The sequence below is a fragment of the Williamsia sp. CHRR-6 genome, assembly GCF_018474015.1.
Classification (GTDB): Bacteria; Actinomycetota; Actinomycetes; order Mycobacteriales; family Mycobacteriaceae; genus Williamsia_A.
On record NZ_JAHCSG010000001.1, the window covers coordinates 1,268,225 to 1,325,895 of the forward strand.

The window sequence follows — 57,671 nt, forward strand, 5'->3', positions numbered from 1 at the left end:
GAGTCAGGTGCGAGAAGCCGCGTCGGTGCGCCCGAGTGTGGTCAGGCGCACCGACACGGTGCGTCCGCTACGCGTTCTCGCCGGCGGTGGCCTCGGCAGTGTCGCCCCCGCCGGGCGCGCCGTCGGTGACGGTGACCATGGCGGTACGCAACAGACGGTCGCCGAGGCGATACCCCTGCCGATACACCGCGCCGATCACCGGGGTGCCGCCGTCGCCGTCGTTCTGCACGGCCTCATGCAGCTCGGGGTCGAACGGATCACCCGGAGCACCAAACGACGACACGCCCTGCGCGGACAGCGTCTCGACGATCTTGTCGGCCACCGCACGCAGCGGTCCCGATTCGAGATCGCCGTGCGCGCGGGCCCGGTCGAGGTCGTCGAGGGTGGGCAGTAGCGCGTTGATCAACGCCGCCTTACCGCTCTCGACCGCCCCAAGACGCTCCCGGTCGGCACGCCGCCGATAGTTGGCGTACTCGGCCTGCAGGCGTTGCAGATCGGCCAACAGCTCGGCCTCCTTCGCCGACTGTGCGGCGGCCGGATCGACTGAATCCCGTTCAGTCGCAGCCTCGTCGGCTTCGACTGATGCATCGTGAGCGGTGTCGGCCACCGCCTCCACATTCTCCTCGGTGTCGCCGGGCGTGGCGACGTCCTCGGGCACGCCCGGATCGGCTTGGCTCACTTCTGATCACCCGGGGTGGACTCGTCGACCACTTCGGCGTCGACCACGTCGTCGGCCGCACCGGCGGCACCTGGGGCGCCCTCGGCACCGCCCTCGGCAGCGGCGTTGGCGTAGATGGCCTGACCCAGCGCCTGCGACTCGGTGGACAACTTCTCCACCGCCGACTTGATGGCGGCCAGATCGGTGCCCTTCAGCGCGTCCTTGGCCTCACCGATGGCACCTTCGACCTTTTCCTTGGCGTCGGCGGGAACCTTGTCCTCGTTCTCCTTCAAGAACTTCTCGGTCTGGTTCACCAACGACTCGGCCTGGTTACGGGTCTCGGCTTCCTCGCGACGCTTGCGGTCCTCGTCGGCGTGGGCTTCGGCGTCCTTGATCATCCGGTCGATCTCGTCCTTGCTCAGGCCCGAACCGTCCTGGATGCGGATGGTGTTCTCCTTGCCGGTGCCCTTGTCCTTGGCGGTGACGTGCACGATGCCGTTGGCGTCGATGTCGAAGGTCACCTCGATCTGCGGGACACCCTGCGGCGCGGGAGCGATCCCGGCCAACTCGAAGGAGCCCAGGAGCTTGTTGTGCGAGGCGATCTCGCGCTCACCCTGATACACCTGGATCTGCACCGACGGCTGGTTGTCCTCGGCCGTGGTGTAGGTCTCGCTGCGCTTGGTGGGGATGGTGGTGTTGCGCTCGATCAGCTTGTGCATCACGCCGCCCTTGGTCTCGATACCCAAGCTCAGCGGGGTGACGTCAAGCAGCAGAACGTCTTTCACCTCACCACGCAGCACACCGGCCTGCAGGGCCGCGCCCACGGCCACCACCTCGTCGGGGTTGACGCCCTTGTTGGGCTCCTGTCCGCCGGTCAACTCCTTGACCAGCTCGCTGACTGCGGGCATGCGGGTCGAACCACCCACCAGCACAACGTGATCGATGTCGCCGACGGCGATGCCTGCGTCCTTGACCACGGCCTGGAACGGCGCGCGGGTGCGCTCGAGCAGATCGGAGGTGATCTTCTGGAACTCGCTGCGCGAGAGCTGCTCGTCGAGGAACAGCGGGTTCTTGTCGGCGTCGACGGTGATGTAGGGCAGGTTGATCGAGGTGCTCTGACCCGAGGACAGCTCGATCTTGGCCTTCTCGGCCGCCTCCCGCAGACGCTGCAGGGCCATCTTGTCCTTGGTCAGGTCGATGCCGTTCTGCGCCTTGAACTTGTCCACCAGCCAGTCGACGACCCGCTGGTCCCAGTCGTCGCCACCGAGGTTGTTGTCGCCGGAGGTGGCACGCACCTCCACCACCCCGTCGCCGATCTCCAGCAGCGAGACGTCGAAGGTACCGCCACCGAGGTCGAAGACCAGGATGGTCTGCTCCTTCTCACCCTTGTCCAGGCCGTAGGCCAGCGCGGCCGCGGTCGGCTCGTTGACGATGCGCAGCACGTTGAGGCCGGCGATCTGACCGGCTTCCTTGGTGGCCTGACGCTGGGCGTCGTTGAAGTAGGCGGGCACGGTGATGACCGCCTCGGTCACCTCGTCGCCCAGATATGCCTCGGCGTCACGCTTGAGCTTCATCAGCGTGCGAGCGCTGATCTCCTGCGGGGTGTACTTCTTGTCGTCGATGTCGACGGTCCAGTTGCCTTCGCCCATGTGGCGTTTGACCGACCGGATGGTGCGGTCGACGTTGGTGACCGCCTGGTTCTTGGCGGGCTGACCGACCAGCACCTCGCCGTTGCGCGCGAACGCGACCACCGACGGGGTGGTGCGGGAGCCTTCGGCGTTGGCGATGACGGTGGGGTCGCCACCTTCGAGTACGGCCACCACCGAGTTGGTGGTGCCCAGGTCGATTCCGACTGCACGAGCCATGTGTTGCCTCCTTGATGGGTCACCGATCAACCTCGGCGACGGGTCGCTGTTGCCTGTGAGAAACCTCAGCGAGTACCGCTCAACTATTACCGAGTGTCGGGCGGTCCGTCAACTCAATTGAGTCTGCTTCGCTCAAGTCCGTCGAAGTGGTCAACGGAGGGTCGGCCCAGAATGTTCCCGACCGGGTGCCTGCGGGGATACCCTGCCGGGCGTGTGGGAGACCCTGACGCCGACCCGACGCGCCCAGATCGCCGCGCTCACCGCGCTCAGTGGCGCGTGCGCGGTCGCGTTCGTCGTGGCCCCCGGACTGCTGGCCGGGTCGCGCCCGCACAGCAGCGCCGCACTGACCGGGGCCACCGGCGATGCCATCGCCGGCTACGTCGCTGGCGGCCGATCGACGCTGTCTGCCGACCTCTCGGATCTGGTGGACTACTGGCAGCGATATCACCTGATCAAGGCCGGGTGTGCCGGGCTGGCACTGATCGCCGCAGCCGGCATCGTGGTCATGCTGTGGCGTGCGCGCCGGGCGGGCGATGCCACCCGCACAAGCGGTGCCGGTCTCATCGCCGCAGCGGTGTTCGCCGCCGTCGCGACGGTACTGCTGATGGCCAACGTGCAGGGCGCCCTCGCGCCGCTGGCCTCACTGTTGTCGATGCTGCCCATGTCTGATCCCACCGTGACCGGCACGGTGGTGCGGCTGCGAGCCGAGTTGACCGGAGCCACCCCTTCGGCGCCGCTGTCGGTGCTGATCGACGATTTCGCCCGCTATCACCTGGTGTTGGCGATCGCAGCCGCCGTGGTCGCGCTTGCCCTGGGTGTGATCGCTCTGCGCGTGTGGCGCCACGCCCGGCTGCTGGCAGTGGTGCCATCACTGCTGGGCGCGAGCACCGTCGTGCTGGTGATCGCCAACGTTGGCACCGCCGCCCACCCCGCACCGGCGCTGTTGGGCTTCCTCACCGGCGGCTGATCCCGACAAATCGCCACACACGCCCTAGCATCTGTCGGTGATGACCATCTCGAAGGCATTCGTGGCACGGTGCGCGACGATCCTGAACACCCCGCTTCGCACGCGCACCACGGTGATCATCTCGACGGTGGTGATCGTGACCGCTGTGATGGTCGGATCGATTGCGCTGCACCAGCATCGAACCGACCGCACCGACGCGCCGCGCCCGGTGGCCCAGGTGCGCGACCCGGCGCCGGCACCGAGCGTCCGCCGATTCGACTACCTGCCGGGCGGCGATCGCACACAGGACTACGGCGACCTGTACCTGCCCGCGGGCGAGCACCGAGCCCGGTCGGTGCCGTTGGTGGTGCTGATCCACGGTGGCGGGTGGACCGCGCGGTTCGGCGCTGACACCGTGGAGCAGATGTCGCGAGTGCTGGCCGCACGAGGCCGGGCGGTGTTCACCATCGAGTACCGGCGGATCGGGTCGGGCGGTGGCTGGCCGACCACCTTCTCCGATGTGGCGGCCGCACTGAACTATGTGCCCACCCTGGGCCGCGAGGAACCAGCCGTGAACATCGACGACGCGGTGGTGGTCGGCCACTCGGCCGGCGCGCAACTGGCCGTCTGGGCCGCCACCCGCAACAGCAGCTCGGTGGGTCCGGCGCCCACCTGGCGCCCCGCGCGGGTCGTCTCGCTGGCCGGACCGCTGGACATGACGGTGGCCGCGAACTCCGGCGACAGCCGCGTGACCCGAGTTTTCGGCGGCAGCCCGACCCAGGTGCCTGAGCGCTACCGCGCAGTCGATCCCGCCCAGAACCTCGATCCGGGAATCCCGATCACGGTGGTGCACGGAACCGCCGACACCGTGGTCAGCCCCTCCCAGGCCACCACGTTCACCGCCGCGGCACGGGCCGCCGGCGTCCCGGTCACGCTGGTGTTGCTACGCGGTCGAAGTCACTCCGCACTGGTGACGGTCGGGTCAGGTGCGTTCAGCGACGTCCTCGACGTCATCCTCGGCGCACGCTGAACCAACGGTCTGGGCTCAGAGCCCTGACAGTGCGCTCACAGCACACTCCCAGGTTGGTTACGCATGCTCATCACATGCGTCCACCAGGTAATTTCCTTTCCGCTGGTAGCGTCCGGGCCGTGTTCGCGCCAGCCGAGGTGGTCCGATGACAGCCGCCCTCACCACAGCGCCCATCCTCACGACCACTACGCGCACGCGACGGGCACATCTACATCAGCTCGACTTCGTACGCGGCAGCACCTTCCTGATGGTCATCCTGCTGCACACCCTCACCAACACCAACGACGAGCAGACCAGCGTGCTCACCAACGGGTTGGGCATGTGGGGACACTTCACGCGCAACGCGTTCTTCTTCCTCACCGGCTTCGTGCTGATGTTCGGCACCTACGACAAGCCCGACTTCTCGGTGCGTTCGTTCTATGCGCGCCGACTCAAGTTGGTGGTGATCCCCTACCTGGTGTGGTCGGTGGCCTACTGGGCCTACGCGGTCATCGCCGCCGACGGCCCCAGCGCACTGCCGTACTCGCTGCACTCGCTGTCCGAATCGTTGACGTGGGGAACCGCAGGTTTCCACCTCTACTTCATCTTCGTCATCGTGCAGTTCTATCTGCTGTTCCCGCTGATCCGGATCCTGCTGCGCGCCACACGAAATCACCACATGGCCCTGGTGGCGGTCAGCTTGGCAGTACAACTTGTCACCCTCTACGTGTTCACCCAGACCACCCCGCCGGCCGGAACCTGGTTGGCCACCAACTGGTGGCATGCCTACGCCACGTTCCTGCCGTATCAATTCTTCGTCATCGCCGGTGCAGTGGCCGCAGTCCATCGCGATCGTTTCGACGCGATGATCCGAGGACGCGGTGGGCTCATCGTCGCCGGGCTCATCCTGGCCGGCGCCTTCGCCGTCGGGGCGTTCATCTACGAGATCAACTCGGGGACAAAGCCGATCGACGCCAGTTCGGCGCTCAACCCTTGCCTGCAGCCGCTGATCATCATGCTGATCGTGTCGATCTATGCCGCAGCACTGTGGTGGTCGGATCGGCGCGAACGCACCCCGCGGTTCAACGCAGTCGTCGACTACGCGTCCAACCGCTCGTTCGCGATCTTCCTGTCCCACGTGCTGGTGCTGCAGTTGCTGGTCCTGCCGCGCGGGACCGGGCCTGCCCACGGGTGGTTCCAACAGCACCTCGGTGCCCCCTGGGCGACACTGGTGGTCTATCTGCTGACCGTCATCGGCACCCTCGGGCTGGCCGAGCTGTTGCGCCGCTCCCCTGGCGCGCTATACCTGACCGGACGGCCGCGGGTCCGCCGTTGCTGAAAACGCCATCGTGGCACCTGATGGAGGGGAATGTTCCCTCGACCGGTGCCTACCGCGAAGATTTCAGCAGCAGAGCCGGCCGGGTCGGCAGGGGTGAAACAGCTCACCCACCTGTGTGGTTAGGCTGACCTTCACTGCGCGAAGCGGGTGGTAAGTCGTACCGTTTAAGTCATTACTGACCGGGTGCGACATGCCGATGCACCCCGTTGAGAAAGGCTGGTACGCCGTGAGCGCCACCACCATCACCATCGGTGCGATCGCCGCAACGATCAGTGTGTTCTGCTGGGCGATCTTCTTCTCGGGTGTGTGGACGATGATTCGCACCATCGCCCAAGGTCAACGGGACACCACCCGCCTGACGCCGGTCATCCCGCGCTTCAAGCAGATGATGATCGAGTTCGTCGCGCACACCCGGATGGTCAAGTTCCGCACCGTCGGCTGGGCGCACTGGCTGGTGATGATGGGCTTCCTCGTCGGCTTCCTGCTGTGGTTCGAGGCCTACGGTCAGACCTTCAACCCCAAGTTCCACTGGCCGCTGTTCGGCGACACGTTCGTGTGGCACCTGCTCGACGAGCTCCTCGGCATCGGCACCGTGGTCGGCATCAGCGTGCTCATCGTGATCCGTCAGCTCAACCACCCACGCACCCCCGAACGGTTGTCCCGGTTCTCCGGGTCAGGTTTCACCGCCGCCTACTTCGTCGAGGGTGTGGTGCTGCTCGAGGGTCTGGGCATGGTGTTCGTCAAGGCAGGCAAAATCGCCACCTACGGCGATGCCCACGCCGGTTCGGACTTCTTCACCATGCAGGTGGCCAAGCTGCTGCCGGCCAGCCCGCTGATGGTGTCGATCTTCGCTGCGGTCAAGCTGCTCTCAGGCATGGTGTGGCTGGCCGTGGTGGGCCGCAAGATCACCTGGGGTGTGGCCTGGCACCGGTTCTCGGCGTTTTTCAACATCTACTTGAAGCGTGAGGACGACGGCGGGGTGGCCCTCGGTGCGGCCAAGCCGATGATGTCGCGCGGCAAGGTCCTGGTCATGGAGGACGCCGACCCCGATGTCGACGCGTTTGGCGCAGGCAAGATCGAGGACTTCTCCTGGAAGGGCTGGCTGGACTTCACCACGTGCACCGAGTGCGGTCGCTGCCAAAGCCAGTGCCCGGCGTGGAACACCGGAAAACCGTTGTCGCCCAAGCTGTTGATCATGTCGCTGCGCGACCACGGGTACGCCAAGGCCCCGTATCTGATGGCCGGTGGACGCACCGACGCCGCCGGTGACGAGGTGGGTCTCGTCGACGCCGACGGCAAGCCGGACGAGGCCAAGCTGGCCAAGATTCCAGCCGAAGCCCGCGCCGAGGCGGCTCGGCCGCTGGTGGGCCCCAGTGACGGTGTGCCCGGCGGCGGTGTGATCGACCCGGAGACCCTGTGGAGCTGCACCAACTGCGGCGCGTGCGTGGAGCAGTGCCCCGTCGACATCGAGCACGTCGACCACATCATCGACATGCGTCGCTACCAGGTGCTCATCGAGTCCGACTTCCCCTCCGAGCTGGCGGGTCTGTTCAAGAACCTGGAGAACAAGGGCAACCCGTGGGGCCAGAACTCCAAGGACCGCACCAACTGGATCGACGAGATCGACATCGACATCCCGGTGTTCGGCCAGGACGTCGACACCTTCGAGGGCTTCGAGTACCTGTTCTGGGTCGGCTGCGCGGGCGCATATGAGGATCGTGCCAAGAAGACCACCAAGGCGGTTGCCGAGCTGCTCGACATCGCCGCGGTCAACTTCCTGGTCCTGGGCGAGGGCGAGACGTGCACCGGCGACTCGGCGCGCCGCTCGGGCAACGAGTTCCTGTTCCAGATGCTGGCGCAGCAGAACATCGACACCATCGGCGAGGTGTTCGCCACCGCCCCCGCCCAGCGCAAGAAGATCGTCGTCACCTGTGCGCACTGCTTCAACGCGTTGGGCAAGGAGTACAGCCAGCTCGGCGCACAGTACGAGGTGGTACACCACACTCAGCTGCTCAACCGGTTGGTGCGCGACAAGCGCCTCATCCCGGTGGCTGCGGTCAGCGAAACCGTCACCTACCACGACCCCTGCTTCCTGGGGCGTCACAACAAGGTCTACACCGAGCCCCGTGAGCTGATGGCCGCATCCGGCTCGGCGCTCAGTGAGATGCCGCGTCACGGCGAACGGTCCATGTGCTGTGGTGCCGGTGGCGCGCGCATGTGGATGGAGGAGTCGCTGGGCAAGCGCATCAACCTCGACCGGGTGGACGAGGCCTTGAGCACCCTGGACTCCTCGGGTGACAAGCCGCAGAAGATCGCGACCGGCTGCCCGTTCTGCAAGGTGATGCTCAGCGACGGCACCACGGCCAAGACCAGCGGCACCGCCCTGGAGAACAAGGTCGAGGTGGTGGACGTGGCCCAGCTGCTGCTGGAGTCGGTGACCCGTGGGGCCGCCGAGGTCAAGCGTGGTGGACGGTTCCTGGGTCCGGCACCCTCGGCCACTCCCGCCGCTGCGACCGCGACGGCCACGAAGACCGTCGAGGCGCCTGCGGCTGCTGCACCGGCGGCTGCGGCACCGGCCGCGGCCCCCAAGCCGAAGGTGGGTCTGGGCATGGGTGCCGGCATGAAGCGCCCCGGTCAGGCTGCGGCGGCAACTCCAGCGACCGAGACACCCACGAGTGAGACGCCCGCCGCACCTGCCCCGGCGAAGTCGGCCGGGTTCGGTATGGGTTCGGGCATGAAGCGTCCCGGGCAGGCTGCAGCCGCAGCTCCGGCCACCCAGACATCCACGGCCGGGACACCGAAGGCGGAGACATCCAAGGCCGAGACACCGAAGGCGGAGACACCGACGAGCGCGGCCCCCGCAGCACCCGCTCCGGCGAAGTCGGCTGGGTTCGGTATGGGTGCCGGCATCAAACGCCCCGGTCAGGCAGCTGCCGCCCCCGCCACACCCGCCAAGGCCGCACCAGCCCAGCCTGAGCCGGCCAAGCCTGAGCCGCAAGCACCGAAGGCTGAAGCCCCGGCGGCTCCGGCGTCGGCCACTCCCGCTCCCGCCAAGGCCAAGGGTTTCGGGATGGGTGCCGGAATCAAGCGTCCCGGTCAGGCCGCCGCTCCCGCACCGGCCGCGGCGCAGAGCAACGGCACGGCGCAGAGCAACGGACACGCCGAGTCGAACGGCACGGCGGCAACCAACGGACACGCCGAGTCGAACGGCACGGCGGCAACCAACGGTGGGGCCGATACCAATGGTGCGGCCGCACCGACGGAATCCGCGCCCAGCGAGTCCGGCAACCCCGACGATCGGGCCGTAACGGAAGCGATCCCTGCGAAATCCTCTGGTTTCGGCATCGCAGCGGGTAAGAAGCGGCCCGGACAGCGGTAATGTCAGCGGCGGGAAGCGCTCGGTCTGAGTCCGGAACGGGTCACGGTTACGCTTCCCTCGAGGGGACGGCGTCCGTGGTCGCGCGGACCTGACGCGCCGGAGGACGGGAGGGGCCCATGGCTGCGAGACCAGGGACGGTTGGGCCGGTGCTCCCGTTCGCCTCTGATGACGACTTCCGCAGCTACGCCGCGCACATCCCCAACGACCGGTTGGCTGTCATCGTCATCCGTCTCGAGTCGTCGGATCGGGTGGCCGCCGCCTACGGGTTCGGTACGTCCATCCAGGTCCGTGGGGCTGCCCTCGACGCCATCGCGCAGGTCGTCATCGGGCGTGCCACTGTGTTGGTCGGCCCGTCGGGCAAGGGCTGTCTGCTGGTCAACGAGGGTGAGGACAGCTTGCAGACGGTGATCACCGACATCGCTGCCCGGCTGGCTGCCACCGTCACCGTCGACGGCGTGGATTATTTCGTCGAGTCGCACATCGGGGTGGCGTGCGCGGGCGACGGCTTCACCGACGATCCCCGCGACACGTTGCAGGCCGCGTTGGCGGGGGTGCACACCGCCGTCACGTCTGGTGCCCACATCGCCTACGCGTCGGACCTGTCGATCGGGGATCTGCGGGAGGAGATCGCGTTGGCCGCCGAGCTGGCCAATGCGGTCGGTGAGGCGTTCACGTTGCACTATCAGCCGATCGTCGCCCTGGACACGCTGGCCGTGGTGGGTTACGAGTCGTTGCTGCGGTGGACGGTGGATGGTCGGGTTCGGCTGCCCGGCGAGTTCCTCGACGCCGCCGAGGAGACCTCGCTCATCGTGCCGATCGGCCGGTGGGGAGTGGCTGAGGCCATCCGGCAGCTCGGTGAATGGCAGCAGGCGAGCGACGACCGAGCGCTGTTCATGTCGGTGAACTTCTCGTCGCAGCAGCTCTATGACCGCGATCTGCCCAAGCTGGTGGCCCGGGCCCTGGCCGACGCCGGTGTCCCCGGCTCTGCGTTGTGGGTGGAGGTCACCGAGCGCGACCTGATCGCCGCTGATTCGCCGGCCGCACAGACCATCGCTGAACTCGATGCGATCGGCTGTGTGATCTGTGTCGACGATCTGGGCACCGGGTACGCCGCGCTGCGCTACATGGTGGATCAGCCGGTGCGGGTGGCCAAGATCGACCGATCGTTGATCACCGACATCGACATCGACGTGACCAAGCGGACCATCGTCGAGGCGGTGTGCCAGTTGTCGTCCACCCTGGACATCTACACGGTCGCCGAGGGTGTGGAGCAGGAGTCGCAGATCGACCTGCTGCGGGCCATCGGTTTCACCCACGCCCAGGGCTACTACTTCGGCCGTCCTCAGCCAGCGGACGAGGTGCGGGCTCGCTGAGAGCACCCCCTCCCCAGACCCCCGCACAATCGTTCGGACTGGTTAGGATATCGGCGGAACCAACCAGGTCTGGCGACCGTCCTAGGTGAGAGTGGTCGGGACCCGCAGAAGGGATGGCGCGCACATGCAGGGCGAATCGGGGTCGCAGGCCGGTGCATGGCTGGCGGGCCAGCTGCTGGCGCTTGCAGATGACGCTACGCGGCTGTCTACGGTCGCTCTGGGTGTGCTGCCTGCCGCCGATCGGATCACCAACGCTCTGATGACGGCAGGGGGGGTGTCGCTTGTGAGCTGAGCGCGCTGAGCGCACGGCTGGCATCCACTGCGACCCCTGGGGTTGCGCAGGTCGGTCCGTTTACTGTTCCCGGAATCGGTTTCGCAGTGGGTTGTGCTACGGCCGACAGTCTGCGTGCCGCTGTCGACTCGGTGGACGCCACTGCGATCGACTCCGCTGCGGCCGCGTGGCAGCGCCTCACTGATGACATCACCACTGCCACCGACGATGGTGAGCGTTCATTCGGTGCCGGTCCGACTGCCGATGTCCACGCTCAGTTGGTTGTCGCCGATCTCCGATCTCTGGCCGCACGGAGTGCGCTGGGTGCGCGTCTACTGGGAGCCATCGGTTCAGGCGTTCGACGTCTTGACGCTGAACTGTCTGTGCTGGAACAGGATTGGGCTGCAGCGCAGGTGCTGCTGGCCTCACCCGCGATGGCGGCAGCGTGTGCCGGTGTCCTGGAGGTGCATCAGGCGAAGTGTCGGGACGCTGCAGCGCGAACGTACAACGCGGCGGTGGCACGCTGGGAAAGCCTCGCGGCTGCGGGGGTGGGTCGGTGACCGCGGCAGCCGAATGGCAGTTGAGCACACGGGAGTTCCGATTGTTGTGGGATGGCGAGCACGGTGCCCCGTATCCATCCAGCCTGCTGTGGACCGTTGCGGACGATCCTGGACACGAGATAGACAAACGCAATCGGATCGCCGCGTTGCAGCGAAATCTCACGTCGGGGCAACGCGAAGCGTTGGCTGTCCTCACCCATCCGACGTATTCGCTGTTCATTGTGGGAATCGACGATGGGAGAGATCTTGCCGACCCAAGCCATCACCTCCGACTGTGCGCGGCCTGGGGTGGTGGCGACTACGGCTACATCGCCCGCCAAACTGTCAGCGGAGACGCGGCGTGGGGCGGACAGATCACCCTCACCAGACATGAGACGTCGACCTGGACTGCGGCGGTGGTCGGCCAACTACCACCCGGTGCAGGGGCCGGGCGGTTGCCACTGGACACCGCTGTACAGGTGGACATGATGACCGCAGGTGGGGAAACACTGCTCACCACGGTGGTGTCTGCACCCGGCACTGCGGGTGGCCAGTTCCGCAGCGATGTGGCTCCCAGCACGTGCGGCACCATCTGGATCCAAGTGGGGTCGATCACTGACGGCTACCCGCCCAGCCGAGTGGAGGCGCGGTACCGCGACATCCCCGGCGACGGCCGCTACCTGCTGATCTTGGACGACCCCGGTGCAGCCATGGGCGTCGACCGTACCCAGTTCACCAAGATGCTCAACCGCGTCATCAATGCCACCCGCACCCGCCACAAGGCCAGAGCCGCGTCATGATCAGAGGAGACCGTGTGACAGCCCGATCGTCCACCCGCCGCCGAGGATTCGCCCGCGTGGCGATAGTGCCCATGGCGGTGACCTGCCTGATCAGTGCCGCCTGCGGGTCAGACACCTCGGGCACCGCCAACACCACACCCTCGTCATCGGTAGCACCGTCTGCGCCGGCCTCGACGACCATCAAGCTGCCGCCTGGCATCGCCAAAGACTCACCCCAAGACCTCAACTCCACCAAAGACATGACCGGCGTGGTCACCACCGTCCCCGGCACCAAAAGCATCTACATCGACTACCTGCCCGACGTATGCAAATTCATACCCGATTCGGTCGTAACACAGCTGGGGGCGGTATCGAAGGAGAAGGCCTTCAATCGACCCCGACTCGTCCTTCAATCATGCGTTTTCGGCGCACCTGATTCCGCCTTCGGACTTATCGCAGGCGTATACATCAATAATATCCAGGAGTTGATAGGAAACTCCGATAATAGAATTCTGAACCCGAGTTTGAAGCTTACCGACAAAATCACGGCCGTGCTCTACCAGGATACGAATCTAGACCTACCCGATGGCCGCGGGAACGAGAATTGCCGAGTGTCATGGGGAACATTCTACGGCACAGCGGATGTCGAAGCTCGCTCAATACCGGGTTATAGATCGAATCCTTGCGAACGCGTCGTTGATGCGGCTCGTAAGATTGCCCCATATATGCCTACACGTCCTGCCCAAATGAGGAAATAGAAATGACCACCTCCGGATCCGTGACTTTCAACCCTGAAGCGGCCGCCACCTTGGTTAAGGCAGCAAGCACATTTAGGGATTCAATCACCAAGCTTCAAGCAATTGCTGGACAGCTCGCAAAGATCCAGGGATGCGGAACGTTTCCCTCTGGGAGCGCGATTGCGAACGGATTGAAGCTGCTGGGTCAGGTCGTCAACGAGATGATCAATCGACTACAGGCCTCTCTCGGAGCGATCGAGGCCGCCATCAAGGCTGCTGGGGGTTTGATCCAGGCCCAGGATGATGAAACCAAGCGGGCTGTGCAGAACGCTCCGCATAAGCCAGCGGTTCCGATGTTCCCGGGTGGAGTGCCGGCAGGTACGCCGGTCAATCCGAACACCACCGTCAGCCAACAGATGTACAAGATGATGACGGGCCAGGATGCGCCGAAGCCCGTGGGCCGTACCGACGGCAAGCAGGCCGGCATGTTTCCGCTGGATGCCTCCCCGGAGCCGTCCGCGGCGTTGACCCTCGACGACATCGTGGCGCACCTCAGTTCCGCCGACGGCGATTTCTTGCTCACGTTGAGTTCGCAGTGGGGTGATGTCGCACAGGGTCTCACCGATTCGATAGCCCTGTTCAACGGCGCCTTCCAGTCGATCCTCACCACGCCTGGGATGTGGACTGGCGACCTTGCAACTCAGATGAAGGCCAGCCTCACGACGTTCACCACCACCACCGGCGCCATCGCCGACCAGGCACTCAACAACGGTTCATCGATTCTGGTCTGGGGCCTGGGCGTGTCGGGCACCAAATCGACAGTCGACAACCTGGCCGCCACCAGGACCACGGCCATCGCCGCCGCACCAGCCGAAACCAAGTTGCTGGTGAAAGACAATTTCGACCAGATGGCCCGGCAGGCCATGGAGGCCCACTACAACCCGGCCGTGTCAGCAATCTCCGGGGGGCTGGTCAACCTGTCCGACCCGCAAAGCCCTGTGTTGGGAACCCCGTTGCTGCTGCCCGGTATGACCCCTCAGGGATCCAACGGCTCCAACCCGCTGGCTGCTGCCCCGGTGTTCACCAACGGCGGTGGCGGCGGTGGGGGTGGCGGCGGAGGTGGGGGTGGCGGCGGTGGAACGTCATCCACCAAGAACACCCCGACGGGCACTCTGCAGAAATCGGGAACCGGAACTCCACCACCCAGCACCACGACACCAACGCCTACTCCCACCCCCGGCCCATCGAAGTCTGGGCTCGGCGACCCGGTGAGCGGGGCGAATTCAGCACTGTCCAAGGCAGGTTCCGGTCTCGGTGGTGCGGGTCGGGGTGGAGCGGCGACGCGGGCGGCCGGTCTGGCCGCCGCTGAGAAAGCCGCCGCCGAGAAGGCCGCGAAGGCTGCGCTTGGTGGCAAGGGAGGCGGTGGCGGGGGTGGTCTCGGCGGCGGGGCAGGCGCCAAGGAACCCGCGCTGCAGGCCCGCGCCGGCGTGATGGGTGCAGCCGAGAAGATGGCGGCAGCCGAACAAGCCGCCATGTCCAACTCTCGGGCAGCTGCCGGAGGACCGATGGGTGCAGCCCCGATGGGCGCCGGCGCACGCCCAGGCGGCGAAGACGGCAAGGGCCACAAAGCCAACAAGTACCTTCACTCGAAAGAAAACGGCGAAGAGATCGTCGGTGAGGTGGCCGATGTGGCACCCACTGTCATCGGCGGCCTCAACCTCGATACCACCGACGACCGCCCGGTGAGAGGCCAATCACCGCGTCCGTGACGTGCTGACACAGATTCTGCAACCACTATCCGCCACACCCCCACAGTGAAGGAAGACCACATCAATGTCGGCCTATGACGATGACGACGACGAGTACGACTGGAGGGGCCCTTCACCCGCCTCACAGGCTGTCGAGGAACCGCAACCGATCATCAACCCGAATTATCTCGGCCTGGTGGAGATGGAGCTCGACGAACTCGGTTTACCTGTGCGGGTCAAGGCTGAACGCTCACTGCTTTCCTCAATCGATATCCACAATCTGTCAGCCGTATTCCTTGCCTGTTACCGCGAAGCGCTGTGGAAGATGGAAGCTCCAGTAATCGAGTCTGGGGACTGGAAGAATCTGGCGGCATTCCGCTCCGGGGAGCCAACCAGGGCCCTCGAGGGCTACTCGCCTACGCGAGCCGAAGACGGCTACCCAGTAGTCGTCGTTAAAGCGCGAAACTCCCTGATACGATCCATCCAATTCGACTTACACTGGGCGGCACGCTCAGAATCCTGGGTGATTGCCGAAGAATTTCGTGACGCCTGCCACCACATTTCACAGCAGCTCACCCCATTCACAAACTGACGGAGAGGATTCATTGCATTGTCCGATGATCTTAAGGTCCAGATCGAGAGCCTTCGAAAGGCCGCGGCAGCCTGGGATACAGCTGCCGCAAGCCTGAGCACAGCATCGACGAAATCTCAAGAGCTGCAACGCACACGAATCGAGGCTGGAATATTTCAGGTCTCGTATGACAAATACCGGACTACGGTCGACTATATTTCGCTACGAATGTCGGAGGGATCGATCAACGTATCAGAAATTGGCCACACTCTTCGCGCCGCCGCAGATACGTACGAGCGTGAAGAGTCCGCAGGGGCCCACAGGATCGGGGAGGCAGGCCAAAATGGGGGGCGGTAAGGGGACAGGCGCAGCCACCGTGAATCCGGCGGCGTTTGAGCGGGTAGTCGAGGAGATCAGGGAATCTTTTGAAAAGCTTGCGGATAAAATTGAGGAATCTGACGATGCTTTCGACAAGGCCATTCGGGTAATTAATGCTGGAGGGTTTGGGTTCGGAATCATCGGCGGGCTACTCTCGGGGAATTTGGCCGACAATCTCCGCGATAAGCAGAAGTCAGTCCAGAAAGGAATTGAGGAGCTACTGGAAAAGTTGAGAGAGGTGATCGTCGGATCGGCAGCACCACTTCTCTATATCCGCGACTCTCAATCGTGGCACTCGGTAGGGTCGAAGGTCCGCGAGGCGCGCAACGCGGACTTTGAGAATGGCGATCTCTCAGGCTACTGGGAAGGCTCCGCAGCAGACAGGTATCAGTCCTCACGAGGGAAACAAGGCACGGCCATGGAGACTGCAGAGGGCATCTGCAACGCTGCCTCAGATTTTCTGTCAACCGTTGGCCAAAGAGGCCTCGAAGCGTACATGGCCATTCAGTCCGCTCTTTTGGACCTCATCGCCGACTGGGCGGCTGCGATCGCGGAGATCCTGACCGTCGTTGAGTCACCATGGGGTGCACAAGACGCCATAAATGCCATCGCTTCTGGTTACAAGATGATAAATACTACTGTCCAAGAACTCATAAATGTGGCGATTACTGAGATAATCTCAGCAGATGCACTCACGAACTCGGTCAGCCAGCCGTATGGCTTCCCTGGAGATAAGTGGCCAAAGGCTGTAACCAACCAGTTCTCGGACGCGACAACCAAGGACGGGGACGGTTCCGGTTGGAAGCCTGCAGAATGAGGAATAGACTCATCGCCACGGTTTCGGGGGTCCTTCTTGCAGCGTCAGTTGCGCTTCCACACGCCGCCGCCGACACTTCTCAAGCCAGCTTGGTGTCCAAGCTATGTGACTTGTTGACCACGCTGCTCCGCGACCAGGTGCAGGTAACCGCCGGACCCGTGGTGGACACGCTTCCGCACGGCGACATGAACCGCACCATCACCGACCGGGCGCGGTGTGAGGTGATGGCAGGGCAACCCGGACAGTTTCAAGGCGCAGTCATCACATTGGTCAAGAAGCCACTGGATGTGACGTCGCCCGTCTTTCCGACGGGGTGGACACCGGTAGACCGCATCGACAACCCGAATCTGTCCGCCGCGTCGCAGCTGCGCAGAAACATCACTGCTGTCAGCGCAACCACACGCGTGTGGAGCGGCGCGATAATCCTTGCCTACCAGCCGCTCGGCCGAAACATCGAGCAGACTCCCACCAACGGCCCGCTGACCATCACGCAACTCACCGCCCTGTCGACGACCCTCGTCACGACCCTGGAGGCATTGAAATCGTGACGAGTAGGCGACACGCGTTTGCGCTGCTGGCGGCCATCGGCATCCTGTGTGCCGGATGCAGCCTGCGCCAAGACTCGGCCCCTGACGACAAGGACTCCCCCACGCGGGCCACCGTCGCCGAGGCATGTGCCCCCGCTGCGGACTACGCGCGCACACTGGCCGCGGCAGCGACACTCAATTACGTCCAGCAGCCCGACGCCCCGGCCGACGGCGCAAGTCCCTGCTCGGTGAAGAACGACGCTGCCACCACCGGCGAACTGTCGGTACTGAACGTGTCCTTCTACGAGGGTGACCCCGTGAAGGCGGAGCTATCCAATCCCATCCCTGGAGACCCGATCACCACCGACGGTCCAGTGGTGCAACGCCGCACGGCGTCAGGCGTCGAAGTACTGGTGCGATACGCCGGCCGGTCCGAAGTGCACCTGCAGGCGCGGTCACAGCTCTCCTTTGCCAAATGGACCCTCGCCATTCGCACCGAAGCGCCCGACGGGGTGACCCTACCGATAACAGACAGCCAGATCGACGCCGCAGCCCAAGGCCTTGCCAAAACGATCGCGATCCTCGACAAGCGGTAGCCCCGCGCACGGGCACGTGTCCTGCAGCGGCCAATCGGGCAGCTGGCCGTCCAAACCGTCGACTGTGCCGAAGCGCACTTCGCACTTTCGATCCACCCGAGACTCAGGTAGCGCAGGGAAGGGAAGCACGATGAAAGGCCACTTCGCCACAATGCTGTTGTTTTCCTCGAGAATTTTCGTGAGCGGCAGCTTAGTCTGGGCGGCACTGCAGACCAACAGCATTGCCGTGGCGTGCCTTCCCTTTGTCTGCACCATGGCAGGCTCCGCGGGGTGTCTCGCGTTGCTGAGATTTCATCCACAGCCTCGAACCCCGATCTACCTCACATTTACTTTCAGTCAACTACTGTGTTTCTCTTCATTCACAACTCTAACTCTCTTCGCAAACTCGGACCTCGGCGACTACTATGTCGTGTTCTACTCCATCGAGAACGCCTTGTTTGCGGTCACCCTAATATGTCTAGGCATTGCATTTCCGAGCTCACGCAAGCGCAAGATCAACGCGCGCCAGCAAGCCTGGCCACGGTGACACACCATCCAAAGCCTTCGACGCATCCGATACAGAGCCGCGCATGCGCCGTTGTACCGCCGCGCCCAACCGAGCGGCCGGGTCTACCCCTCGGTCAACAGCCACCCCGCTCGTCAGGACCGGCCGCGCGGAACCGATCGAGCCGTGTCCACGTCCAAGGAGGCAGAGCAAGCGGCCGGAGTCGCGGTTGATCGCGGCGCCATCCAGTTCCACGTCTCAACAACCCGGTCAGAATGGAAGGAGCACTACCTGATGGGTGAAAAGCTCGAAGTGTCGCCAGGCGAGCTGTACGGGGCAGGTGCTTACGTTCGCGTCCTGGGCGACAACACCAAAGCCGCAGCCGACATGGTCCGCACATCAGCGGCACCGAACTCGGATGACTTCCGGGGTCTGATGCTGATCCTCAAGAACCCCGCACAGGTCCTCAGCGAGAACACTGCCACCAGGTTCACTGACCTGGCCACGCAGCTGAGCTCGACCGGATTTCACCTCGAGCAGGCGGCCTGGAACTACCAGGTGCAAGATCGGACGAATGCTGCGGGCCTAGCGCACACGATTTCCGCCAAGGACTACGGACCCGCGCAGGTGACCGAAGTACCCAACGCCATCTCGTACGGTCAGCCCCAGACGGTCGACACCACCGCACCCGCCAGCCACCCCGATGACCTCCGGTCTCTCATAGACTCCACCATGGGGTACCTCGCTGACGTCGATTCCAAGATCAAAGAAATTACCCAATACAGTTTGATCGAAAGCGCCATCGAGCCCCTCGCTGGGAACTGGAATGGACTGAAGACGATCGGCGACGCGTACGAGAAGGGCGGCAATGCGCTCGAATCGTCGGGGAACGATCTCACATCGTCTTCTTCGCGTCTCGATCCCACCTGGGACGGGTCTGCCGCGATCGCTTACGGCGAGTATTCTTCCAACCTCGCGCGTGGTCTGGTGTGGGAGGGTGCTGCGGGCCGGCTTCTCAAGCAGGGCCTTTACTTGGCAGCGGAAAAGATCGCCGAGGCGGTAAAGGCGGTATTGGAATACGTTAAGCGCGCGCTCGAGCAATTCGTAGACTTTGGCTCGGTCAAGGGGACCGTCAAGACGCTGGCCAAACAGTTTCCCGTGTTTGGACAGGCCTACACGGTTTACAAAGTCGAGGAGTTGGTTCAAGAGCTGGTTTCGACCGCGATGAAGATTTACGATGACACTGTCAAGACTGTCGAGGCGGTACAAGAGTTTCTTGATTTTGCAAAGGATCCGATCGGATACGTCAAGCAATCGGCAGAAGATCAGATCCAGCAGCGAATCAACGAGAAAGTCGGGCCGTACAAGGATGCCCTCGACAAGGGGAAGCAGACAGTTGACAACGCCAGGGATCTGGCAACGGTGGCAGACTCGCGCGGTATCACTGACAGACCAAACGCGGCCTATGACGCCGGTAACCAGTGGGATGATGCACGATGATCAAAGTGATTCTCAGTCTTCTTCTTATCTTCTTCGTGGCATCAGGCTGCGCGTCGGACAAGATGCAAGATTCCAAGAAGTACGCAGCAGAAACAATTACTCCAGATCAGCTTTGCACATTACTCAAGCCGGTGGACTTGACGTCGGTTCTGGGTGCCGACGAGAGCGCCTACAACACTCCGGTCCCCAAGACAGACAGGGAGTTTCGGGAGTGCGAATGGTCGACGGGCATCCGGTCCGTTACCTACAGAATTTGGAAGCCACCGACACCCGATATCTTTCCAAGGATCGCCCGCACACGGTTCGAAGTGAGAAAGGGTTGGACCGCCTACGTCGCCGTGTCGGTAGCCAGATCGGGTTGCGGCGCCACTATCGCGCGTGATCCAAAAACCGTCTACTTCCTGGGCGTCAGCTACTATGCATTTGGCACGTACCAAGAGGGTGACTGCAAATTACTTGCAGCGTCGGCAAATAAGATTCTCGATGCAGTTCGATTCTGACGGGTGAGGTATAGATGTCTAACCCAGGCGTAGAACGGCTTTTCGCCGAAAAGCTTGCCAAAATCCACGAGGCCGCAGCTCGGCTCGAGAGCACCGTTCGGCAGGTGAACAACATGGAGTTTCCACCTATCGTCGATCATTCGAACGGCGATCCGAGAAGGACGCCCGAATATCAGCAGGAGCTCAAGCGCCGCTTGGAGATCGCTCTGAACGAGTGGCACGAGGACAACGGTTGGACAGCCGAGCTGCCTGCCGATGAGCGTTCCGAGCTGATCAGCCGTATCGAAAGCGATCTGCACCGCCGATCGGGCTGAGCAGCTCTCGACGACGGAGCCGCGCACGGCCGGTGTGCTGCCGCAGCCAACCAGGCGGCTGGCGGTCTCCCCGGTCACCCGGGAAACCCGATTGCGTGCAGGTGCGATCATGGACACCGTGAGCAGACCGCACGTGTCCCCCGTCAACTCCGACCTCAAGCCGTTGGAGCAGTCATCCAAGCTGCGCAACGTCTGCTACGAGATCCGTGGCCCGGTACACGCGCACGCCGCGCGGTTGGAGGCCGAGGGCCACCGCATCCTCAAACTCAACATCGGCAACCCGGCCCTGTTCGGGTTCGAGGCGCCCGACGTGATCATGCGCGACATGATCCACGCCCTGCCTTACTCCCAGGGCTACTCGGAGTCTGCGGGCGTGCTCTCGGCGCGCCGAGCTGTGGTCACCCGCTATGAGACCATCCCCGACTTCCCGTTCTTCGACGTCAACGACGTGCTGCTGGGCAACGGGGTCTCCGAGCTGATCACCATGACCATGCAGGCGCTGCTCGACGACGGTGACGAGGTGCTGATCCCGGCACCGGACTACCCGCTGTGGACGGCCATGACCGCACTCTCAGGCGGCAAACCGGTGCACTACCTGTGCGACGAGGACAACGACTGGAACCCCGACATCGCCGACATCGAGGCGAAGATCACCCCGCGCACCAAAGCGCTGCTGGTCATCAACCCCAACAACCCCACCGGAGCGGTGTACTCGCGCGAAGTGCTCACCCAGCTCGCCGACATCGCCCGTAAACACTCGCTGCTGCTGCTGGCCGACGAGATCTACGACAAGATCATCTACGACGACGCCCAGCACATCTCCATCGCCTCACTGGCGCCAGACCTGCTGTGCCTCACCTTCAACGGGCTGTCCAAGGCGTACCGCGTGTGCGGCTACCGCGCCGGGTGGGTGGCCATCACCGGCCCCAAGGACCACGCCGCCGGCTTCATCGAGGGCCTCAACCTGTTGGCGTCCACCCGGTTGTGCGCCAACGTGCCCGCCCAACACGCAATCCAGGTGGCACTCGGCGGCTACCAGAGCATCGACGACCTGGTGAAGCCGGGCGGGCGCCTACTGGAACAGCGCAACGCCACCTGGGAGAAACTCAACCAGATCCCCGGCGTCAGTTGCGTCAAACCGATGGGCGCGCTGTATGCGTTCCCCAAGATCGACCTGGATCACTTCAACATCCACGACGACGAACTGCTGGTCCAGGACCTGCTGCTGCGCGAGAAGATCCTCGTGGTGCAGGGCACCGGGTTCAACTGGCCCCGGCCCGATCACCTGCGCATCGTCACGCTGCCGTGGACCCGTGATCTGATCGACGCCATCGAACGGTTGGGCAACTTCCTGTCCGGCTATCGACAGTGATCGCCGAACGCATCTTTCGGATTTCTACATCACATCCTGCGGCTGGTAAATCCGCGTCGCATCGGGCAAGATGATGCCCGTGGCTCCGCGTCAGCGGACCATGCTCATCACAGGGGAGACAGATGAGCCCGGGGGGAGCCGGAGAACGATCACACGCGCTGCGTGCGTGATGTCGTGTCTCCGTGCGCTGATTGTTCTAGGGGGACGGCGTGCGTTGCCGTTTGTGCGAATCCGACCGACTGCTGAGTGTTCTCGACCTCGGCGCCACGCCACCATGCGAAAAGTTCTTGGCCGCAGACGAACTCGATCTGCCCGAGCCGACCTACCCGCTGCACCTGCGGCTGTGTGAAGACTGCCTGCTGCTGCAGATCCCGGCGCTGATCACGCCGGAGGACACCTTCACCGAATACGCCTACTTCTCGTCGTTCTCCGACAGCTGGGTGGCCCACGCCCGCGATTTCGTCACCGCATCCATCGAACGCCTGGGCCTGGGTGGCGACTCGTTCGTGGTGGAGGTGGCCAGCAACGACGGCTACCTGTTGCGCCACGCCGTCGACGCCGGGGTGCGCTGCCTGGGCATCGAACCCAGCGTGAACGTGGGCGCCGCCGCCCGCGAACGAGGCGTGCCCACCGAAACCGCGTTCCTGGACGAGCAACTGGCACAACGCGTTCGAACCGAACACGGACCGGCCGACCTGGTGGTGGCCAACAACGTCTACGCCCACATCCCCGACCTGCTGGGATTCACCCGGGCGTTGCGCGGGCTGGTGGCCGACGACGGCTGGGTGAGCATCGAGGTGCACCACGCGCTGAACCTGGTGACGCTGGCCCAGTTCGACACCGTCTACCACGAGCACTTCCAGTACTACACCGTGCTCTCGGCCATCCGGGCGCTGGCCACCGCCGACCTCGCAGTGGTCGACGTCGAAGAACTGAGCACCCACGGCGGATCCATCCGGGTGTGGGCGCGTCCGGTGGGCGCCGCGCAGGCCCCCAGTGAGCGGGTGGCACAGGTGTTGGCCCGCGAGGAGGCGGCCGGCCTGCACCATGTGGACGGCTACCTGGCGTTGCGTCCGCAGACCGAGAAGGTGCGCCACGACCTGTTGCGATTCCTGTTGGAGTGCAAAGACTCCGGGCGCACGGTGGTCGGCTACGGCGCACCCGGCAAGGGCAACACACTGCTCAACTACTGCGGGATCCGCACCGACCTGCTGCCCTACACCGTCGACCGCAATCCGTACAAGCACGGTCGCTACACCCCGGGCACCCGGATTCCCATCCTGCATCCCGACGAGATCGCCAAGGACCGGCCCGACGTGGTGCTGGTGCTGCCGTGGAACCTGGCGTCTGAGCTGACCGAGCAGTTGTCTTTCATCTCCGAATGGGGCGGGCAGCTGGCCTTCCCACTTCCCACCCTGCAGATCGTCACCCCAGAGAGGTCCGCGTCATGAAAGTTGTTCTGTTCTGCGGTGGATACGGCATGCGGATGCGCAACAGCTCCGACGACGTGATCCCCAAACCCATGCAGATGGTCGGTCCGCGTCCACTGATCTGGCACGTGATGCGCTACTACGCGCACTTCGGGCACACCGAGTTCATCCTCTGCCTGGGCTACGGTGCCGGCCACATCAAGAACTATTTCCTCAACTACGACGAGGCCGAGTCCAACGACTTCGTGATGCACGGCGGCAAGGTGGACCTGCTGGGCAGCGACATCAGCGACTGGACCATCACCTTCGTCGACACCGGCCTGGAATCGGCGATCGGAGAACGACTTCGGCGGGTGCGTGAGCATCTCGGCACCGACGAGTACTTCTTGGCCAACTACGCCGACGTGCTGACCGACGCGCCGCTGAACACCATGATCGACACCGTGCGCGCCTCGGGCGCGGCGGCGTCGATGATGTTGGTGCCGCCGCAGTCGTCGTTCCACTGCGTCAACGTCACCGACAGCGGTACCGTCACCGACATCACCCCGGTTTCGGAGTTCCCCATCTGGGAGAACGGCGGGTTTTTCGTGCTGACTCAGACGGTGTTCGACCTCATCCCGGCCGGCGGCGACCTGGTGGCCGATGCCTGCATGCGGCTGGCCGCGGAGGGAAAGCTGTACGGCTACAAGCACCTCGGCTTCTGGAAGCCGGCCGACACGTTCAAAGAGCGCGCCGACCTGGAGAACGGCTACCACCGCGGCGACCGGCCCTGGATGGTGTGGGACGGCCGTGACGAGCCCACCCCGATCGCCCCACCAGTACGCGCGGTCGCGTCGGTTTCATGACAGGCCGGGTCTCGTGATCGGGCTGGTCCCAGCCGAACTCACCGAAATCGCGGTGGTCGGCGCGCACTGCGACGACATCGCGATCGGCCTCGGCGGCACCCTGTTGACCCTGACCGCAGCCCACCCCGAGCTGACCGTTCGGGCGCTGGTGCTCACCGGCGGCGGCACCGTCCGCGAAGCCGAGGAGCGGGCCGCGCTGGCCGAGTTCTGCGGTCCCAGCGTCGATCTCACCGTCTGCGACCTCCCCGACGGCCGCACCCCCGCGCATTGGGCGGCGGTCAAGGAAGCACTGCACGCCTTCCGGTTACGCAGCTCGGCGCAGATCGTGTTCGGCCCGCACCGCCACGACGCCCACCAGGATCATCGGCTGCTGGCCGAACTGTTGCCCACCGAGTTCCGTGACCAGCTGATCCTCGGTTACGAGATCGCCAAGTGGGAGACCGACACCCCCACCCCGACGTTCTTCCACCCGATCGACACCGCTGTGGCCGAGGAGAAGTCACGACTTCTACACGTGCACTACATCACTCAGCTCGATCACGACTGGTTTGACCGAGACGCTTTTCTGGGTCTCACCCGGCTGCGCGGCATCCAATGTCACGCGGCCCATGCCGAAGCGTTCGTCGCCGAGAAGGCGATGCTGCACCTACGTCCCGTCTCGACCCAGGAGTCACAACGATGAAGGTTTTGATCACCGGCCACCTCGGCTACCTCGGCACCGTGATGGTGCCGCTCGTCGCCGCCGCCGGCCACGAGGTGGTGGGGTTGGACTCCGGCCTGTTCGCCGACTGCATCCTGGGCCCAGCGCCCACCGATCCACCCTCGATCGACACCGACCTGCGTGACGTCACCGTCGATCAGCTGCGTGGGTTCGACGCGGTGATCCACCTTGCGGCGCTGTCGAATGATCCGCTGGGAGCGTTGGATCCGCAGATCACCTACGACATCAACCACCACGCCTCGGTGCGGTTGGCGCGACTGGCCAAGGAGGCCGGGGTGGCGCGGTTCCTGTACGCGTCCACCTGCTCGGTCTACGGTTCCGCCGGTGACGGCCTGGTCACCGAGGACGCACCGCTGCGCCCGCTCACCCCGTACGCCGAGAGCAAGGTGCGGGTCGAAGACGATGTGGCAGCGATGGCCGACAGCAGCTTCACTCCGGTGTTCCTGCGCAACGCAACAGCTTTCGGCTTCTCTCCGCGACTGCGCGCTGACATCGTGCTCAACAACCTGGTCGGGCATGCGGTGCTGACCGGATCGGTGAAAGTGCTCTCCGACGGCACCCCGTGGCGTCCGCTGGTACACGCCCAAGACATCGCGCAGGCCTTCGTGCTGGCGCTCGACGCACCGATCGAGACCATCAACTGTGTGGCGTTCAACGTGGGCACCGAGGACAACAATCTCACCGTTGCCGAGATCGCCGGTGCCGTGGTCGATGTGGTGCCGGGGTCACAGCTGCTGATCACCGGTGAGAGCGGTGCCGATCCCCGTTCCTACCGTGTCGATTTCAGCCGCATCCGCGCCGCTTTGGGCTATGACGCGCAATGGTCGGTGCCGCGTGGCGCCCAGGAGCTCTACGACCACTACACCGCCGCCGCGCTGAGCGCCGACGACTTCTTCACCCTCTTCACACGGCTGCCGCACCTGCAAAAGCTGCGCGACGCCGGGGTGTTGGACCAGAGCATGCGCCGCACCCGCACCCACGTGTGATCGGCGAACGCATGCCTGAGTGCTCAGCCCACCAGTTCCGCCCGCACCTGCGCCCAGGAGGCGGCGGTGCGGTCGCGCGTGGAGACGACGGTGATCGGGACCGGCCAGGCGATGGCCAACTCGGGGTCGTCGAAACGCACGCCGATGTCCTCGGTGGGATCATGCGGACGGTCGATGCGGTAGCAGACATCGGCCACTTCCGTCAGCGCCTGAAAGCCGTGCAGAAAACCCGGCGGCACGAACAGATGACGAAAGTCGTTGTCGTCGAGCAGGAATGCCTGCTGCACGCCGAAGGTGGGCGAGTGCGGTCGAATGTCGACCAGCACGTCGTGGACGGCGCCGTGCGCGCAACGCACCAGCTTGGCCTCGCCACGTCCGCGACGCCCGTGCATGCCGCGCACCACACCCGCCACCGACCGCGACTGCGAATCCTGGGTGAAGCTCGCCGATGCGCCGACGACGCCCACGGCGGCGTCGAACTCCTCGGTGTCGAAGGTTCGGGTGAACAGTCCTCGCTCGTCGCGAAACGGCTGCGGGGTCATCACCAGCACATCGGCCAGGTCGGTCGTCTCGATACGCACCGGCCAATTGTGCACCCCGCTGCGGCGGGTCCCGGAACCCCGGTGGCAGTGCGATGAGGTGCCGAGGCTGTGGCAGCGACGGCTGCGTCACGGTGCTCGACGTGGGCCGCGTCCCCGCGGCCGACCATTTCCCCTCGGCCACCGAACCGTTCGACCCGTCCGAGAACGCCAACCCGTTGGCAATGGCGGTGTGCCCGACGTGTGGTCTGGCGCAGCTGGAGGACGACGACACGGTGACCGACGAGCCGCGCGGCATCGAACCGCAGGCACTGCGGGATCAGGCCGAGGCAGCCGTCTCCGATGTGGCGGCAGCGGGATTGCTGCACGGCGGCACGGTCGCCGAGTTCGGCAGCCCGCACGGCGGTACCTGGCTGCCGCTGCTCACCGAGCGCGGCTTCACCCCGATCGACTCAGCCCGTAGCGGCGCCGCCGACGTGGTGCTCGACTGCTTCGGTATCATGCACGACGCCGACCAGTCAGCGGCGTTCGCGCGCCGGGCCGCGCTCACCGCGCCCACCGGCGTGCTGCTGCTGCAGTTCCACAGCATCACCACCATCGTCACCGAGGGCCAGTGGAATGCTCTGCGGCACGGACATTTTGCGTATTACTCGCTGACCTCCATCACGCGATTGTTGGCGCGACAGGCGATGGTGGTCACCCGCGTCTGGGAATACGACCTCTACGGCGGCACCATCCTGCTGGCCGCCGCACACGCGGCCACCGGCGCACAACCAGACGAGTCGGTGCACCGCATCCTCACCCGCGAGGAACACGCTCGCGTCGACGACCCGGGCTATACCGCCGCACTGCAACAGATCTGCACTGCCCAATGGGACGACCTGCGGGGTTGGCTCGTCGATGCATCAGCCCGCGGGCAGCGGGTGTACGCCTACGGTGCGGCGTCGCGGGCGGTGGCACTGTTCAGCGGGGCACGCCTCACCTCACATCTACTGTGCGGGGTGGCCGATGCCTCACCCGGCAAACAGGGTCGCCGAATGCCGGGCACCGACATCCCGATCATCAGCCCGGAGGAACTGGTGGCGGCCACCCCCGACGCTGTGTTGGTCACCGTGCCCGACCTGGTCGACGAGGTGGCGCGCCGCTTTCCCACGCTGGCCCCCATGCTGTGTACCGAGCCGAAGAAGGTGTCCGCATGACCGACATGAGCACCCACCCGGTGACCGCACCGGTCACTGGGCGACGCGACTTCACCCGAAGCAACCAGATCCAGGCCCGGCTGCACGAGATGGTGCCCGGCGGGGCTCACACCTACGCCCGTGGTGCCGACCAGTATCCGGAGGCAATGGCGCCGATCATCGCGCGCGGCCACGGGTCACGTGCGATCGACGTCGACGGCAACGAGTTCGTCGAGTACGGGATCGGTTTGCGCGCAGTCACTCTCGGACACGGATTTGCCCCGGTGGTGGCAGCGGTGACCGACGTCATCACCCGCGGCGTCAACTTCAGCCGGCCGACCTATCTGGAACATCAAGCGGCTGAGGACTTCTTGCAGCTGGTGCCGACCGCCGACATGGTGAAGTTCGCCAAGAACGGGTCGGACGCCACCACCGCAGCCATCCGGTTGGCCCGGGCAGCCACCGGCCGCGAGGGCGTGGGCGCCTGCACGCAACCGTTCTTCTCCGTCGACGACTGGTTCATCGGGTTGAGCCCGATGAACGCTGGGATACCCGCCAGCACCACTGATCCGGTGTACCGCTTCCACTTCAACGACATCTCGTCGGTGGAGGCGATGTTCGACGACCATGGTCCCGACCTGGCGTGCGTCATCCTGGAGGCGGCGACGTCCACCGCAGAACCCACGCCGGGGTTCCTGGAAACGCTTCGGGCCCTGTGTGATCGGCATGGCACAGTGTTGATCTTCGACGAGATGATCACCGGGTTCCGGTGGTCCGAGCACGGCGCGCAGTCGCTGTACGGGGTGGTGCCCGACCTGTCGACGTGGGGCAAGGCGATGGGCAACGGCTTCCCGATCGCGGCGTTGGCCGGTAAACGTGAACTGATGGAGCTCGGTGGGCTGAACACCGATGCCCATCGCGTGTTCCTGCTGTCCACCACGCACGGCCCCGAGTCGGCGTCGCTGGCGGCGTTCCGCGCGGTGGTCGCCACCTACGCCACCAGCAACCCCATTGCCACGATGACCCGGTTCGGCACCCTGCTGCGCGATGGGGTCAACGAGCGCGCCGTCGCCGCCGGGGTGGGTGGACACGTCTCGGCGATCGGTCGCCCGGCCAGCCTGGTGTTCACCACCGCCGATACCGATGGTGTTGCCTCACAGGCGTTTCGGACGTTGTTCATGCAGGAGCTGATCGACCACGGCGTGCTCGGACAGTCGTTCGTGTGTTCGGCCGCCCACACCGACACCGACCTCGAGATCACCCTGCATGCCGTGGAACAGGCGCTGCGGGTGTACCGCCGCGCACTGGAGGCGGGCTCGGTCGACGGGCTGCTACGTGGCCGCCCCGTGGCACCGGCGTTGCGCGCCACCGCCGCACCCCGTCGCCTGCGTACATCGCAGTAAAAGCTACGCGCCGCGCACGAGTCAGGGCACACCGCTTGGGTTGCGTTGCTGGGTCGCTGACGCAGTTCAGCAGCCTGATTGCAATCCGGCCCGGATGAATCCAGCGGTCTGGTAGACGTATGCGTAAGGCCAGTAGAACGGTGAGACCCGTTGTGGGCTCTGCGCCATCACGATCCTCCCCGGGAAACATCGGCCCACGATGTAGCGGGCCCGGGAGATGTGGGGCCGAAATGTCACAACGATCACCGTGCGCCATCCCCGCTGGCGGGCCAGATCCCGAAGCTTCTGCGCCTCACCGCGAGTCGTCGACGGGTCGGGTTGAAAACAGTCCACCCGAACCCCGGGCCGAGGCCGACACAACCCGGTGTCGTCGAGGAAATGCTTCGGGTTGGACATCACCAGGTCTGGTGCCAATCCCTGATCGGCCAGGCCGACCGCGTAGCGGTAGCGGGTCTCGCCACCGGCCCCACCGAGTACGAAGATGGCATCGGCCCTGCGCAATTCATCGGTGCGGGGGGTGACGTACACCGGGTGTCCCACGATCCCGGCCACGGTGGCCAGCACCAACGTCACCACCAGGGCGATGACGATTCGCCGACGCCTCACCCGCGGGCCAGTACCCGTTCGTAGAACGACAGCAGGGCGATGGTCGAACTCTCCCAGGACAGTTCGTTCTCCACACGCTCGCGACCGATCAGACCCATCTTCTCCCGACGCTCGGGATCGTCGAGCAGCGTCTCGATGCCCTCGGCGAATGCCGCGACATCGTTGGACCGTACGTAGATGGCCGCATCCCCGGCCGACACCCGCGCCTCCACCAGCTCGAAGGACACGAGCGGGCGGCCCATCGCCATGTATTCGACCACCTTGTTCATGGTCGACACGTCGTTGAGCGGGTTGTACGGATCCGGTGACAGGCACACGTCGGCAGTCGACAGGCAGCGCGCGACGAACTCGTCGGGCACCCGGCCGGTGAACTCCACGATGTCGGAGATCCCCAGCGAATCCGCCAGTGCCACCAACGAATCGAACTCGTCGCCCGATCCCATGATGATCGTGTGCAGGTCATCACGGCCCGACGAACGCAGGTGGGCGATGGCCCGCAGCGCGTAGTCCACCCCGTCCTGCGGTCCCATCACACCGAGATAGGCAGCCATGAACTGCTTTCCACGACGCAGGTCGGGATCGGGTGGGGTGGGCACGAAACGCGACAGGTCCGGCGCACTGCGCACCACCGTCACCGACTCGGGGTGGACCTTGCCGCGTTCGATGGCCACCCGCCGATAGCTGTGGTTGGTGGCGATCACCCCGTCGGCGGTGGCGTAGGTCAGCCGCTCCAACATCCGGGTGACCGCCAACAACGCCGGACCCACCCGATTGGTCGGCGAGAAACGGGATTCGAACAGCTCGGGCACCAGGTCGTGCTGGTCGTAGACGAAACGGGCTCCCCAAGGCCGCAACAGCAACCCCAGCGGGAAGAAGAAGTCCGGCGGGTTGCAGGCATGCAGGACGTCGATGCGTCGACTGCAACGCACCTTCAGCAACAGCCGCAGGGTGTGCGCGAGGGCCATCACGTACTCCCGCGGATACCCGGCCGGACCGCCAGTGGCCGCGCGCAGCGGGTACCGCAGGATCCGCACGCCGTCGATGACCACCTCACGCTCGGTGTCGGTGGTGCGGCCCAACGGGCAGATCACCGTCACGTCGTAGCCGGCGTCCACCAGCGCGCGGCTCTCCTGCCACACCCGACGATCCATCGGCACCGACAGGTTCTCCACCAGCACCACGATGTGGCGGCGGTCGGTGCGCATCGGCGACAACCGACCGCGCAACCGCGTCAACCCGTCCTGGATCCGGTTCTTCACCGGGTGGATCGATCGCAGCACACCCGGTACGAGGTACACGCCGAGCAGCAGCAGCACCGAGCGCAGCGTGATCCGTTGGCGCAACGCACCACGCGCAGCCGACCGCGCCGAGTGGTCGTCGCCGGACAGCAGCGCCCAGCGGGCGCGCCGGATCTCGCGGTGCGCCCGCATACCCCGCAGGTGCCCGGCCAACAGTTGGGCGTGGCGTGGGTCATCCAGCGGCTGAACCGATTCGAACGATCGCTCCAGGGCGTCCTCGAACGCCTCCACGTGCTCGGCCCCACGTGAGATCGAGTCGTCCCGAATGCGGTAGCGGGCCAGTTTGTCCGGCAACACCCGGACGTCGTAGTGCTGGGTGAGCCGCAGCCAGATGACCACCGACTCGTCGACGTTGTCCAGGCCGGGGTCGTAACCCTGCACCGCCCACCACGCGTCGGCCCGGATGGCTGCGGTGTAGTAAGGCACAAAGCCACCGACCACGTCGCCGAAGCTCAAAGCGTGCAGCGGGTTCGGTGCGCGTTTGATGCCGACCGACCGCAGGTACCCGATCGGCAGGTCCGCCCCTGCGGCGTCGAAACGCACGGCGTCCACGCCCACCGCAGCCACCTCGGGGTTGGTGATCAAGAACTCGGCCACCCGCAGGCAGAAGTCGGGCAGCAGATGGTCGTCACTGTCGAGGACCACGAAGTACCGACCGCGGGCCTGTGCAGCGGCGGCCATCACCCCACCGACGTACCCTTGGTTCTCCTGGCGCACCAATCGGATTCGACTGTCGTGGGTGTAGCGACCCACGATCTCGGCCATCTCCTCGGAGTTGCCGTTGTCGACGATCACCAGTTCCCAGTCGATCCACGTCTGGGCCAGCACCGAGGCGATGGTGGCCTCGATGTAGTGCTCCGTGCGGTAGGCCGTGGTCAGAAAACTGAACGTCGGGACGCCCGGGTGCCGCAGTGTCACCAGCCGATGCCGATGTAATCAGGGCCCAGGCGGCGCTGTTCGGCGCCGGGCAGGCGAACCAGGTCGATGATGATCGTGCCGGGGCGAGCCCGGTCCACCGCTTCCACGACCTCGGGGTCGTTGGTGGCCGCGACCAGGATCTCGGCGTGCTCCAGCACGGTGTCGATGTCGTCGGTGAGCAACTGCCCCACGTGCGGGAGATGGCCGGTGATGTACTCCCGGTTGGCCCCCACCAGGTGCGACAGTGCGACGTTGGCGTCGTGGACCTGCACGTCGAATCCCTTGCCCAGCAGGCGTTCGGCCAGCTCGACGAGCGGGCTCTCACGCAGATCGTCGGTTCCGGACTTGAACGACAGTCCAAAGATGCCCACCTTGCGGCGGCCGATCCCCACGATCATCTCCACCACGCGGCGCACCTGCGCCTCGTTGGACACCATGATGTTTGCGATCACCGGGATGTCGAGGTTGCGCTGGCGGGCGGTGTGCATCAACGCGCGGACGTCCTTGGGCAGGCACGAGCCGCCGAAGGCGAACCCGGGCCGCAGGTAGGCGTCGCTGATGTTGAGTTTGGTGTCGGAGAGGAAGATGTCCATCACCGCATGCGAGTCCAGTCCCAGCTGCGCGCAGATGGTTCCGATCTCGTTGCCGAAAGCCACCTTCAACGCGTGAAAGCTGTTGTCGGCGTACTTGGTCATCTCGGCAACCTTGATCGGCACCCGAAACCGCTTGCCGGACAGGCCCTGGTACAGGTCCATCACCAGTTCGCCGCTGCGCGCGTCGGTTTCGCCCACCACCGTCTTGGGCGGGGTCATGAAGTCACGAACGCTGCTGCCCTCACGCAGGAACTCGGGGTTGACGCACACCCCGAAGTCCACTCCGGCCCGCTTGCCCGACTCACGTTCCAGGATGGGGATCAGGACGTCTTCGCAGGTGCCCGGGACCATGGTGCTGCGGTAGGCCACCACATGGAAACCGTCTTTGACCGCCAACGCGCGACCGATGTCGGCGCTGGCACGTTCGAGGTACTGGGTGAGCAGGCCGCCACCGGAGGCCGACGGTGTACCCACGCAGACCATCGAGATGTCGGTTCCCAGAACGGCATCGAGGACGTCGCCGGTGACGGTCAGCATGCCGTCGTCGACCACACTCTTGGTGAGTTCGCCGATGCGCTCTTCGATGACCGGCGCCTTGCCCTCCCGCAGGAACGACATCTTGGCCGGGTTCACGTCCACCCCGATGACGCGGTGCCCGCGGGCAGCGAAGCACGCCGCGGACACGCACCCGACGTAGCCGAGACCGAAGACGCTGATCGACGGCGCCGGACCGACGCCTGCCCCCAGGTATTCCGGGTCACGGGCAGTGTCGCCCACCAGAAGAGTCATGTGGTTCCCCCCACAGTCGCAAAAAGTCCCCCGTTGTCAGGTCGGTGGACCAGCCACCCGAACCTGACCTTCACGCCTGGTGTCGATGACACCCCGCTGCTGCACCCCTCCGCGCGACAGCGTCACCACAATGTCTCCACCGTGATGATGCGCTTCCACTCGGAAGCCTATCTCAACATCGCTAGTTTCCGATATCGGATCTCGGGTGACCAGAGTCGCGATCACGGTGGGCAGCGCGCATTGCTGTCCCGACATTCCCATCCACCAGGAAGGAGTGCGCGATTCCAAACGATCAGACCAGAATCCGTGTCCACTTGCTTCGTCGCCCCGCGTCGCGAATTCTGCCATCGGTTGTGTCGCAAATGTCGCTATCCGGGCAATGTCACGATCGTGAATTCGCAATACAGTTTCGTCTGAGGCTGTTCTGCGAATGTCGACCTCGGGAGGCAGCGGCCACGTGAGTTTCAGATCGTGGCGGCCGGTACCGGACAGCAGATCGACCACCAGCACCGCGTCGAGGGGCACCCAGGACGACAACTCCGACCCCGGCGGCGGCGCCACCACCCAGCGGCGGTGCACCACCGGAGCCCGACCCACCGCGTAACCGTCGTGTTCGGCGTCGACCACTCCGCGCTCGAGATCAACCGCCCGCACCCGGGTGCGGGCATGACGCGTCCACAGGAACGCACCGGCCATCTCGGACTGATCTGAACCGTCCACAGTGACGGTCGCATGTGCCTGGGTTCCGCGCATCACGGTGCGCCACTGCGGATGTCCGTAGTAGCTGCCCGTGCCCGGATCGCCGATCACCTCGTGTCCGTCGAGGGCCACGGTGACGCCCAGCGCGTCGGCGTGCCCGTGCGCGGCGATGGCCAGGAACCCCAGCGGCCCGACGTCGACGGTCACCCGGCGCCCGGCTGATCGCAGCACCACCACGCCGCCGTCGGCGAAATAGGCACTCTCACCGTGCACCTGGGCCGACGACGGACGTCGCAACGACAGCGGGGCCAGCCGGGTGGCCGCGAACCAGGCCCGTGCCGCGCTCACCACTGTCGGGTCATCGGCCGGCGCACCGCGCAATCCGGCCACCAGATCGAGATGTTCGGCCACCGAGCGCAGTGGCTCAGCACCCAGGCGCAGCGCGAACCCCTCGTCGTCGTCACCGAACCGCGGTTGCGGGTCACCCACCTGCGCCAGGAACTGCGCGCCGCGCAGCACGGCGTCGGTCAGCTCCGGCGGCGCAACCCCGTCGCGGTCCCCCCACAGTGCGATGGCCACGGCGAACAGCTCAGCGGTGAAGATCTGATACCCCACCGCCTGTTCGGCGCCCACACCGTCGGGGTGGATCTGCCGGTCGGCCTGGCCGACCAACTCCGCGCGGGCCACCCGCTCCCAGTGCGGCGCATCGGGCAGATCGGGGAACAGCGTCGCCACCGTGGCCAACCCGACCAGCTCGCCGATCAGATGGTTGTTGGCCGAGGAGAACCGCGACCGCTCCCGCTCACACCGCGTCGCCGATTCGGCCAGCAGCTCCACGATCGCCGCGTAGCGCTCGGCGGTGAGCAGTTCACTGTCGCGGACCCCGGCCACCGCGATCGCCACCGACACCGCCCGCACGCCGGCCTCGAACGCCCCTCGCCACGCGATACCCACGCCGGGCGGATTGGCCGTCATCCACGAGTCGAGTTGGTCGAACAGCGCGCGGGTGTACTTTTCGTCGCCGGTGAACAGCCAGGCTTGGGCCAGCAGGGGCAGGTGCTGCAACCGGTTGAGCTCCCAGATCCACTTGGGGTCGCCGTCGGCGGTCCGGTGATCGATGCCCGCGGCCGGCGCCACCGGCCAATGCACACCCGACACCGGGTCGTGGTTCCAGTCGATCGGCCGATTCAGCTGCACCCCGGGGTATCCGAAATACTGGAACCGCAGCTCACAGGCGTCGTCGGCCGCGGCGAGCACATACTCGACGAGCTGGGGGTGGGCGGCGGCGATCTCGTGCGCGCGACCCCGGTCGAGGAACACCGGGCGGTGTCGGGCCGCGCGGAAGTCGGCCAGCGATGCCGCCACAGCGTGCGCGTGCAGGCCAGGCACCGCGCGGTGCGCTCGGACACGGGTGGCGATCTGCGAGGTGACGCGCCAGCCGATCTCGGCGGGCGACATCGTGCGCAGGCGTCGGGCATACCAGGAGAGTCGAGCCACACCACGGACTGTAGACGGCACCGCATGCGGCACGATGGTCGCAAAGGGTGCGCTCTGACTGGGGCGTACCCCACCTGCCACCGACGAACGGGGGGCCACGATGGGGCCGACGGGAGCGCGACTCGACGTCGCTCACCGCATCCGCCGACTGCATCCGCTGCTGCCGGCCATCCGCGCTGAGCTCGCCCGCATGGACCACGCGTCGCGACCGCAGGTGGTGGCGTATCAGGAGCGGCGGTTGCGGGCCATGGTCCGGTGGGCCGCGGCCCGTTCGCCGTTCTATCGGGAGCTGTTCCGGCAGAACGGGATCGACCCGCGCGACATTCGCACCCTGAACGATCTGACGGCCATCCCACCGATCGACCGCCACCACCTGGTGGAGCGCGGCGAGGAGTTCCGGACCTTCCCGGCCGCCACCATGTGGTCGGCGAGTTCGAGTGGCACCTCCGGTCGCCCGGTGGGGGTATATCGCACCCCGGGCTCATCGGCCTACGAACTGTGCGCGCAGGCCCGCCAGTGGAGCTGGTTCGGGCTGAATGCGTCGTCGCGGCGGATCGTGTTGCGCGGCAGCGACTTCGCCGCCGACCAACCCGGGCGCCCCGTGCGGGACATGTCAGCCAACGCCCAGTTGATGGTGTCGAGTTTTCATCTCGACGACGAGCACCTCCCGCAGATCATGTCGGCGATCGAAGCGTTCGACCCGGTGGCCATCGAGGGCTGGCCGTCGAGCATGACGGTGCTCGCGGGCCTGATGCAGCGGCACGGGATCACCCTGCCGTTGCGCGGCATCATCACCTCTTCGGAGGTGATGAGTGGTCCCAGCCGCGCCCTGATGCGAGCAGTGTTCGGCGGCCCCATCATCGATCACTACGGGCAGACCGAGCGCGTCACCATGAGCGGCAACTGCGAACGCGGTACCGACCATGTCTTCGAGGACTACGGCATCACCGAGCTCATCCCGGTCGAGGGCCACCCGGATCGGTGGGAGATCGTGGGAACCCCGTTGCACAACTGGGGATTTCCGTTGCTGCGTTATCGCACCGGCGACGAGGTCGGACCCGCCCCCAGCCCAACCTGTCCGTGCGGGCGGGGATTTCGCACCATCGGACCCATCGCCGGTCGGGCCGAGGACGTGTTCACCGCAGCCGACGGACGGCCACTCCCGTTGCCCTCCACCGTCGTCGACGACCTCGTCGGGGTGCTGGGCGCGCAGATCGTGCAGCTGGCTCGGGGCCAGTTCGAGGTTCGGGTGGTGCCCGGCCCCGACTACGACCGCGCAGCGGTGGCCGCCCACATCCACCGCAACACCGACCGCATGTTCGGGCTGGGCCAGCAGCTGGCGATCGTCGAACTCGACGCGCTGGTGGCCGGCGGCAGCGGAAAGGTCAAGACCGCCTACGTGATCGGGACCTGACCGGTCACCTCACGCAGCAGCCGCAGATATCCCGCGGCGGTCGCATCGATCGACCCGTGGGCCACCGCGTGCTCGCGTCCGGCCGAACCGAGCCGCACCCGCAGGTCGGGATCGTCGATCAGCTCGACCAACGCCGTCGCCAACGCGCGATCATCGCCGACCGGCACGATCCGACCGTGCACGCCGTCGCCCACCAGATCGGCCACCGCGCCGCAGTCGGTGGCCACCACGGGCACCCCCGCCGCCATCGCCTCGATGAGCACCATCGGCACACCCTCGTGCACCGAGGACAGACACACCAGGTCCATCGCGGGCAGCAGATCCGCGACATCGCGCCGGGCGCCCAGGAACGACACCCGATGGTCGATCCCGAGAGCGGTTGCCAACGAACGTAACTCGTTCTCCCGCTCACCGGTCCCGATGATCACCAGCCGCACTTGGGGCCGATCGGGCAGCACCCGCGCCACCGCCCGCAGCGCCACCTCGTGGGCCTTCTGCATCGACAAACGCGCCACCATGCCGATCACCACGTCAGTGGGCTCGAGCGCGATGTCTGCGGCCAGACGCACGCGCGCGTCGGCTCTGCGCTGCGCCGACGGCGCGGGCGGCAGTTCAATTCCGTTGCCGATCACCACTTCTCGCGTTCGCGACCAGCGGCGTGCACCCACGCCTTCCACGTCGTGCAGGTAGCGGCCCTGCGCCGGCGCCAACAGCACCAGGGCCTGCGACAGTGACAGCGTCGCCACGGTGGACGGCGGCAACACCCGCTTGCCGACCGACTGCAGATCCATGTCGTGTGCGGCCACCACGCTGGGCACCCCCAGCAGCCGGGCCGCCAGCCGACCCAGCACCAGCGCGGCCCGGTGGTGATGCATCACCAGCACCGCGTCGATGCGGTGGGTCCGCAGGGCGGCCACCAGCCCACCGACCCGGCGCGGATCCACCCGCGAGCGCGCCGGCATCACGACCACGGTGGCCCCGGCGGCACCGAACTCCTCCGCCAGCGGTCCGGCCTCCCGCAAGCAGAACAGGGTGACGGTGACCTCGCGAGGATCGAAGGTGCGCACCAACGCCAGCAACAACGCCTCGGCCCCACCGACGAACGTCAGATCCAGCACCACGCCGAGCCGGATGGGTTTCGTGGGCGCAGCGATGCCGGTGACGCCGACCAGGGCCCGCTCGGTGCGTTCGACCATCGCCGTCGCCGAGAACTCCCAGGCCACCCGCTGCGCAGCCGCCCGGCCCATCGCAGCTGCCCGCTCGGGGTCGGCGAGTACCGCACCCACGCTGCGCGCCAACGCATCCGGGTCACGCGCCGGCACCAGGTGACCGGTGCCCGTTTCGGAGTCGGAGTCGACGATCATCTCCCCCACCCCGCCGACGTCGGTGCAGACAGCGGGCACACCGACGGCCATCGCTTCCAGCAACGCCATCGGAAAGCATTCCACCGCAGCCGAACTCAACACGAAGACATCCATCGCGGCCAGCAGGTCGGCGACATCGAAACGCCGTCCGGTGAACAGCACCCGATCGCCCACGCCCAGTTCGGCGGCCAGCGCCTCGGTGCGCAGGCGCTCGGGGCCGTCGCCCACCACCAGGAACCCGACGTCGACCCCGGTGGCCGCCAGTTGGGCGGCCGCTCTGAGGAAGGTGGGGTGGTCTTTCTCCGGACGCATCGCCGAGACGGTGCCGACAACACGGCTGCGACCGGCGATCACTGTGCCCGACAACACTTCTGCGCGACTGCGGGTGGGTGCCACCGACGCGACGTCCACTCCGTTGCGGATGATGACGACCTTGTCCTCAGCGAAGCCCAGAACGTCGGTGAGAAAGGCCCGCTGGGTCTGGGCCACCCCGAAGTAGGCGGTCGTGTAGCGGTCGAGCACCGCGTCGGCTCGTCGACGCAGCGGCGTCCGGTCGTCGACCTCGGCGTGGTGGTGCACCCACACGATCCGGGTGGGCACCCGGGCGATGATGGCAGCCAACCGGCCCAGCATGTCGGCGTTGTAGCCACGGGTGAGCACCACCTCGGGCCGCCACCTGCGCATCGCGAGCACCAGCTGCACCAGCGCCAGGGGGAACTGTTTCTTGGTGCGCCGCAACGCCTGAGCCTGCACCCCGGTCCATTCCAGTTGGTCGAACAGCGCTCCACGGTCGCCGATGCAGATCACCGCCGCGTGGTGGCCACGCTCGGCCAGCGCGGGCATCAACGTCACCACATGCCGTTCGGCACCACCGACCCGCAGATCGGGCACCACGTGCATGACCCGCAGCGGTCGCATCGTCACCTCAGCTCGATGCTGTGTCATCGCGCCACAGCGGCCGGCGTGGCCAGCACCTCGCGGTACAGACCGTCGATCTGTCGCCACACCACCGACCGATCGAAGTCTCGTGCCATCCGCGCATGGGCTGCGGCACCCAACCGGGTCCGCAGGGCCTCGTCCTCCACCACGGCGCGCAGGCCTGCGGTGACCGACTCCACGTCGTCGACGCCGACGAATCGGGCACTGTCGTCGTCGAGCAGATCGGGGATTCCGCCCACCCGGGTGGTCACCACGGCCAACCCCGCCGCCATCGCCTCCAGCACGGCCATCGGCTGTCCCTCGTCATGGGAGGGCAGCACCAGGACGTGGGCGGAGTCGACCAGGTCGGTGACCGCCGCCGGGTCGACCCACCCGGTGACCTGTACCGAGTCGGCGATCCCGAGTTGGGAGACCAACGCCTGCGCACGCGCCACCTCGCCGTCGCCTGCCACCACCAGGCGGGTCCCGGCGGGGGCGCCTGCCACCACCTGTGGCCAGGCCCGCAGCACGTCGAAGGTGCCCTTGCGATCGCCGAGACGACCGAGGAACAGCACGACCACACCTGCGTGCGCGGATTGCTCCACCGCGGGCCGAGCCGCCACCGAGTTGGGTACCACGACCACCCGTACGTCGGGGGCGATGACGCTCAGCCGCGCCGCCCAGTCGGCTCCCAACGCGACCACCACGTGGGCTGCGCCGACGGTGGCGCCGATGTAGCGCCGCACCGCGGCCGGGGCGCGCGCGGTGAACAGGTGGAACTCCGCACCGTGGACATGCAACACCACCGGCACCCGCACCACACGGCAACTCCACACCAGGACCGACTTACGCACGAAACTGCCGTAGGACGCCATGTGGATGTGCACCAGCGCCGGACGCCGCGCCACCAGCAACCACGCGAACCGGGCGGCCCCGACGACGAAGACCGCGACCTTGCGCAACGCCGACCCGTCGGTGTGGGTGGACACGTGAGTGATGTCCCACTCGCGGGACAGATCGGTGTCGAGCAACGCGTTGACCACGCTCGACACGCCCCCACGCGTGTGTCGAGAAGTCGACGCCCACAGCACCGACCGACGCTGTTGCGCCTCGGTCATCGAAAATCCCCCGTTTCAGACCCGGCGTGGATCACAGTCGATGGCGATTGCCGGGCAACCGTGACACTGTATAGCCGGGGAAATGGATTCGGGATATCGAATCCGTCGTTTCCGGCGCGGGGAGTGCCGGTGAACTCGGGGTCCGTGGGGGACATGCGAATACTGATCGAGAACAGCGAATACTGGCTGCGCAACAACGGCGACCTGGCGATGCTGCAGGTGACCGTCGACCGTCTGCGGGCCCGGTGGCCGCACGCCCGCATCGGGGTGCTCACCGACTCACCGGCGCTGCTCGCGGCGTACTTTCCGGCGGCCGAGGGCATCACCGTCTTCGACGCCGACCCATGGTCTCGCCCACAGCTCATCTCGAAGATCGCCCGCGTGCTCGGGCCGCGGGTGGTGGGACCGGTGGCATTGGCCCACCTGCGCGGCCGGGTGTGGCTGCCTCAGAAGGCTCGCGGTGCGCGCCGGCGGCTGCTGCGCAACCTGTTCCCGCAGCGCCCGGTGCCCGAGGAACTCGCCTCACCACGCCCGCATGTCGGTTCGATGCGTGCGGCCGCTGAAGCCGACATGGTGGTGGCGCTGGGCGGCGGATACCTCACCGACGCCGACCGGGCCCAAACCCTGCGCGTGCTCAATCTCGTCGAGCACGCCGGCGCCCACGACGTCCCGGTGGCGCTGCTCGGGCAGGGCGTGGGACCACTGACCGACGACGATCTGACTCGCCGCTGTTCGCAGGTGCTGCCCGGGGTGTCGATGATCGCGGTGCGCGAACGTCGTCGCGGTCCGGCCCTGCTGGACCGGTTCGGGGTGCCCCCGGAGCGGGTTCGGGTGACCGGTGACGACGCGATCGAGCTGGCCCACACGATCGCGCGCGCCGACCTCGGCACGGGTGTCGGGATCTGTCTACGCATCGCCGGATACTCGCCGGTGGCCGACGCAGCTGCGCGCGTGGTGGGCCAGGTGGTACGAGAAGCCGCTGAGCACAACGGTTCTCCGTTGGTTCCACTGATCATCGCCGAATACCGCAACCAGGATCGGCGTTCCACGCTTCCCTTGGTGCGCGGCGCCCGCTCGGTCGTGCCACCGCTACCCCGCTTTGTCGCGCCGCGCGAGGTGGCCCGCCGGGTCGGCGACTGCCGGGTGCTGGTCACCGGTGCCTACCATCTGGCGGTCTTCGCACTGTCGCAGGGCATCCCGGTGGTGGCCATCACCTCCACGGAGTACTACGACGACAAGTTCCTCGGCCTCGCCGACATGTTCGGGCTGGGTCTGACCGTGGTGCGCCTTGACGACCCCGAGTTGGAGACCAAACTGCGCGCAGCGGTCAACGCCGCCTGGGAGGCCGCGCCCAACGTGCGTGAACCCTTGCGGGACAGTGCTCGGGCGCAGATCGCGACCAGCCGCGCGGCGTTCGACCGAGTGCACTCCTTGCTCCTGGACGCCGTCAGCGAGCGAGCCTGACGATGACCCAGACCACTCCATCGTCGCAGGACACCGGGGTCTCAGCGGCGAGCGGGCCGTCGATGTCCACCCGCATCGGGCGGGTGGCCGCAGCGTCGGCCGGGGCCCTGGTGGTCGGCGAACTGATCACGCTGGTGCAGACCGTCGCGTTGGCACGACTGTTGAGTCCGGCCGAAATCGGCATCTTCGTCTCCGGCACCGTCATCACCGCCTTCCTCGCCGAGTTCGTCGAGGGCGGCTTGCGTGCGGGGCTGGTGCAGCGTGAACACGACGTGGCCGACACCGCGGAGACGGTGTTCTGGGCCACCCTGTTCGGCGGTGTCATCTCGTCGTTGGGCGCGCTCGCCGCCGCCCCGGTGATCGGCATGCTGTTCAACAGCACCACGGCCGGACTCATCGCAGCCGCGAGTTCTGGCTCCCTGCTGCTCTTCTCACTCACCAACGTCCCCGAGTCGATGCTGCAGCGCGAGTTCAGCGTGAAGCGTCGCCTCATCGTGGGACCCACCGTCTCGGTGGCCTACGCCGGTACCGCAGTCACCCTGGCCGCGTTGGGGTGCGGCGTGTGGAGCCTGGTCATCGGCTCCTACGCATCATTCCTCGCGTGGGTCATCTCGGTGTGGGCCATCACCGACTGGCGTCCGGGCCGAGGCCGGGCCAGCTACCGCCTCTGGCGCGAGTTGGCCCGCTACGGGCTGCCGCTGGTGCTCGGGGCGATCGGTGCCCGACTGCAGAACGCGGCTGAGACCCTCATCGTCGGACGGGGTCTCACCTCGGCGGCGCTGGGTAACTTCCGCTACGGCCAACGCATCTCACAGATCCCGGTGCGCGCCATCATCGAGATCGGCGCGGTGTCGCTGTTCCCGGCCTTCTCCCGGATGGCCGGCGATCAGGCCCGGATGCGGGCGGCGTATCTGCGCGCCATGCGGTGGGTGACCATCGGGGCAGCGCCGTTGTGCGGCATGATGATCGCCCTCGGCGAACCCGCTGTGATCGTGGTGTTCGGCGAGCCGTGGCGCGACGGCGGCATGGTGGTCATGGCGATGGCCGGCCTCGGCCTGGGCAAGGCCTTCATCAGTGTCAGCGAAGAGGTCATCAAGGCGACTGGCCGCACCCGACTCCTCAACTGGTACACCGCCGTCGAGGTCAGCGTCGGCATCGGAAGCCTCGTCGCGCTGGTCGCATGGCTCGGGTTGGTGGGCGCAGGCCTGGCCATGTCGGTCACCGCGCTGGTGGTGGGGCTCACGGTGATCGGGTTGGCGTTACCGCTGCTGGCCGCATCCTGGTCGCAGATCGCCCACGCTGTCATCCCGCCCCTGCCTGCGGCCGCGGTGGCCACGGTGGCGGTGTGGTTGCTCGACCGGCACGTCGTGCACGCCCAGGATCACCCGATCGCCCTGTCGGTGGTCATGCTGATGCTCGACTCCGTCGCCTTCATCGTCGTCTATCTGGCTGTGTTGAGTGTCACCGCACCGCATTCCACCGCCGAGGCGGGTCGAGCTGTGGTACGTCTGGTTGCGAGGCGAGGGGACAGATGAGACGACGGGGATCTGTGGGGGGCGACGTGCCCGATTTTCGCTGCGTCGTGCTCGGTCCCGTCGAGATCAGTGGCCACCAGATCCGGCTGCGGCCCGCAGAGCTGTCCGACTTCGTGCAGTGGCAGTCGGTGCGCATGGCCAACCGCGCACACATCGAGCCGTTTTGGGTGTACAGCGGCAAGACGTGGGAGGAGCGCCACACCGAGAACACCTGGGTGCGTGAGCTTCTCGACACTCGCCGGGCCGCCCGCCGCGGCCACTCGGTTCCCCTGGTCATCGAGGTCGATGGCGTGCTGCGCGGCCAGTGCAACCTGACCGCTGTCGATCCGGTCAACGGTTCGGCCGAACTGGGGGTCTGGCTCGACGCCGGGCTGTCCGGCCGGTCGGTCGGGGCGTTGGCGGCAGGGCTGATGGTCGACTTCGGGATGGACGTCGTCGGTCTGCGCCGTATCGTCGCGCCATCGGCTCGGTCCAACGGACGGGTCGCCCGGCTCTGCACCTCGGCAGGCTTCACCCGCGAGCTCACCCTGCCCGACTTCGCCCCGGTGGGTACCGGGCGGTTCGAGGATCACGATCTGTGGGTGCTGCGTCCGGACCACCGGGCCTCGAACGCTTTGTGTACCTGGGCACTTCGGCTGGCTGATCCGACAGCAGCGCCGTTGTCGGTACGGTCGGTACTCGTCGACCTGCCGGGCGTCGGTCCGCAGGTGCGGCCCCGTTCGGCGTCGCAGGCGACGTCGATCGTCCGGCATCGACTGGGCAAGATCCGACGGATGCGGCGCGGACGCGGCGAACTGTCACTGCCGTTGGTCATCTCGACCGAGCGCCCAGAGGTGTCGCTGCGGCGCAAGCGACTACGTGATCGCCTACGACCCGCGCTGCGGGGTATCACGACGAACCGTCCGGTGGCGGTGATCAGCCCGGTGCGCCCCGGTTCGCGATTCGACGATGCCGCTCCGCGCGTCGAGTTCCTCGTGCTGGTCGATGGCACGCCCGTCGCGATCATCAGCCTGCTGGGGGTGAGCGTGGCCCACAGCATCACCGAGATCGGTGTCGTGGTGTTCGACGATCCCCGCCGAGTGCACCCACCGTCCGCCGAGCAGATCTCTGCTGCGGTGCGCGCGGTCATCGAGCACTGCGTCGACACACTGGGGTTGGATCGGGTGGCTGGGATCACCGATCCTGGTGACGGATTCGCCACCGCGGTAGCCACCGGGTCGGGGATGACCCGTCAGGGCATCCTCGGCGACGCGGTGGTGCGTGAGGGCTCCACCGCCGACGTAGCCCTGTGGCTGGTCATGGCCGAGACGCGGCAGTCCGTCCGAACGAGATCATGAGCGGGGCCTTCACCCGTTCGGCCATCAGCAGCGCCGCATAGGGGTGCACCTCGGACTGGGCCAGCAATCGGCTGGCCCGCCGGGCCGCCGACGCGCCCACGGTGTCGGCCTCGACCACCATCAGCGTGCGATGCGCCAACGAACACAGCAGCTGCACCTCGGCAGCCTCGGTCACCGGCGGGCACTCGATCACGATCACCGAGAAGCGGCGACTCAACTGCCGCAACAGATCTGACACATTCACCCGGGTCATCACGTCGTACGGATCGATGCCGGGGTGGCCGGGGGCCAGCAGCGAGATGCCTGCCCCGATACCGCCGGTCCGCTCGGTGGAACGCAGGGCGTCGTCCAGGCTCACCGTCTCAGGCGAGCGCAGCATGTCCACCACGCCCAGCGCCGAGCCGGCGCCGTCTCGGGTGGTGCGCATGACCACCACGTCGGCGCCCTGGGAGGCGCGGATTCGAGCGAGTTCCTCGGCGGCCACCGCGGTGGCCGGGGTGTCGGCCACTCCGGTCAGGGCGATGATCACCGGGCTGGGCAGGTCGTCGAAGGCCAACGCGTTGACCACGTGCCGCATCTGCAGCCGATGCCCTTCCGGCTCGCGCGAGGTGACATCGAAGGCCTTGACCCCCAACACCTCCGCCAGCTGATCGGGGCGGCGCAGCCGCGGGGCCACTCCACCGATCAGCCAGGCCAGGGCACCGCCGAGCAACAGCCCGACCACCAGTCCGATGGCCAGGGTGGTCCAGATGTCGGGCGTGGACTTGGTGACGGTGTTGGCGTTGGTGAGGTTCTGCAGGCGACCGCTGCTGTCGGCGTTGAGCGCATCGATGCTGCGGGACAACTCGACTCGCTCCTGCTGCAGGATGAAGTCGTTACGCGCCAACCGCTCCAGGAACGGCGCGCGCAGCGCAGCGACAGCGCTGTCGCGGGTCTGTTGTACACCGGCATTGATGCTGTCGCGGAAGGCGATCGCCATGGCGGTGGCCGCGGTGCGCACCTGCTGCTGATCTGACCCGCTGGCCGCGATGAACATGATCGGGCCGGTGGCCACCGGCATGGCGGTGAACTTGACCGACTCGGGCACCTTGGCCGCCTCGCGCAGCGTGGTCTGGTTGGCCCCGTTGTTGAAGAAGTCCACGTAGCTCTGGATAAGCACCGCGTCCTGCTCGGGCGCTCGGTTCTGCGAGTAAGTGGTCAACGCGGATTTGCTGGTGTAGGTGGTGCTTTGGCCCAAGCCCACCACCAGCGCCACCCCGAGGGCGAGCACCACGGTGGCCGGGATGATCCACCAGCGTCGCGTCAGCCGGGTCCAGAAGTCGGTCATCATCGTGTGCTCTCTGTCGAAAGGTCGTGATCGGCAATGCGATCGGCATCGCGGTCGGTGGTGTCGGGTTCAGGGTCGGGGGCGTTGAGCCACTCGGGATCGAGCCCGCCGGTGCTGCCGGTCCCGGGTGCAGGCGGCGGTGAGGTGCCGGGTGCGGGCGGACCTTCGGATTGTCCGACCGCCACCCCGACCAGCACCATGACCAGCACCGAGGGAAAGTCGAAGAGCCGTAGATCCACCGAGGTGCCCGCGGTGATGAGCACCATCAGCGCCAGGGCAGCGGAGACGGTCAACGCCCGGGAGAAGGCTTCATCGCCCTCGCGGGGTGAGCGGTACGCCCGCACCAGCCGGTGGGCAAGTGTGGCCAGCACACCCAGCCACAGCAGCAGACCCACGAGGCCGAGTTCGGCGAGGATGCCCAATTCGTTGAAGTGCGAGGCGATCCCCAGCCCGCGGTCCCACGGGGTGGAGGTGGACCACTGCTGGTGGTGCAGGGTGTTGATGGGGATGAACCGGCCCAGCCCCCACCCGAACAGCGGTTTGTGCTCGAACGCCCAGATCGAGGTGGCGGCGGTGTTGAGGCGGTCGAACACCTCGTTGGTGGACCCGACACCACCTTTGGCGCGATCGGAGCTGGTGAACGTCGACCAGTTGGCGATGACCAGGGCGGCGCCGAGGACCGCCGCGAGCACGAACCCGCTGCGGTACCCCTTGGCGATCGCGGCACCGACCACCAGGACCAGCACCAACGCCAGGTAGATGATGCGGGTGTGGGTGAGGAAGACCGAGTATGCCGAGGCCACCAGGACGATGCCGGCGATCCACCGTCCGACCGGTGACGCATGCCGACGGCTCAGCAGATACATGCAGACGGCGAAGCCGACGACCAACCCGATGCCGTTGACCACCGGCTGATTGGCCACACCGTTGGCCCGACCCACCCAGTTGGGCGAGGTGACGATGTATTGCGGCCACACCAGCGACGGGAAGTGGAACTGCCCGATGCTGACGAATGAGGAGAAGGCGGCGAATCCCACCACCATCCACAACACCACTTCGGCGCGGCGACGATCGTCGGAGACGGTACGGCCGATGTAGTAGAGCATGAACGGCATCACGGTGCAGGACAACAACAGTCGCGTGATGTCGAGCTGCTCGGAGTTCGACAGGTAGGACTCGGTGCCGTACTCGTGCGGCGTGATGGCCGAGTACACGTTGCAGAAGAAGTAGGCCAGCATGGCCACCTCGACAGCGCCGATCCGGGGCAGTCGGCGGGGATGGGCGCGCAACCAGATGACGACGCTGAGCAGCAGCCCGGCGAAGGCCGGCAAGAACAGGTCGATCGGCAGGATCCGGGGCAACGCCAACCGGAAGAACAGTGCGACAAGGAAATAGCCGAGCGCTACCAACGGATGGCGTAGACCCAGCCAGACGGCCACGCACGCGATGACCGCTGCGATGGGGGCGAACGCGAGGATCGAGGAGAAACCCACCGACATCAGGGCCACGGCCGAGATGATCATCAACACCACGGTGGCAGGCGCGGCGAACGGGTGACGCGACAACAGCCCGCGTGCACCACGCACCCGGGTCGACGGTGCCGACGGCGGGGGCGGCGGCGCGGCGCCGACCCGCACCGGGAGCAGCGATGTCATCGCCGATCACCGGTCTGACCCACCAACGACCACGGCGCCGGTCCGGCCGGTTCGACCGGTCGCGCCGAGGCCGCCTCCCGCGGCAACTCCTGCACCGGCGGGAACGGATCGACAAGTGGCTCAAGCGGTTCCACCGGTTCTACCGGCTCCACCGGCTGTTCCGGCGGCAGGAAACCGTTGGTCAGCGGGCTCTCCGGCTGGGCCCCATGAATGTGCGCCTCGTGGATTGAGCCTTCATGGATGTGCGCCTCATGGATGGGGCCCTCATGAATGTGCGCCTCATGGATGGGGCCCTCATGGATGTGCGCTTCATGGATGTGATCGTCGGGCACGAACCCACCCTGGGCGTACTCGTTCTGGGCGTACTCGGCCTGGGTGTACTCGGCCTGGGTGTACTCGGCCTGGGTGCGGTCGTGACCGGCGTACTGCTGATGCAGATGACCGGTCTGGGCAATCGGGGCCGCAGCGTGCGGCTGCACCTCGGTCGACGTCGGTGGCCCGATCGGACCGTAACGCCGCGTGGGCGCTGCCTCCAAGGCCACATCGGGTGCGGCGATGACGACCGCCAACCCGATCGGCGCCTTCACCTCGGCGAGCAGCCGGCGGGTGGTCTGCACCTCATCCACCGTCGCGGTGATCGGGTCCACCACCGTCACCGTGATGTCGGCCTGCGCGCAGATCACCTGTCCCTCAGGCGATTCGGTCAGCAGCGGCGCGTGCAACACCACCCACTCCGACGAATCCAGGGCTGCGGTCAAGAAGCGGCGCACCGATTGACGGATGACTACTGAAGCCGGGTCGATCAAGGGATCACCGGGTTCGATGACCCGAACGCCGGGACCACGCACGCGCGCCAGCAGGGCGAGATCACAGTTGGGGTCGGCCAGCAGGTCGACGAATCCCGGGCCCCAGGCTCCGGTGGCACCCGCGGCCTCTGACGTGACCCGAAAATGAGTGTCGGTGCGTACCAGCGTGGCCGGTGACATCGGGGTGCCCAACGCGTCGACCAGGGCCAGCGCCACCTCGGCCGCGCCACCTCGCGCACCGGGTTGCGCCGGGACCACCGCGATGACCCGGGGAGCCGGATCGACGCCGTTGGTGAGCCGGTTGGCCAGGTGACGCAGATCGGCACGCCGCAGCGCGCCGTCGTCGACGTCGGCGTCGCCGATCCCCACCGACTCCTCGAAGGATGTCTTGGCGGTCACGTCGTAGGCCGCCCGCAGCCGCCGCGAGATCAGGTCGAGGCCAAAGGCACCGGCGAGCCCGGCCAGCAGGCCACCCACCAGCGCGATGCCGTAGGTGTTGGTGGTCTGGGGGGCGTTCTCGGTGGCGTTGGACTCCAAGCCCACCGCGTTGAGGGTGCCGTTGGTGTTGGAGTTGATGACGTTGATCTGATCCTGCAGCGCGACGCGTTCCTCCGGCGGGACGTCGAGTTGCTTGGCGATCCGGTCGGCCATCGGGGCGGTGACGTTGTCGATGGTGTCCTGCCGGGCAGCCGAGAGCGCGGCGTTGATCTGCGTGCGGAAGGCGGTGGCCAGCGCACTGGAGGCCGAGATGGCGGTGGCGCCGGTGTCGGCGGTGGCGGTGATGTAGAAGATGCTGCCGACGGTGGCCGGGGTGGCCATCGCGCTCACCCCGGCGGGCACTCGCGCAGTGCGGAACAGGTTGCCCTGGAACGACGGATCGTTGAACAGGTAGATGTAGGCCAGCGACAACGCGTACGGGCTGTTCTCCGATGCCACCGAACTCGCCGACAGTGCCGACTTGGCCGAATAGGTGGAGCTCTGGCCGAGCGTCGAGATGCCCGCACCCACGACGAAGACCGCCAGGACCGCAGCGACGACGTACCACCGTCGACGCACTCGGTCGAGCGCGTTCAACACAAAGCTCAAGGTCCCCCCTTGACGTTCCCCCGAGGCGACCGCCCCGCGATCGCTGCCGCCGGTTCCCAGCCGACGAATCCGGCCACAACATTTCTGAGGCCGAATGAAATTAACTATACTTCAGTGGTCGTGCAGCACAAGCCGCGCCGGCTCACCGAGCCGGCGTGACTGGTGGGGCGGCGGGCTGCCGAGGCATCCCGCCTCCACCGATCGATTGTGGACCGTTGTTGTCCACCACCGCCAGTGCGACGACGATCTTCTGTAGGTCTTGCGTCCACGGCGAGTTGTCGGCAACGCGTTGTTCGAACGAGAACCCGTAGTCGCGGCGGAACTGTTCGGCGAAGCTGCCCTGCGGCCCCTTCTCCGAGACGATGGCGAAGCACGCGCAGGCGGTCGAGTCGGTGATGTAGGCCCCGTAGTTCTGCAGGGTCCACGCCAGTTGTCGACCCGGTACCGTGCGCAGGCCCAGCCGATCGATGTCGACCGATGCCGGGATGGCAAGCAGCGCACCCATTTTCATAGCCGATGGGATGTCGGTGCCCAGCCGGCCGTAGGCCCGGTCGGCGTCGCGGTCGGCGCTGGTGGCCGGCCAGCGGTAGCAGTTCTGCTCCTGCGGGCACACCGACAGCTGCCGGTCGGTGTCGACGTTGATGCGCAGCGCGTGGCGCACTCCGGTACCTGCGGTGGCTGGGGTCATCTCGCCGCGTCGCAGCGCGCCCATCAGCCCCGAGATGCCCGAGCCGCCCAGGCTGGTGGAGATGCCGTCGCCGTAGAGATCGACAGGACTGGAGGTGTCGACGCTGGTCGCGTAGCCGCCGGTACGACACCGCGCCAACGGGCCGCTGTTGTTGATGGTGCGACCGTCGGGCATCAGCCAGCTCGCGCCCTCGTTGTTGCTGCTCGAGGGCACCCGGTAGTCGCTGGGCATGGGCACCCGATAAAAGACCTCAGACCCGGTGGGCACGCACCGATCGGCGCCGGTCCAGGCCGCCTTGCTGTAGCGCAGCTCGGTCAGCGGGGCCGTGGGGGTGAGGATGATGCTGGTCTGGTCGTTCTGCGGCATCGGGGCGTACTGGTCGCCGCCGGGCACTGCGGGCAGCCGCGCGGGAACGTAGCGCGCGCCCGAGCCGATGGCGGTGTTCCAGATGCTGTTCGAGGAGAACGGCTGTCGCAGTGGATCACGCGTAGCGGGACCGACCTCGCCCGCACGCACGATCAACGACCATCCCACCGCGTCTGGACCGTCGGGAACCGTCAGCGAGGTGGAACCCGCAGACAAGCGCACCGGGCGTTCGCTGATCTGCGGCAGTGCGCTCGCCGAGGTACGCACGGTGACCATCAGCCCCGCACCGCCCACCCCACGAATGGGGCGAGCCTTCGCGCTGCGGGTGTCGGTGCTCGACATCGCCTGGGCCACAATCGGATCGGTGACATCCACGCCGGAGTACTCGCGCACGGTCACCTCGATGGCACGGTTGGCCGGGTCGGCACTGTTGCCGGTGTCGATCTGCATCCTGCCGGTGCCGTCGGAGATGCCGTAGATCACCTGCGCGTGCCGGGCACCTGCGCGCGAGATGACCGGCCCCACGGCAGCCCAGGCGCGCACCCCGCCGCTGGCGCGCACCGAATCGGGTCCGGTCCAGCGCAACGCGGCCACCACCAGCTGTCCCGGTTCGCCGAGCGTGGGCAACGCAACCGTGCCCAGCGAGCCCACCACCGAACCGGTGGACTCGCCGACCTGTTCGGGCGGGACGCCGGGATCGGAGCAGCCCACCACGAATACGCCGATCAGTCCTGTGACCAGCAGCGATATCACGATGCGACGCATGTACACCCCCAGTGACCCGTGGTCACGACGTTCCCCACCGCTGATCGTACAGCCGCAAGTCACCGGCTGAACGAATCCGTGCGACTTATATGTAACTGGGTGTAACGTCTACCGGATGAACGCAGCGCACCCGACTGCCCTCGCCTGGCGCGAGCGGTCCGTCGTCCGTGACGGAGTCCGCCTGGCGGTCTTCGACATCGGTGACCCGACCGCCACCACGGTGGTGTTGGTGCACGGCTGGCCCGACACCCATCACCTCTGGACGCAGGTGGCCCCGATCCTGGCCGAGTCGTTCCACGTGGTGGCCTACGACACCCGCGGCTACGGGTCGTCCGATGCCCCCGACGGCGACGCCGCATACACGTTGCCCGAGCTGGCTCTCGATCTCTTCGCAGTGGCCCGCGCGGTCAGCGAGCGCCCCGTGCACGTGGTGGCCCACGACTGGGGTTCGGTACAGACCTGGGAGGCGGTGTGTACCGCCGGCGCCGACGACCACATCGCGTCGTTCACCTCGGTGTCGGGGCCCAGCCTCGACCAGCTGGGCCGGTGGAGCCGCGACCGCCTCACCCACCCGACGCCTGGGTCGTTGCGAAACGCGTTGTCGCAGATGGCGTCCTCGGCCTACACCGTGTTGTTCCAGCTACCGGTGGTCCCGAAGGTGTTCTTCGCCGCCGTCGGCCACCCGGCGGTGTGGCGACGATTCCTGCAGGCCGTGGAAGGCACCGACCCCGCTGACATCGTGGTGGGGCCCACCCTGCGTCGCGACTTCGTCTCGGGACTTCGCTACTACCGGGCCAACATTCGCCCACGCCTGTTCCACCCGAACCCGCGCCCCACCGACATCCCGGTCTTCGAGATCGTCAACCATCGCGACATCGCCCTGCGCGCGGCGATCTTCGACGACACCGGACGCTACGCCGCCCGCCTGTGGCGCCGCGATCTGCCGACCGGACACTGGTTGCCCTATGCGCGTCCGCAGTTGTTGGCGCAGCTGGCCCGCGACTTCATCGAATCCCGAGTGGCCGAGCATGATTCGCCCACCATTGCCCGCGCGCGGGTGACGGGCCGACGCGGCGCGCTCGTCCGCACCCTGACGGTCATCACCGGCGGCGGCAGTGGCATCGGACGCGAGACCGCCCTGCTGTTCGCCGATCAGGGCAGCGAGGTGGTGGTCGCCGACATCGACCTCGCCGCCGCCGAGAAGACAGCCGCCGAGGTCGCCCGCCGCCGCGGCCGCGCGCACGCCTACGCCCTCGACGTGGCCGACACCGAGGCGCTCACCGCATTCGCCGAGACGGTTGCAGCGCGGCACGGGATCGCCGACATCGTGGTCAACAACGCCGGGATCGGTTTGGCTGGAGCACTTCTCGACGCCACCGACACCCAGCTCCGCCGACTGGTCGACATCAACCTCATGGGCGTCGCCACCGGATCACGGGTATTCGGTCGTCAGATGGTGGCGCGCGGGGCGGGTGGACACATCGTCAACCTCGCTTCGCAGGCGGCCTACATGCCTCAGCGCGGGCTGGGCGCCTATGCCGCCACCAAGGCCGCGGTGCTGATGCTCAGCGAATCCCTCGGTGCCGAGCTGGCCGAACACCGCATCGGGGTCTCAGCCATCTGCCCGGGAGTGGTGCACACCAACATCACCCGCACCACCGAGTTCGCCGGCCGCAGCGCCGAAGAGCAAGAGCGCCAACGGGACCGGATGGACGGACTGTATCGGCGGCGCGGCTTCACCCCGGATCGGGTGGCCACCCAGATTCTCGCCGCCGTAACCGAGAACCGTGCGGTGGTTCCGGTGACGGTCGAGTCGGCGGTCAGCTATCGGCTGTATCGATTCTTCCCCGGGCTCACCCGGCGGATGGCCCGCATGAAGATCCTGTGAAGGAGATCGTGATGACTGAGATGCTCCAGCCCGCCGACGCTCCGCTGATCGACACCGATCCCGGACCGGTGGAACTACACGCCCGCAACGTGGCCTTCGATTTCGAACAGACACCGCTGCACTGGATTCCGGGGCATCCGATGGCGTCCAACGTGATCAGCATGCTCAATCTTCTGCTGCCCGAGGGTGAGCGGTGGTTCGTCGCCACCTACAACGAGGCGCTGCCGTTCGTCGCCGACGACGAGTTGGCCGCCACCATGCGCGGGTTCATCGGCCAGGAGGCCATCCACGCCGAGGCCCACGACAAGGCGCTGTGGGAGTTCCTCGATCGCCACGGGGTGGACCCGCGGCCGTTCCAGCGGCAGATGCAGTTCCTGTTTCGTAAAGTACTGTCCCCCAAGCACGCCTGGTCGCAGGACAAGCGCCGGCGCGATCTGGTCGAGCGGCTGTGGCTGATCGCCGCGATCGAGCACTACACCGCCATCCTGGGAGACTTCGCCCTGAACAACACCTGGCGGCAGCACCACGCCGACCCGGCGATGGCCGACCTGTTCACCTGGCACGGCGCGGAGGAGGTGGAGCACCGCAGCGTGGCCCACGACGTCGCCGTGTACTTCGGCGACGGATATCTGCGGCGCGGTCGGGCGATGCTGTTCGCTCTCAGCGGCCTGCTGCTGGTCATCCATCGTGGGAGTCGGTTCATCGCCAAATGCGATCCGACCATGACGTATTCCTACCGCCGGATGTGGACCGAGTATTTCCGTGGCGCCCGCGCCGGGGTGCTGCCCACGCTGCGGTCGATCATCTTCGCCACCTTCAGCTACTTCCGACCGTCGTTCCGACCCGAACAGATCGGTTCCACCGCGCAGGCGGTGGCGTACCTCGCGTCGTCACCGGCGGCGCGCGCTGCCGGATCGTGAACCAGCCGTGACAGATTCACCTGCTGACACCACCCCGCCGCACCTCTACGGCAAGTTCCGGCGTGATCCGGGCATGGTTGCCGCGGCCATCGCCGGCCGGGTGTATCAGGCCACGTCGCGGTTCACCCGGTTCCCCGAGCAGACCCCGGTCAACGATGGGGTGACACGGGTGCGGATCACCGAACGCACGGTGGTGGCCCGCGACGAGAACGTGGTCTCATTGCGGTTCGAATCGCTCGACGGCGCACCGCTGCGACCCTGGTATCCGGGAGCGCATCTCGATCTGCTGCTGCCCTCAGGGCGGATGCGGGAGTACTCGCTGTGCGGTGACCCCACCGACCGCAGTCACTATCGGATCGCGGTGCGCCGTATTCCCGACGGCGGGGGCGGGTCGATCGAGGTGCACAAGCTGCCGGTCGGGTCCGAGGTATCGATCAAGGGACCGCGCAACGCATTTCCGCTGGCGCTTCCCGGCCGCGGCTCTGCTGCACAGCGGTTGCGGTTCGTCGCCGGCGGTATCGGGATCACCCCCATCCTGCCAATGGTGGCCACCGCGCAGCGTCTCGATCTCGACTGGTCGATGATCTACGTCGGACGGTCGGCGGCATCGCTGCTGTTCATCGATCAGCTGAGCGCACTCGGCGAGCGGGTGACCGTGCGCACCGATGACGACGGCGGGATCCCCACTGCCACTGAGCTGTTGGCTGGCGTGCAGGCCGGTACCGCGGTCTACGCGTGTGGTCCACCACCGATGCTCACCTCGATCCGAACCGCGTTGCTGACCCGACCCGACGTCGAGCTGCACTACGAGCGGTTCAGTCCCCCACCGGTTCTCGATGGGAAACCGTTCACGGTGACGCTGGCCGACGGCACGAGTGTGGACGTGGCCGCCGACGAGACGATGCTGGCCGCGCTGCGCAAGGTGCGACCCGCTGTGCCGTATTCGTGCCAGCAGGGATTCTGCGGCACCTGCCGGTTGCAGGTGGACGCCGGCACCATCGATCATCGCGACACGCTGTTGTCGCAGGCCGAACGCGACGCCGGCTGGATGCTGACGTGTGTGTCGCGAGCAGCGGGACCTGATCTGCGACTGCGGTACTGACACTCGACTCAGGCAGCGAATGCCACGACGAGAGCACTCAACGCGCTCGCAACAGCCAGTCCCGCAACCGCAGGGCCTCGCGCGAACAGCCTGGGGAATGATCGACCGAGTACGTACCCGATTACTGCCCATCCCACGAGGGGAAAGAACAATGCGTTGACGCCGATGCTGTTGGACATCAAGACCGAAATTGCCACGTAGAGAACACCATAAATAAACGCCGCCATCCCAGCCAGACCGCCGTCCGAGTGTGCCGAGTTCGTGTTGAAAATCTTGTGTGCCATGTCGCAGAATATCCCTTTAGAAGCAGTTATTTTGGATAGCCGCAATCCCCAAGATATCGAGTGCCAAATTGCCACCAATTTTCCTGAATTCTGCAACCGATCCTGCCTTAATCAAAAGCTTTGCAGCTTCGACCACACCGCCCAAACCCTTAATTGCCGCGTAAGCGCGACTAAAGGGAATGAACGCTGCGCCCACGGCAGCAACGCATTTAACGTATTTCCAGCCAGTATCGAATACTCCCTTGGATCCTGCGATCCCGGGTACATCAACGGGATTCACGACGACGGCGACGATGCCACCGTAGACCGTAATCGCCTTGGTGCCCAGCGGAAGGTGCGGCTCGCCAGTGAGGTCCGCAGCTTGGTTGAGGACATCCACATCGTGTGCGCTGAGAGGGAGCGTCAAATCGGCTTGGATGCCGGTGTTCGCGCTTACATCCCCCGCGCCAGCGAGTAATGAGGCCAAAATAGCGAACACTAAGGCAGCGATCTTCAATCTAAACGATTTTTTTCCACGCGTGCAACGGTAACACCGAATGGGCGAACACACCAAGCGCTTTCCAAATCATCCTCCCTAGACTTCGGATGAATGTCGCAAACCGTACACATCGGTCGCATCCGGAGTAGCGAGAGGCATTTTCCGTTCCCGTAGCAGCCAGGCACAGATCGGGGCGGCCACTGCGGTGGCGATCACGGCGGCCCACACCGACTGGTGCAGCCCCGCGACGAAGGCATCCCGAGCGGCGTCGAGGATCGGGGCGCGCAACTGTTCGGGGGCCTGGCGAGCCACCTCCAGTGCACCCATCACCGACGAGTTCATCGCGGCCCGAGCCGAATCCGGTAGCAGATCTACGACAGCTGCGTCGCCGATGCGGGCGGTGTAGATGGAGGTGAGCACCGAACCGAGCACCGCCACCCCCATGGTGCCGCCGAACTCACGGGTGGTGTCGTTGACCGCAGCCCCGGCTCCGGCTTGCGCCGGCGGCAGCGCATTCATCACCACATGCGTGCATGGACCGGAGATCAAGCCCAGGCCAGCGGCCATCAAACTCATCGACCACACGATGAGACCCCAGTAGGACGAGTTCGCGTCGGTGATCAGAACCATCGCGAAACCCGTTGCCATCAACAGTGATCCGGTGGCCGCCACCCGCGCCACCCCGAACCGTCCGGTCAGGACCATGGCCAGCGGGGACATCACTGCCATCACGATGGCGAACGGCAGTGTGTGCAACCCAGCCGACAGGGTGCCGTAGCCCTTGACCGCCTGGAAGTACTGGGTGATGAGGAAGATGAACCCGAACAGCGCGAAGAACGCCAGCGAGATCTGCAGTGCTGCGCCCGAGAACATCCGGTTGCTGAACACGCGCACGTCGAGAATCGGAGCGGGAGTGCGCAACTCGTGACGCACGAACAGCGCCGCCAACGCCAGGGCGAGCCCGATGCCGCCAAGGGTGCGCGGATCGGTCCATCCGTGATGGGGGCCTTCGATGACCGAGTACACCAGCAACGTCATGGCTGCGATCGACAGCGCCAGGCCGAGGGTGTCGAACCGGCCGGAGTGGTCGCGACCACCGCTGGGCACCAGGGCGAACACCGCCAACAGCACCGCAGCAGCCAGGGGCAGGTTGATCCAGAACACCGAGGCCCACGAATAGTGCTCCATCAACCACCCACCCAGCACCGGCCCGATGGCCACCGAGACCCCAGTGGTCGCTGCCCACGCCCCGAACGCCGTAGCCCGCTCCTTCGCGTCGGTGAACACCACCGTCAGCAGCGCAAGCGTGGCCGGAAACACCAGGGCCGCACAGACTCCCAGACCAACCCGGGTGGCGACCAACGCACCCAGACTGCTCGACAGCGCCGCCGGAATCGACACGAGCGCGAAGCCGATGACGCCGGTGATCAACATGCGGCGACGACCGAAGCGGTCCCCGAGATGGCCACCGGTGATCAGCAATCCCGCAAACGCCAGGGTGTAGCCGTCTACCACCCACTGCAGGCCGGAGATCCCCGAGTCCAGGTCGGCAGCGATGCTCGGCAGGGCCACGTTGACGATGGTGTTGTCCATCATCACCATCAGCGAGGCCAGGCACAGCGCCGCCAGAGCAGCCCAGCGATGTCGGACGACGGGCGGATCAGTGAGCAGGGTCGGCATGATGAATCCCTTCGCAGCAGCGGGGTTGTAGTACAACGTTCCACTGTTATAGCACGTCGTTCTACTGTTGTGGAACATCGTTCTGTAAGATTTCGGTCGTGGCCACCAAACGCACCCCGGTCGGAGACGTTCGACGCTCGCTGATCGCTGCCGGGCACCGAGTGCTGCGGACGTCTGGGGTCCAAGGACTGACCGTGCGGGCGGTGGCGTCCGAGGCCGGGGTGGCCCCGATGGGGGTGTACAACCACCTCGACGGCAAAGACGGCCTGCTC

General features: G+C 66.3%; 47 protein-coding genes (1 of these 47 cut by a window edge). 32 read left to right on the forward strand and 15 right to left on the reverse strand.

Features of this window, described 5'->3' with window-relative positions:
- Positions 1-67: 67 nt before the first annotated feature.
- Together grpE and dnaK are read right to left on the reverse strand one after the other, a co-directional pair.
- Positions 68-679, reverse strand: a complete 612-nt coding sequence (grpE, locus tag KIK15_RS05630) for a nucleotide exchange factor GrpE (RefSeq protein ID WP_307851745.1) — start codon at positions 677-679, stop codon at positions 68-70.
- Entirely contained in the window at positions 676-2,523 is a 1,848-nt protein-coding gene (gene dnaK, locus KIK15_RS05635; protein ID WP_214243095.1) for a molecular chaperone DnaK, read from the reverse strand. The genes grpE and dnaK overlap by 4 nt, the downstream gene beginning before the upstream one ends.
- A 211-nt stretch (positions 2,524-2,734) precedes the next feature.
- Here dnaK and KIK15_RS05640 point away from each other — a divergent pair, with 211 nt between their 5' ends.
- The 22 genes from KIK15_RS05640 to KIK15_RS05745 all read left to right on the forward strand — a co-directional run bounded on the left by KIK15_RS05640 (position 2,735) and on the right by KIK15_RS05745 (position 25,684).
- Complete coding sequence (locus KIK15_RS05640; protein ID WP_214243096.1) at positions 2,735-3,490, forward strand: hypothetical protein; 756 nt, start codon at positions 2,735-2,737, stop codon at positions 3,488-3,490.
- Positions 3,491-3,530: 40 nt separating this feature from the next.
- Positions 3,531-4,499, forward strand: a complete 969-nt coding sequence (locus KIK15_RS05645) for a S9 family peptidase (RefSeq protein WP_214243097.1) — start codon at positions 3,531-3,533, stop codon at positions 4,497-4,499.
- A 145-nt stretch (positions 4,500-4,644) separates the two neighbouring features.
- Positions 4,645-5,817, forward strand: a complete 1,173-nt coding sequence (locus KIK15_RS05650) for an acyltransferase (protein WP_214243098.1) — start codon at positions 4,645-4,647, stop codon at positions 5,815-5,817.
- Positions 5,818-6,043: 226 nt separating this feature from the next.
- Complete coding sequence (locus KIK15_RS05655) at positions 6,044-9,196, forward strand: heterodisulfide reductase-related iron-sulfur binding cluster (RefSeq protein WP_214243099.1); 3,153 nt, start codon at positions 6,044-6,046, stop codon at positions 9,194-9,196.
- Positions 9,197-9,312: 116 nt separating this feature from the next.
- On the forward strand, positions 9,313-10,569 hold the full coding sequence (locus KIK15_RS05660) for an EAL domain-containing protein (RefSeq protein WP_214243100.1): 1,257 nt from the start codon (positions 9,313-9,315) through the stop codon (positions 10,567-10,569).
- A 423-nt stretch (positions 10,570-10,992) separates the two neighbouring features.
- The gene (locus KIK15_RS05665) at positions 10,993-11,400 is read left to right on the forward strand and encodes a hypothetical protein (protein ID WP_214243101.1); all 408 of its coding nucleotides are present in this window, start codon (positions 10,993-10,995) and stop codon (positions 11,398-11,400) included.
- Positions 11,397-12,179 carry a hypothetical protein gene (locus tag KIK15_RS05670; protein ID WP_214243102.1) on the forward strand — a complete coding sequence of 261 codons (783 nt, stop codon included), beginning with the start codon at positions 11,397-11,399 and terminating at the stop codon, positions 12,177-12,179. Before KIK15_RS05665 ends, KIK15_RS05670 begins: the two co-directional genes overlap by 4 nt.
- Before the next feature lie 56 nt (positions 12,180-12,235).
- Positions 12,236-12,916, forward strand: coding sequence for a hypothetical protein (locus tag KIK15_RS05675; protein ID WP_214243103.1), 681 nt, complete (start codon positions 12,236-12,238; stop codon positions 12,914-12,916).
- 170 nt (positions 12,917-13,086) lie between these two features.
- A complete protein-coding gene (locus KIK15_RS05680) occupies positions 13,087-14,664 on the forward strand; it encodes a hypothetical protein (protein ID WP_214243104.1) in 1,578 nt (525 codons plus the stop codon).
- 64 nt (positions 14,665-14,728) lie between these two features.
- Complete coding sequence (locus tag KIK15_RS05685) at positions 14,729-15,235, forward strand: hypothetical protein (protein ID WP_214243105.1); 507 nt, start codon at positions 14,729-14,731, stop codon at positions 15,233-15,235.
- Between the two features lie 18 nt (positions 15,236-15,253).
- Complete coding sequence (locus KIK15_RS18855) at positions 15,254-15,571, forward strand: type VII secretion target (RefSeq protein WP_214243106.1); 318 nt, start codon at positions 15,254-15,256, stop codon at positions 15,569-15,571.
- A complete protein-coding gene (locus tag KIK15_RS05695) occupies positions 15,513-16,409 on the forward strand; it encodes a hypothetical protein (protein ID WP_214243294.1) in 897 nt (298 codons plus the stop codon). Before KIK15_RS18855 ends, KIK15_RS05695 begins: the two co-directional genes overlap by 59 nt.
- A gap of 113 nt (positions 16,410-16,522) precedes the next feature.
- Complete coding sequence (locus KIK15_RS05700) at positions 16,523-16,957, forward strand: hypothetical protein (protein WP_214243107.1); 435 nt, start codon at positions 16,523-16,525, stop codon at positions 16,955-16,957.
- Complete coding sequence (locus KIK15_RS05705; protein ID WP_214243108.1) at positions 16,954-17,532, forward strand: hypothetical protein; 579 nt, start codon at positions 16,954-16,956, stop codon at positions 17,530-17,532. Before KIK15_RS05700 ends, KIK15_RS05705 begins: the two co-directional genes overlap by 4 nt.
- A gap of 670 nt (positions 17,533-18,202) precedes the next feature.
- Entirely contained in the window at positions 18,203-19,516 is a 1,314-nt protein-coding gene (locus tag KIK15_RS05710) for a hypothetical protein (RefSeq protein ID WP_214243109.1), read from the forward strand.
- Positions 19,513-20,016: a hypothetical protein gene (locus KIK15_RS05715; protein WP_214243110.1), complete on the forward strand. Its 504-nt coding sequence runs from the start codon at positions 19,513-19,515 to the stop codon at positions 20,014-20,016. The genes KIK15_RS05710 and KIK15_RS05715 overlap by 4 nt, the downstream gene beginning before the upstream one ends.
- A 14-nt stretch (positions 20,017-20,030) precedes the next feature.
- Positions 20,031-20,330 carry a hypothetical protein gene (locus tag KIK15_RS05720; RefSeq protein ID WP_214243111.1) on the forward strand — a complete coding sequence of 100 codons (300 nt, stop codon included), beginning with the start codon at positions 20,031-20,033 and terminating at the stop codon, positions 20,328-20,330.
- 118 nt (positions 20,331-20,448) lie between these two features.
- Positions 20,449-21,702 carry a pyridoxal phosphate-dependent aminotransferase gene (locus tag KIK15_RS05725; protein ID WP_307851746.1) on the forward strand — a complete coding sequence of 418 codons (1,254 nt, stop codon included), beginning with the start codon at positions 20,449-20,451 and terminating at the stop codon, positions 21,700-21,702.
- 209 nt (positions 21,703-21,911) lie between these two features.
- On the forward strand, positions 21,912-23,153 hold the full coding sequence (locus KIK15_RS05730) for a class I SAM-dependent methyltransferase (RefSeq protein WP_214243113.1): 1,242 nt from the start codon (positions 21,912-21,914) through the stop codon (positions 23,151-23,153).
- Positions 23,150-23,977, forward strand: coding sequence for a glucose-1-phosphate cytidylyltransferase (locus tag KIK15_RS05735; protein WP_214243114.1), 828 nt, complete (start codon positions 23,150-23,152; stop codon positions 23,975-23,977). The genes KIK15_RS05730 and KIK15_RS05735 overlap by 4 nt, the downstream gene beginning before the upstream one ends.
- Before the next feature lie 13 nt (positions 23,978-23,990).
- Entirely contained in the window at positions 23,991-24,659 is a 669-nt protein-coding gene (locus KIK15_RS05740) for a PIG-L deacetylase family protein (RefSeq protein WP_214243115.1), read from the forward strand.
- On the forward strand, positions 24,656-25,684 hold the full coding sequence (locus KIK15_RS05745; protein WP_214243116.1) for an NAD(P)-dependent oxidoreductase: 1,029 nt from the start codon (positions 24,656-24,658) through the stop codon (positions 25,682-25,684). Before KIK15_RS05740 ends, KIK15_RS05745 begins: the two co-directional genes overlap by 4 nt.
- A 23-nt stretch (positions 25,685-25,707) precedes the next feature.
- On the opposite strand, the gene rfbC is transcribed toward KIK15_RS05745, so the two are convergent.
- Positions 25,708-26,265 carry a dTDP-4-dehydrorhamnose 3,5-epimerase gene (gene rfbC / locus KIK15_RS05750; RefSeq protein ID WP_214243117.1) on the reverse strand — a complete coding sequence of 186 codons (558 nt, stop codon included), beginning with the start codon at positions 26,263-26,265 and terminating at the stop codon, positions 25,708-25,710.
- Between the two features lie 53 nt (positions 26,266-26,318).
- On the opposite strand from rfbC, the gene KIK15_RS05755 reads away from it, so the two are divergent.
- Together KIK15_RS05755 and KIK15_RS05760 are read left to right on the forward strand one after the other, a co-directional pair.
- The gene (locus KIK15_RS05755) at positions 26,319-27,422 is read left to right on the forward strand and encodes a class I SAM-dependent methyltransferase (RefSeq protein ID WP_214243118.1); all 1,104 of its coding nucleotides are present in this window, start codon (positions 26,319-26,321) and stop codon (positions 27,420-27,422) included.
- Positions 27,419-28,804: a glutamate-1-semialdehyde 2,1-aminomutase gene (locus KIK15_RS05760; RefSeq protein ID WP_374222812.1), complete on the forward strand. Its 1,386-nt coding sequence runs from the start codon at positions 27,419-27,421 to the stop codon at positions 28,802-28,804. The genes KIK15_RS05755 and KIK15_RS05760 overlap by 4 nt, the downstream gene beginning before the upstream one ends.
- 66 nt (positions 28,805-28,870) lie before the next feature.
- Here KIK15_RS05760 and KIK15_RS05765 read toward each other — a convergent pair whose 3' ends face one another.
- Genes KIK15_RS05765 through KIK15_RS05780 form a run of 4 tightly spaced genes read right to left on the reverse strand, consistent with a single transcriptional unit; the run spans position 28,871 to position 35,204 of the window.
- A complete protein-coding gene (locus tag KIK15_RS05765; RefSeq protein WP_307851747.1) occupies positions 28,871-29,410 on the reverse strand; it encodes a YdcF family protein in 540 nt (179 codons plus the stop codon).
- Entirely contained in the window at positions 29,407-31,626 is a 2,220-nt protein-coding gene (locus tag KIK15_RS05770; protein ID WP_214243119.1) for a glycosyltransferase, read from the reverse strand. Before KIK15_RS05770 ends, KIK15_RS05765 begins: the two co-directional genes overlap by 4 nt.
- Positions 31,623-33,008, reverse strand: a complete 1,386-nt coding sequence (locus tag KIK15_RS05775; protein WP_214243120.1) for a nucleotide sugar dehydrogenase — start codon at positions 33,006-33,008, stop codon at positions 31,623-31,625. The genes KIK15_RS05770 and KIK15_RS05775 overlap by 4 nt, the downstream gene beginning before the upstream one ends.
- Before the next feature lie 36 nt (positions 33,009-33,044).
- A complete protein-coding gene (locus tag KIK15_RS05780; protein ID WP_214243121.1) occupies positions 33,045-35,204 on the reverse strand; it encodes an alginate lyase family protein in 2,160 nt (719 codons plus the stop codon).
- Positions 35,205-35,304: 100 nt separating this feature from the next.
- Between KIK15_RS05780 and KIK15_RS05785 the strand changes: the two genes are divergently transcribed.
- Positions 35,305-36,618: a phenylacetate--CoA ligase family protein gene (locus KIK15_RS05785; protein WP_214243122.1), complete on the forward strand. Its 1,314-nt coding sequence runs from the start codon at positions 35,305-35,307 to the stop codon at positions 36,616-36,618.
- On the opposite strand, the gene KIK15_RS05790 is transcribed toward KIK15_RS05785, so the two are convergent.
- Both KIK15_RS05790 and KIK15_RS05795 read right to left on the reverse strand, forming a co-directional pair.
- The gene (locus KIK15_RS05790) at positions 36,600-38,927 is read right to left on the reverse strand and encodes a glycosyltransferase (protein WP_250323936.1); all 2,328 of its coding nucleotides are present in this window, start codon (positions 38,925-38,927) and stop codon (positions 36,600-36,602) included. The genes KIK15_RS05785 and KIK15_RS05790 overlap by 19 nt on opposite strands.
- The gene (locus KIK15_RS05795) at positions 38,924-40,018 is read right to left on the reverse strand and encodes a glycosyltransferase family 4 protein (protein ID WP_214243123.1); all 1,095 of its coding nucleotides are present in this window, start codon (positions 40,016-40,018) and stop codon (positions 38,924-38,926) included. The genes KIK15_RS05790 and KIK15_RS05795 overlap by 4 nt, the downstream gene beginning before the upstream one ends.
- Positions 40,019-40,147: 129 nt before the next feature.
- Between KIK15_RS05795 and KIK15_RS05800 the strand changes: the two genes are divergently transcribed.
- Genes KIK15_RS05800 through KIK15_RS05810 form a run of 3 tightly spaced genes read left to right on the forward strand, consistent with a single transcriptional unit; the run spans position 40,148 to position 44,354 of the window.
- On the forward strand, positions 40,148-41,482 hold the full coding sequence (locus KIK15_RS05800) for a polysaccharide pyruvyl transferase family protein (protein ID WP_307851748.1): 1,335 nt from the start codon (positions 40,148-40,150) through the stop codon (positions 41,480-41,482).
- Between the two features lie 2 nt (positions 41,483-41,484).
- On the forward strand, positions 41,485-43,017 hold the full coding sequence (locus KIK15_RS05805) for an oligosaccharide flippase family protein (protein ID WP_214243124.1): 1,533 nt from the start codon (positions 41,485-41,487) through the stop codon (positions 43,015-43,017).
- A gap of 47 nt (positions 43,018-43,064) precedes the next feature.
- Entirely contained in the window at positions 43,065-44,354 is a 1,290-nt protein-coding gene (locus KIK15_RS05810; RefSeq protein WP_214243125.1) for a GNAT family N-acetyltransferase, read from the forward strand.
- Here KIK15_RS05810 and KIK15_RS05815 read toward each other — a convergent pair.
- The 4 genes from KIK15_RS05815 to KIK15_RS05830 all read right to left on the reverse strand — a co-directional run bounded on the left by KIK15_RS05815 (position 44,314) and on the right by KIK15_RS05830 (position 51,047).
- Entirely contained in the window at positions 44,314-45,684 is a 1,371-nt protein-coding gene (locus KIK15_RS05815; protein WP_214243126.1) for a hypothetical protein, read from the reverse strand. The two genes, KIK15_RS05810 and KIK15_RS05815, sit on opposite strands and share 41 nt — an antisense overlap.
- Positions 45,681-47,336: an O-antigen ligase family protein gene (locus KIK15_RS05820; protein ID WP_214243127.1), complete on the reverse strand. Its 1,656-nt coding sequence runs from the start codon at positions 47,334-47,336 to the stop codon at positions 45,681-45,683. Before KIK15_RS05820 ends, KIK15_RS05815 begins: the two co-directional genes overlap by 4 nt.
- Complete coding sequence (locus KIK15_RS05825; RefSeq protein ID WP_214243128.1) at positions 47,333-49,228, reverse strand: hypothetical protein; 1,896 nt, start codon at positions 49,226-49,228, stop codon at positions 47,333-47,335. Before KIK15_RS05825 ends, KIK15_RS05820 begins: the two co-directional genes overlap by 4 nt.
- Positions 49,229-49,370: 142 nt before the next feature.
- Entirely contained in the window at positions 49,371-51,047 is a 1,677-nt protein-coding gene (locus tag KIK15_RS05830) for a hypothetical protein (RefSeq protein ID WP_214243129.1), read from the reverse strand.
- A gap of 115 nt (positions 51,048-51,162) precedes the next feature.
- Between KIK15_RS05830 and KIK15_RS05835 the strand changes: the two genes are divergently transcribed.
- From KIK15_RS05835 to KIK15_RS05845, 3 genes are read left to right on the forward strand one after another with little or no spacing between them, the layout of a single operon-like run.
- Positions 51,163-52,935 carry an SDR family oxidoreductase gene (locus KIK15_RS05835; protein ID WP_214243130.1) on the forward strand — a complete coding sequence of 591 codons (1,773 nt, stop codon included), beginning with the start codon at positions 51,163-51,165 and terminating at the stop codon, positions 52,933-52,935.
- Positions 52,936-52,946: 11 nt separating this feature from the next.
- Positions 52,947-53,855, forward strand: coding sequence for a metal-dependent hydrolase (locus KIK15_RS05840; RefSeq protein ID WP_214243131.1), 909 nt, complete (start codon positions 52,947-52,949; stop codon positions 53,853-53,855).
- Positions 53,856-53,862: 7 nt separating this feature from the next.
- Positions 53,863-54,957 carry a PDR/VanB family oxidoreductase gene (locus KIK15_RS05845; protein ID WP_307851749.1) on the forward strand — a complete coding sequence of 365 codons (1,095 nt, stop codon included), beginning with the start codon at positions 53,863-53,865 and terminating at the stop codon, positions 54,955-54,957.
- Between the two features lie 300 nt (positions 54,958-55,257).
- Here the strand turns inward: KIK15_RS05845 and KIK15_RS05850 are convergent, their stop codons facing one another.
- A complete protein-coding gene (locus tag KIK15_RS05850; RefSeq protein ID WP_214243132.1) occupies positions 55,258-55,737 on the reverse strand; it encodes a hypothetical protein in 480 nt (159 codons plus the stop codon).
- A 78-nt stretch (positions 55,738-55,815) separates the two neighbouring features.
- Complete coding sequence (locus tag KIK15_RS05855) at positions 55,816-57,399, reverse strand: MFS transporter (RefSeq protein ID WP_214243133.1); 1,584 nt, start codon at positions 57,397-57,399, stop codon at positions 55,816-55,818.
- Between the two features lie 98 nt (positions 57,400-57,497).
- Between KIK15_RS05855 and KIK15_RS05860 the strand changes: the two genes are divergently transcribed.
- Positions 57,498-57,671 carry the 5' end (the start) of a TetR/AcrR family transcriptional regulator gene (locus KIK15_RS05860; protein WP_307851750.1) on the forward strand. Its footprint extends 411 nt past the window's final position, so 174 of the gene's 585 nt are visible here — the first part of the coding sequence; it begins with the start codon at positions 57,498-57,500; its stop codon lies beyond the right edge, outside the window.

Coding starts and splice junctions, on each gene's coding strand:
- KIK15_RS05785 (WP_214243122.1), top strand. CDS start 35,305: ATGGGGCCGACGGGAGCGCGACTCGACGTCGCTCACCGCATCCGCCGA.
- KIK15_RS05715 (WP_214243110.1), top strand. CDS start 19,513: ATGATCAAAGTGATTCTCAGTCTTCTTCTTATCTTCTTCGTGGCATCA.
- KIK15_RS05815 (WP_214243126.1), bottom strand. CDS start 45,684: ATGATGACCGACTTCTGGACCCGGCTGACGCGACGCTGGTGGATCATC.
- KIK15_RS05755 (WP_214243118.1), top strand. CDS start 26,319: ATGAGGTGCCGAGGCTGTGGCAGCGACGGCTGCGTCACGGTGCTCGAC.
- KIK15_RS05840 (WP_214243131.1), top strand. CDS start 52,947: ATGACTGAGATGCTCCAGCCCGCCGACGCTCCGCTGATCGACACCGAT.
- KIK15_RS05820 (WP_214243127.1), bottom strand. CDS start 47,336: ATGACATCGCTGCTCCCGGTGCGGGTCGGCGCCGCGCCGCCGCCCCCG.
- KIK15_RS05795 (WP_214243123.1), bottom strand. CDS start 40,018: ATGACCGAGGCGCAACAGCGTCGGTCGGTGCTGTGGGCGTCGACTTCT.
- KIK15_RS05855 (WP_214243133.1), bottom strand. CDS start 57,399: ATGCCGACCCTGCTCACTGATCCGCCCGTCGTCCGACATCGCTGGGCT.
- KIK15_RS05745 (WP_214243116.1), top strand. CDS start 24,656: ATGAAGGTTTTGATCACCGGCCACCTCGGCTACCTCGGCACCGTGATG.
- KIK15_RS05775 (WP_214243120.1), bottom strand. CDS start 33,008: ATGACTCTTCTGGTGGGCGACACTGCCCGTGACCCGGAATACCTGGGG.
- KIK15_RS05735 (WP_214243114.1), top strand. CDS start 23,150: ATGAAAGTTGTTCTGTTCTGCGGTGGATACGGCATGCGGATGCGCAAC.
- KIK15_RS05835 (WP_214243130.1), top strand. CDS start 51,163: ATGAACGCAGCGCACCCGACTGCCCTCGCCTGGCGCGAGCGGTCCGTC.
- KIK15_RS05660 (WP_214243100.1), top strand. CDS start 9,313: ATGGCTGCGAGACCAGGGACGGTTGGGCCGGTGCTCCCGTTCGCCTCT.
- KIK15_RS05790 (WP_250323936.1), bottom strand. CDS start 38,927: ATGACACAGCATCGAGCTGAGGTGACGATGCGACCGCTGCGGGTCATG.
- KIK15_RS05720 (WP_214243111.1), top strand. CDS start 20,031: ATGTCTAACCCAGGCGTAGAACGGCTTTTCGCCGAAAAGCTTGCCAAA.
- KIK15_RS05805 (WP_214243124.1), top strand. CDS start 41,485: ATGACCCAGACCACTCCATCGTCGCAGGACACCGGGGTCTCAGCGGCG.
- KIK15_RS05650 (WP_214243098.1), top strand. CDS start 4,645: ATGACAGCCGCCCTCACCACAGCGCCCATCCTCACGACCACTACGCGC.
- KIK15_RS05760 (WP_374222812.1), top strand. CDS start 27,419: ATGACCGACATGAGCACCCACCCGGTGACCGCACCGGTCACTGGGCGA.
- KIK15_RS05830 (WP_214243129.1), bottom strand. CDS start 51,047: ATGCGTCGCATCGTGATATCGCTGCTGGTCACAGGACTGATCGGCGTA.
- dnaK (WP_214243095.1), bottom strand. CDS start 2,523: ATGGCTCGTGCAGTCGGAATCGACCTGGGCACCACCAACTCGGTGGTG.
- KIK15_RS05685 (WP_214243105.1), top strand. CDS start 14,729: ATGTCGGCCTATGACGATGACGACGACGAGTACGACTGGAGGGGCCCT.
- KIK15_RS05645 (WP_214243097.1), top strand. CDS start 3,531: ATGACCATCTCGAAGGCATTCGTGGCACGGTGCGCGACGATCCTGAAC.